This window comes from Mycobacterium ahvazicum (assembly GCF_900176255.2).
GTDB classification, from domain to species: domain Bacteria; phylum Actinomycetota; class Actinomycetes; order Mycobacteriales; family Mycobacteriaceae; genus Mycobacterium; species Mycobacterium ahvazicum.
Genome location: NZ_FXEG02000003.1, coordinates 967517 through 1022447, shown reverse-complemented (window position 1 = coordinate 1022447; position 54931 = coordinate 967517). Strand labels below are relative to the sequence as shown.

Genomic DNA, 54931 nt, shown 5'->3' with positions numbered 1-54931 from the left:
CCACCGCCGCGGAAGCCATCTCAGCTTCGGGCAGGGCCTGCATTTCTGTTTGGGCTCGGCACTGGCCAGGTTGGAAGCGCGGGTGGCCTTCGAAGAGGTCCTCAAACGCTGGCCGGATTGGGAAGTCGACTACGCGAACGCCCAACGGGCGCATACGGCGAGCGTGCGCGGCTGGGCACGCTTGCCCGTCGTTACCGGCTGATCAGCGCCGAATGTGCGGCTGGCAGCACACCCGAGCGCGAACATGCGGCTGGCCGCACAGTCGCGGCAGCCTACAGGCTTTGATCCACCAGCACGGCGCCGTCGGGCTGGTTCCCGAGGGTGTGCAGCGGAATGTCCTCGTCCTGGACCGTCATCAGGACAATCTGGGCCAATTGTCGTGCGGCGTCGCATTGCACGTAGTGGTCGGCACCCGGCACCACCCAATAGCGATTACGTCCGGGCTTGGCCTTGAGGTACGTCTGCCACACGTGGTTCGGGACGCGCAGCGGCGCGACGTTGTCGTGCAGTCCCCACACCACGGTGGTGTTCACGTCGCTGGTGGAAAGTGCTTCCAGCCAACTGGTTTCGTCAGCGGCACGCTCGTGCAGATATTGGATGGTGTCCGGCAGCACCCGGATTCCGTCGTTATGGGCAAAACACTTGGCCAGAGCGTCGATTTCGGGATCGGCCAATTTCCTTCTCGGCATGAAGGTGCTGGCCCCCATGCCGGCCGCCAGCGTCTCCGGTGTGGTCGCCGCCGCGGTGGCTCGCCCCGTTTCAGGATCCAGCAGCGCGGTCTGGAACAGTGTCAGGTTCGCCAGCGGGAGGTAGATGTTGGCGTTGGTCAAGATGAGGTCGAGAGGGGCCACCGGCGGGTCCAACGCCGCCAACATGCCCAGCGCGATCATGCCAACACTGCTGCCTCGATCATGGGTGAGCATGCGAAATTCGGTCAGCTGCCACACTTCGGTGATCGCGTGCACCAGCAGACGGGCATCGTCGTACAACGAATAGACGTACGGCTCCGGGGGTTTGTCCGACAATCCGTAACCCGGAAAATCCAACAGGTAGATATCGAAGTCGGAACTCAGCTCGTGCGCCAGCTCGAAGTAGTCGATGCTCGACGTCGGAAACCCATGAACGAGCACGAGTGGCGGTGCCCCAGCCGTGCCGCAGCGGCGACTGAACACCCCCACTTCCTGCCCGTCGTTGGCGGCCGTAGTCGAGCGCCAGCGAAGTTCGGTCCCGCCCTTTTGCCACTCCGCGAAGATGTCCAAGATGCCAGCATCTCAGAGGCGATCGTGGTTAGACAACCGATGTTTCGCGAATCGGGCGCTCACGGGCAAGTTAGGTGTATCCCGAATGTGATCTGTCGCATACCGGTTTGGCCTGGCATGGTCCCCTGACCATTGCCCGTGATCGTGTAATTCGGGCCGTCTTTGGCGACCATCACCTGGTTGACGGATTGGGTGGGTTGATAGGGCAGTTGGTACTCGCCGTTTCCGACTTTCAGCGAAATCGAAAAGCCGTCAACGCTGGGCGGCTTCTCGTCCGAGAGCGCGAAGGACAGCGACGCCGAATCGTCGTGGACGCTGATTCGCGTCGTCAGGTCGCCCGATTCCGGCGGCGTTGCATGCGGCGCCGAGGCCGAGCTGGTGCAGCTGACTTGGGAGGTGATCGTGTGGGTGTGCTGGTCCAGCATCAAGATTGTGTGCGACGGAGGCGGACTTGAGCTCGTCGGCGACGCGGGCTTGCTGCCGTTGTTCGAACAGCCCGGCAGGCCCACCGCCAACACGACCGCGCCGAGCCCGGCAACACCGCGGCCGATTCGCCGCCGGGCGTCCGGATTCTTCATCGCAAGTCCTCCTAGAGGTCTTTCTCCGAAGGCGCGCACCGCGCCGTGCCTACCGTAGCCGCGAAGCCGCTGTTCAGCGCGTGCCGGCCCCCAACGGGCTACGGCCAGGCTTCCCACTGGATCATTGTGCGCAGCGGGCCGGCGAAAACGGGACGCACCGCCCCGGTTCGCCAACGTTCTTCGACGAGCGGTGCGAGGGTCTTTGTGGTGCTCAGCGGATCCCCGTCGAGGTAAACGACGGTGATGTATTGGTGGTCGGCTCGCCATCCCCGGGGTAAATGGCTCCATCCGGTACTCGAACCGAATGTCCAGGCGCCCGCGGTGCCCGGGGTGGCGAGCAACGCCGGAAAGTGTTCGGCGTGCAGCCATTGCAGCCATTCGTTCGAACGGCCGTCGGTGGGCTCCTCGACGATGAACAGGACTCCGCGGTGCGGGCGGAACGGAACGACCTCAGCGGAAACGAGCGCCTGCGGCGCGCAGTGCCACTGCAGCAGCCGCAGTCCCGCGATTTGCAGTAACGGCCGTGCGACAGGGAAGCGACCGTTCTCGCGCAATTCACGGCCGAGCGCCACGAAGTCGTCGAATGTTTCTTCGACGGGGTCGCTGACCAGATAGTGCACGACGTTGCCGACCTCGCCCAGTGGTCCGGCCGCCGCGAGACGATGGTTGAGGTACTCGCCGTCTGCTATCCAGCGCAATCCGTACACGATGCCCGGGAGTTGATACTGCTCCGGCATGTGATCGAGCAGATGCCAACGCAGATAACCGCTTTCGTCGTCTGCCGGCGCGGTGAGGCTGAAAATGCCTGCCTTGACTCGGTTCATGCGACGCCGCCCGGGGGATGGAGTTCGGCGAGAGCGTGCAGGTTCTCCAGATAGTGCTGCACCGACGTATGGGTGAACCAGGTGGTGACGGTGGTGGCGCCGTGGGCGGCGGTGTCGGCGAGTATCTCGCGGGTGCGTTCAGGGTCGTTGATCGGGTCCAGCGGCGCCGGCGGCGGAAGCACTACCTCGAAGCCGGCCGGAAGTTCGAAGCGGCCCAGCCATTCTCGGCTCTGCTGCAACGTCACGTTGAAGGGAGACCACCCGTCGGCCAGGGTGACGGCGCGGCGCAGTGATCGCAACGTGCGTCCCCCGATCCAGATCGGGACATGGGCCTGAACCGCGCACGGGTCGACGACCATGCCGTCGAACGAATAGAACTCACCGTGGTAGGCGGGTTCTGAAACCGACAGGGACGCGCGCAGCGCTCGCAGCGCGTCGTCGCCGCGCGGTCCGCGGTCGTCGAAAGGGGCGCCGAGCAGGTCGAATTCCGCTTTGAGACTGCCAACGCCGACGCCGAGGATGAGCCGGCCATTGCTGAGCTTGTCCAACGTGCCATAGCGCTTGGCGATTTCGAGCGGGTGGTGGTAGGCGAGGACTAACACGTTGGTGGCCAACCGGATCCGCTGCGTGCGCGCGGCCAGGTAGCCCAGCGTCGCCAGCGGATCCCAGTACCGCATACCCCGGCGCTGACGTTCCACTGCCGGCAGCGCGATGTGCTCGCTACAGTTCAGGTGGTGATAGCCCAACCGGTCTGCGGTCTCGGCGATCTGAGCCAGGTCCTCGATCGAAGCATCCTGCTCCCAGGCCGCGCTGGCGCCGGGCACCGTGATCACGACCGGTGTGGATAACGACAGCTTCACGGATGGGGTGCTCATCCCTGCATGTACCCTCCGGCGTCGACGGGGATTGATTGCCCGGTGATGGTTCGGCTCTCGTCGCTGGCCAAGAACAACGCCAGGTTGGCCACATCGTCGGGTGACGAAATATCGCGCAGAGCGACGCCTTTGAGTGACTTCGCGCGCACGGCCTCGACCTCGAGGCCCTGCTCGTCGGCGGTGCGCTGTAACCAATTGCGATATAGATCCGTATCGATCGCGCCCGGCACGATGCAATTGCAGCGGATGCCGTGCGGACCGACTTCGAGGGCAACGGTCTTGGTGAAGGCACGCAGTGATGCCTTCGCGGTGACGTAATGGGTTTTGCGGACGATGCCGTTGTAGCCCGCGGTAGAGGAGAAATTCAGGATGACTCCGCTGCGACGTTGCAGCATCGACTGGTTGAGCACTTCGCGGGTGCACAGCATCGCCGCGGTGACATCGATGGCGATCGTGGCATTCCAGTTGTCGAGCGTCTGCTCCCAGATCCAGTGGTCTTTGCCCGGCGCGGCGGCGTTGTTGCACAGGATGTCGACGTGCCCGAACTCGTCGACCGCGCGCGCCACCATGGCGGCGACGTCGTCCTCGTCGGTGACGTCGGCCCGCATCGCGATCGCGCCGGACCCGGCCGCCGCCGCGGCCTCGCGGACCAGCTCCTCACGTCGCGCGGCGAGCAGTACCCGCGCGCCTTCGCGGACAAACACCGAACCGAGGACTGGGCCCAGGCCGGTGCTTGCCCCGGTGATAATCGCCACCTTGCCCGCTAACCGGCCCGTCATTGGGCAAATATTACATAGCGGATTCATTGGTTACGGCACCCCGATACCGGGTAAATTCGAACGGTGCTCGAATCGCTTTTTAACGACGATCGAAACTGATGGAGGAATGACGTAGTGGTAGCAACCGGCACTCCGGCCGCCGTGCCGTCGGGCGCACGCCGCGCCTACGGCGGTCTTGATCGCGATGAGGTGGTGGTCGCGCTGCGGGACTTGGCGAAGCGGGTGGGCGTGCAGCGTGTGACGATGCGCGAGCTGGCCGCTGAACTCGGCGCGGCCGTGCCCTCGGTGTACTACCACGTCCCCAGCAAGCAGACCGCGCTCGAGCTCGTTGCCGAGTCCGTACTCGCGGAAATCCCGGTCCCGGAAGGGGGACGATGGGACAAACGGCTGGTCGAGCTCTATTGTGCCGCCAGGGAGATGATTCTCGGAGTCCCCGGTGTCGCGAGCATCCTGCAGACCAGCGCCGGGAACGAGCCCGCCCGCCGTCTCGATCGACACAGCCGGGCCCTGCTCGCCGAGGCGGGCCTCACTAAACCCGCTGCGGCCGCGGCTCATACGGTCTTGTACACCTACCTGCTGGGCTCGATTGCCCTGGAAGAGACCCGCTCCGGCGACGCCACGCCCCGCGTCAAACGCCAGCTGGCCACCCATTTTCGCGCCGGACTGGATGTGATCGTCGCCGGAATCAAGGCGTCGTCCTAGGTGCCTTGATGAGCATTCCCAAGCCGAATGTGTTGGGGTCCCTGGTCGTCGAGAATCAGCAGACCGCTTACGATCGGGATGCCGCGGCGGTGCTCGATCCCGACACCTTCGTCGCCGGCGCCCCATTCGACGCGTTGGCCCGGTTACGGGCCGGCTCACCGGTGCACCCGGTGCAGTTACCGGGCCTGCCCAGGGCGTGGCTGCTCACCAAGCACGCCGATGTGCGACTCGTCAGCCGCGACACCGATACCTTCACCAGCAGCAAGGGCAACACCCTTGTGGAGGTCGAGGCGGCACCCGACTCGGCGCTGCTGCCCGGCATCGACCCACCACGTCACGTGCTGTACCGCAAGTTGATCAACCAGGGCTTCACCGTCCGCAATGTGCAGCGCCTGGAACCACGCATGCGTAAGGTCGCCCAAGACATCGTCGCCGATATCACCGCCAAGGGTGAATTCGACGCCGTTACAGACATTTCCGCGGAAATGTCGCTACAGGTGATTGCCGATGTGCTCGGGGTACCCGCCGCAGACCGGATGGAGGTTTTCCGTTGGAGCAATGCCATCGGAAGCCTTGGCATCGAAGATCCCGACTACGCTCCGACTCCGCAAGCCCTTGGGCAGGCTGCAGCCGAAATGTTTTCCTACTGCGGCGAACTGGTGGCCCACCGGCGCAAATACGGGCTCACCGAGGACATCTTGTCGGCGCTGCTGGCCGCGGAGGTCGACGGCGAAAAGCTGAACCGCGACCAGCTGAACGAGTTCTTCCTGCTGCTCGCGATCGCCGGCAACGAAACCACCCGCAATACCCTGAGCCACGGGGTGTTGGCGCTCTCAGAGCACCCGGAGCAGCAGGCCCTGCTTGCCCGTGATCGCGAGGCGGTCAAGCCTGCCGTGGAGGAACTGCTGCGCTGGGCCTCACCGGTCATGCATTTTCGTCGTACCGTCACCCGTGACGTCGAAATCCGTGGCTGGCACATTCCCGCCGGCGATTGGGTATTGCTGCATTACCTGTCGGCCAATCGCGACGAGGAGGTGTTCGATCGGGCGGGCGAATTCGACGTCACTCGCCCGGACGCCGGTCACGCCGCGTTCGGTGGCGGGGGAGTGCACTTCTGCCTCGGCGCTCAGCTCGCCCGGCTGGAACTGCGCGTCATGCTCGAAGAGTTGTACCCAAATGTGCCGGGCCTGACGGTCACTGGGCCCCCCGACCGATTACGCTCGTCGTTCTTCCACGGCATCAAGCGCCTGCCGTGCAGTACGCGGGGCGGTTAGGCCTTCCAGCCACGCGTGAATTCGTGCGGCCACCAGGGCCCATTCGGGCTCGACCATCATGTTGTGGCCCATGTTGGCAAAGATCTCTGCTGTGGTGCCGTAGGCCCGTGCGGTCTGATGCACTTCGCGCGGGGTGAAACACCCGTCGTCTTCGGCGCCCAGGACCAACACCGCAGTGTTGACCCGCTCAGGTTTGGGCAGGTCGAGGAACAACATATCGAGGAACCATCTGCCCGCATATTCTTCGCCCAGCGGTGCGGTGTAGCGCACCACGTCGGCTTCCGGGGTGTATCGCGAATAGAACTGCTCGCGGGCTAATTTCGGTGTGCCACCTACGCCGTGTAATGACTTGGTGGTCAACAGAGTTCGTGCGGTATGCCACGGATGCCGCCTGCCGAGGCGCAGCATGAATCCGGTGACCCCGCTGGGCGGTGCGGAGGCGAGCAACACGGCGGCTGGAGCGTCGTGTGACTCCAGGTACTTCTGGACCACGAACCCACCCATCGAGTGGCCGACCACGATCGGCGGGGTCGGCAAGTCGTTGGCAACGGACGCGACATCGTCGACGTAATCAGCGATCGAACAGAGTAGATTCCGCTTCGGCTCAGCGCTCTTGCCGTGGCTGCGAAGGCTTACCGCGAGCGACCGATAGCCCTGTTCGGCGAAGAAGTCCAAGAAGTACTCGTCCCAATACCACGCGCCGTGCCAGGCGCCGTGGACGAAGAGCACCGGCGGTTTCCCGGAATCGCGGCCCGGTCCCTTTTCAATCACCTCAAGCATGGGCAGACTCCTTTGTCGCGCCCTGAGACTAGCTTCTGGCCGCCCGTGACGAGCGGAAAAGGCGATAATGGTGGGTGCCGCCGAACCTGAGGAGTGCCCCGACGTGACGGTGGATTCATCCGAACAGCGCACGCTGGTCTTGACGGCCTTTCCCGTCGAGGCAGATGAGGTGCTGTCGCACACCACACTCGACCTCGACCCCGTGGTCGTGGCCGACCGTCGACACTTCTATCTCGGCTCGATCCGCGGCAGGAAAGTCATCGTGGCGATGACCGGCATTGGCATGGTCAACGCAACCGAGGCCACCGATACCGCGTTGACCTACTTCTCCAGCATCGTTGGCGCGGTGGTGTTTTCGGGCGTGGCCGGTGGTGCCGGGCGGACCTCCATTGCCGATGTGGCCGTGCCGGCGCGCTGGACATTGGACAGCGGCAAGACATTTCATCCGGTCGATGCCGACATGCTGGCTGCTGCCGAGACCCTTTCCGTCACACTGGAAAGCGCCAAACGGATGCGTCATGAGCCGCGGCTGCTGGTCGGCGGTGACGGCTGCAGCTACGACAACAACAACGGGCGGGCCTTCCCGGGTGTCCCGCTCGGTGGCGGGGTGTTCGGCTGCCAACCGCGAACGGCGCCAGATCACTCGTTCTTCCACACCGGCAACTTCTTTCGGGCCGCGTGGCCATGGCTGCGGCATGGCCTGATCAGCAACGCGAAGATCGTTTCGGCGGCGGATCCGGCCTTCGATGCCACCGACAGTGAGACCGCGGCGGCGCAGGCCGTCGCGGACGCGCATGGCGTGCCGTTCCTGGGGATCCGTGGAATGTCGGACGGACCGGGCGATCCACTTCGGTTGCCGGGTTTCCCGTTTCAGTTCTTCGTCTACAAGCGGGTTGCCGCGGTCAACGCCGCGCGCGTGACGGCAGCGTTTCTGCGGCGCTGGCCGGGCGCCTGATCTATTCGGGTCCGTGAGCGACGGGGAGGCTCGGATCCGAAGACCATTCGGACCACGATCCCGGGTACAGCGCGGTCTCGCGGCCCATCGCCGCGAGCGCCGCGACCGCGATGGTGGCGGTCACGCCCGAGCCGCAGTAGGCGCCCAACGGGCCGGTGCTGTCGATGCCGCGATCGGACAACTGCTGGGCGAGCGCGTAGTCACCGAGAAACGTGCCGTCGGCCGCCAGCACCGAGCCGCTGGGCAGATTCCGTGCCCCGGGAATGTGACCCGCGACAGCGTCGACGGGTTCGGAGTCGCCGCGATAGCGTTCCGGTGCGCGCGCATCGAGCAGTGTCACGTCGCCCGCGCCGGCTTGTTCGGCGGTCAGGGTAGGTAGAGCTCCGGCGTACAAATCCGTATGGGGCACAGTCACATTCCCCGCCTCCGGGGTGACGTCGCCCGTCTCAAGGCTTCGCCCGGCTGCCCGCCATGTGCCCAGTCCGCCGTCCAAGATGCGGACGTTCGCGAGTCCGGCCGCGGTCAGCACCCACCACGCGCGCGCCGAACCCGCGCGATTCCAGTCGTCATAGACCACGACCAATGCGTCTTGCCGGATACCCCAGCGGCGTGCGGCGTTTTGCAGGCTTCGTCCCGAGGGCAGCGGGTGACGGCCGCGGCCGGACACGGTGTGATCGCTGAGTTCGTCGTCGAGCGACACATAGACCGCACCCGGGAGGTGGCCGTCCCGGTACGTCGCCCGGCCGTCGGGTTGGTCGAGCCGCCAACGGACGTCCAGTATGGTCAGCGGATCACCGGCCTCGATCAGTTCGGCCAACTCCGTGGCGGTGATCAACACCTGGTCGCGCGGTTCCACGGTCCACCTCCTCGTCGTCTTCAGCGAGCCTAGCCCGCGGACCGAAAGCGTTTCGTCTCAGCAAACAACGGCGTAGCGTCGGCTATCAGCACCGGCCGTCGACGGGAGCCGATATGGGCAACATCTATCGGATAGCGCTCGCAGCGGGCATCGCGCTCGCGGCCGTGCCGGCGATTCCGGCCAATGCGATGCCAAATACCCAGTGCACGCTGACAACACCGGTGACGGAAGTGCGCAGCCTGTCGCAGTTGCCGCCGGAACTCGTCAAACTCCTTCCGCCGATCGCCGACGTCGGCGCGCCGTTCAACAAGACGGATTCGGTGACCGATCCCTCGTTGCCGTTCCGGCGGCTGATCCGCGCCGGCAACCGCGACGCCGACTGGTTCATCTGGTACGAACACGGCGGCGCGGGCTACTTCTGGCAAGCAGTGGTGGCACGCGTGTCACCGGGCAGCCCGCCGACGGTCATCGCAAATGCCGGAACCATCACCGACACCCTGTGCAGTCTCACCGACGGCGCCTTTGCCGGCCGCGTGCCGCCCTATCCGGCGGGCTCGTGGGGTGCGTCCGACTTTTAGGCGGTGTTCTCGGTGTCGTCGTCCGGCCCACCGATCGCGGGTCCCAACGTCGCCAGCATGCCGGCCGCCGCCCGCTGCCAGGTGAAGTTCTCGGCACGGCGCCGCGCGGAGGTCCGGCGGTGGTATTCGGGCAGGCTGATGACGGTGCCGACGGCCCTGGCGATGGCCTCCGGGTGGTTGTCGGCCGATGCGCCGCTGTCCGGGGTGATGATCTCGGTGAGTGCCGAGGTGCGCGAGACCACGGCCGGCGTGCCGCATGCCAGCGATTCCAGCGCGGCCAACCCGAACGTCTCATGCGGACCCGGGGCCAGGGTGACATCCGCCGAGGCCAGCAGCCCGGCGACGGTGTCCCGGTTGGAGACGAACCCGGTGAAGTCGATCGGCAGCCCGGTGGCCTGGCGCTGCAGCTTGGCCCGCATCGGGCCCTCGCCCATCACGACCAGTCGGGCATCGACGCCGAAATCGCACAGCGCGGCCAGCGCGTCGATGCTGCGATCGGCCCGCTTCTCCACCGACAGCCGGCCGCAGTGGACCAGCAGAAGCTGGTTGGGCGTGGCCCACTGCCGGCGGACCAGCGCGGAGTGCCGACTCGGGTGGAAGGTCTTCAGGTCGACACCCAGTGGCACGGTGACGACGTTCTTGGCGCCGATGCGGTCGAATTCCTCGCGCGCGAATCCGGTAGTGCAGACGACGGTGTCGTAGTCGGCGGCGGTGCGGCCATTGGCAAAGTCGGCGAGGCTCCGCGCCGGTCGCTTCGGAAGTACTTGTCCGGCAAGGCGATCCAGCCGCTCATGCGAGATCATCACGGTCGTGGCGCCGTGTTCGCGGCCCCAGCGGCCCAGTGACCTCAGGGTCAGGCGGTCGGAAACTTCCAGCGCGTCGGGTTGCAGCGCTTCCAGCAGCGCCTTGACCGGACCTGGCATCACCGCGCGATAACCACCGGTGAAGGGAATCAGCCAGGCGGGCATAGTGATTCGCACCACACCCGTCGGCAGTAGGGTACGTTCGGCGCGCGGCCCGGGAACGATCAGAAAAACTTCATGCCCGTTGGCGCTGTATTCCGCGCCCAATCGGTCCACCGCGGTACGAAGACCGCCGGACCGTGGGCCATAGAAATTAGCGACCTGTACTACGCGCATATGCAGAGGACACGCGGCGGTTGTGTGCGTTCAACGATGCGGACCTGACGTGTGCCTTAACAGTCCATGAATTCGGCTGGTTATTCGCCGTCCTTCAGTGTGCCTTCGGGGATTTGAGTGTGCGGCCACGGTGGCGATACCCCAAGCCGGGCCAGGTCACCCAGGACGCACACTCGGTGCGACGCTGGCACTCAGCGTTTTCCCCAGTCCCAGCGCGGTGTGCTGAGCAGGTCCTGGCCGGTGATGCGGGTTTCGCCCCAGTCCTTGTAAAGCTCGATTTCCACGGCCCCGCCGCGATCGCTCTCCGCGACCGGCACCGTGTCGAGAAACGTCAGCAACGACCGCGAGTGCGTCACGACCACAACCTGAGTCTGCTCGGCGGCGGCGCGGATCAGTGCGGCAAGCGGTCGCACCAGGTCAGGATGCAGCGAGGTCTCCGGCTCGTTGAGCACCATCAGCGACGGCACTTCCGGGCTCAACAGCGCGGCGGCCCACAGCAGGAATCGCAGTGTGCCATCGGATAATTCGGCCGCACGCAACGGACGCAGCATGCCACGCTGGCGCAGCTGAACGTCGAATAACCCGTCGTGGATCGCTACCGAGATCGTGGCGCCGTCGAAAGCGTCTGCGATGACCCGGCTTAACTCGTCGGATCCCGATTCGAGGATGGTTTGAATCGCCGCGGCCAGGTCGCTGCCGTCGTCGCTCAGCACCGGGGTGCGAGTGCCCACCTGCGGATGCCGGGCGGGCGCTCCGCCGTCGACACGAAACCCGTCGTAGAACCGCCATCCGCGCAGTCGCTCCCGCACCGCCGCGAGTTCGGGAAGCGCGTGCGGGTTGGCGTACTCGGCAAGCACGCTGCGGTACAGGGGCAACGATCGGCTCAGTTCGTCAAAACCGTTGTCGGCGTTGACGGCTTCGGCGAACGCCCGTGATCGGCTCACCAGCGTCGCACTGGGCCGCAGCACCGGTCCGGCGAATATTATTTCCCGTTTGATCTCGGGATCGCGGACGAAGACCGACGGCCCGGCCGACTGCGGGATGCCGAGGTCGACTAGATAGCCGAAATCGTCTGCGGCGAAGCCCATTTCGAGCGAGATAGGCCGGGTGCGAACCGTGCCTTGGGTCTTCTGGGAGCGCCGCGCGCCCTTCAGTTGCTCGGGGCCGGCCCACAGCACCGATTGCAACCCGCCCTCGCGGGCCAGCGAGCCGATGACCTCACCCCGGCCGCAGTCCGCCAACAGCCGCAGCGCGCGGTAGACCGACGACTTCCCCACGCCGTTGGCGCCGGTGATGAGCGACAACCGCCCCAGCGGCAGGATGACCTCGCGCAGTGACCGGTACCCGCGGATCGCGACCGTCTGCAACATGTCGCCGACTGTACGGCGGCACACCGACTCCCAGTCAGCTGTCGGCGGTGTCGAGCAGTTGCACCTCTTCGAGGTCCATCTCGGCCTGCAGCTCGCGCAACACCAGGTCGTCGATTACCCGTTGATTGCGTAGCCCGACGATGGCCCGCCGCTTGTGCTCGAGCACCCCGAGGCGCACCCGCCGAACCATGTCGTCGCGCCGGGCCAGGTCGCCGGTCGACGTGCCGTCGTCACACTCCGTCACGAGCGCCGCGTGCTCGTCGTATTCCTTTTGCAGGCGGCTCAGCATTTTCGGGCTGACGCCGAGTTCGCCCGCCACCACCGGCAGCGCGTCGAGCGCGGCCTTGGCGCCCGCACTGCGGGCCAGCTGGAGCTCGGCGGCGTAGGCGACGTCTTCGGGCATGCGCGCCCACCGAACGACCGCCGGCAGCGTGATGCCCTGAACCAGCACGGTGGTCAGGATGACGACGACCACGACGAAGATCAGCAGGTTGCGGTCGGGGAACGGTGCCCCGTTCAGCGTGGTCGCCGGGACGGCGAGCGCCGCAGCGAGCGAGACGGCGCCGCGGAATCCGGCCCACGCGGTCACGAAGCGCTGACGCCACGGGACACGACGCTCACGCTGCACCTCACGGCGGTCGATCAGGCGCAGCAGCAACGTGGTGAATTCGCCCCAGAAGATCCGCGACACGATCACGACGCCGGTGACGGCGAACGCGATGAACAGGGCGTGGCGCAGTCCGCCGTCGACGCCGTTGATGCCGCGCACCGCGCCCGGGATCTGCACTCCGACGAACACCCACAGCGAGCCGTTGATCAAGAACGTCGCCATGTCCCAGAAGCCGTAGGACAGCAGCCGGGACCGGGCCCGGATCACCACCGGCCCGGAGTACGCGAGCACCAGCGCCGACACCAGTACCGCGACCACCCCGCTGCAGTCGAAAGCCTGGGCCAACAAGAACGCCGCGAAGGGCGTCAGCAGGCTCATCGCTCCTTCTTCTTGCGGCGCGTCGATTCGTTTGCGGGCCAGGGTGACCAGCCCGCCGACCAGCAGCCCCGCGGCGATACCGCCGAGGTAGGAGCCGATGAAGCGCAGGACCAGGTCGGTCGGGCCGATTTCGGCCCCGCCGACTGCGACGTGCACGGTCACGAAGAACAGCACCAGCGCCGTTCCGTCGTTGATGAGGCTCTCGGCGCGCAGCACGGTGAGCGTGCGGCGGGGCAACTTCTTCGCCAGGCCCGCCACGGCGGCGGCGTCGGTGGGGGAGAGCACGGCGCCCAGCACCGCCGCCGTGTGGGATTCCATGCCGAGTAGGCGAGCTGTCCAGGACACGGCGACGGCGGTGACGATCACCAGGATGACGGACAGGAAGATGATGATGCGCAGGTTGGCGCGAACCTCACGCAGGCTGGTGTCCAGGCCTTCCCAGTACAGGATCGCCGGCAAGAACAGCAGCAGCACGATCTCGCCGTTGATGTGAATGTGGGCGAACGCGGGGATCAGGCCCAACAACGTGCCCAGAAAAATGAGCAGCACCGGAGGACCTACGCGATAGCGCCGGCCGAACACCGTTCCGACGATGACGGCCGACACGAGCGCAACGATGACTTCGAGCCCAAACACGTGCCCATCCTGCCGTACGGGACCGCGTCTAGTTATCTGGGCCGAGACACGTCACAAACATGTAATGGCGCAACGGGTTCGACGAGCCGCCTTACGAGCAGTCGCAGCAGTCTCCACAATCGCAGCAACAGTCGCAGCCATCGCAGCAGCAAATGCAGGTGCCGTCACCGCGCCCGCCCTTGCGCTTGTTGCCGGGGTCTGGGGTCTCGCCCTCGGGGTTTTCGCCGGTCGGATAGCCGGCACCGACGGGCTGATTCCCGAAGTTGATGCCCTCCTGCTGGCCGTGCGGGGTCCCGCAGGTGGGATGGCCGGACCGGCTGAAGGTGCGCGAGATCGCCCGTCGTACCTCGCGGGTCAGCAACCGCTGGGCCAGGCGGCCGTCGGTGAACTCGACTTCGGCCAGGGCCAATTCGATGCCGAGCGCCGCGTCGTCACACAGCACACGGGCCTGCTCCATCGGAGTTTCAGTGGCGGCCAACGGGTTCCACTTACCGCGGGCGAGGTCGTCGTGGTAGTCCTCGACCGCGTCGAGCAGGTGTGCGACCCGTCCGAACAGCTGACCGATCTCGCGCAGCGGCGCCTGGTTGCCCGGCCGGCCGGCCAGCAGTGCGGTGTGGGCGAACGCCTCGGCGACCGCGATTTCGGTGGGCTCGGTCACCAGCAGCAACGAGCTGCCCGGCCCGGCCGTCGCCTCGAGCCTGCCCTGGCGGTCCATCGCGGCGACGAGCACGCCGGTGTCGAATCCCAGGGTGTGACCGGTGTCGGTGCCCTGGCGCACCCAGCGCTCGGCGATGCGGCGCGCGGCCGGTCGCACACCGACGGCCCCGACCATGCCGTCGTGGTCGTCGACGTGATCGCGGACCCGGGCCGCGGCCAGGGCCAGGGACACGACGGCGGCCAGTCGTGCGCAGTCGCCGGTGGCCACCTCGGCGCGCCGCATGCCACGCCCCGGGCAGGGCCCCGCCTTGCGGCGGGTGGGCTGCTCGGGGGACTGGGCTTCGACCAGGAGGGAGACCACCAGGCCGTCGTAATTGGTGGCGATCCGCGCGGACTGGCCATAGTCGTCGCGGAGTGCCAGACACAGTCCGCACAGTTGGGCGGTCCAGGCTGCTGCGAGCTCACTGCCGAGTCGATGACGGCAGGGTCGAATGATGCCGAACATGCACAGAAGCTACCCGACCCACAGCAAACGCGTGCCTAAAAACGCCGACCTGTGATCGGCGACGGCAAAGATTGCCGCGAGGGAAAATCGCGCTGCCAAAATGGTGATCATCACAGTCCTGCCCCCAGGACGCCGAACGGGAACATTCTGCGCCCCGCCATAATGGAGGCGATGACTGTCGTGAAGATCAGGTTACTGATGACCGTCGCGATTCTCGTCTCGTCGATGCTGGTGGGTTGCCACTTCGAGAGCAGAAACCCGCCGACGTCCAAGTCCCTTGTGGTTCCGATGGAACAGGTGCTCAAGCAGAACAGCATCACCCAGAACGTCACGTTGGCGGTGGGGAACACGCTGAAACTGCAGCTGGGCGCAAACTACAGCACCCCGTTCCGGTGGCAGGTCGACACGAAGATCGCCGACGGTTCGATCATCGAGCAAACCAGCCACCAGTACGTACAGCCGAGCACCGATGCGATGGGCGCGCCCGGCACCGAGATGTGGATGTTCACGGCGCTCAAGCCGGGGACGACGACGATTTCCACCTATTACTCGAGCTTCGTGGGCAAGAACACCGCGCCGGTGTGCCAGTACACCGCGATCGTGACTGTGCAGTAAAACACTGCGGACGGCCACTGCCTCAGCTAACGTCTGGCTGTGCTTGGCTTACTTCGCAAATGGGCGCAGTTGACCAATGTGCCCGCCGAGCTGCACGCCGAGCTCGAAGCCGAGGGGCTTATCTTTCTGGCCGGCCGGGTCGGCGTCGTGCGGCATTTCAGTGGGCATGTCCCCGGTGTCTTCTCGGCCTCGGGTGTCGCGCGCTATTCGGGTGCGTTCGCATTCAGCGCCGCACGGCTGGTCGCCACTTTCCCGACGCGTGGAGACGCCGATCTGCGGTCCATCGACTGCCCTTGGGATACCAATAAGGGTCCGGCCGCCGCGACGATCACCCGTAAGGGTCTGCTGATCGACATCGATCTGCGCGGTGTCGACCCCGCTTTCAGCGGTTCGATGAAACTGCATTACAAGCGACACGTGCCCGACGAGGTGTTGGAGCGGCTGCCGACCCGTTCGCTGCGGTTCCCGGTTGACCCGGTGTTCGTCTATCGCGCCGCGGGAGTGCGTCCCAAGTCGTAGGGTCAAGCGATGAACACCGTGGTGGACTTCCACTTCGACCCGATGTGCCCCTTCGCGTTTCAGACGTCGTTGTGGATCCGCGATGTGCGTGACCAACTGGGCACCACCATCAATTGGCGGTTCTTCAGTCTGGAAGAGATCAACCGGGCCGACGGTAAGAAGCATCCGTGGGAGCGCGACTGGTCCTACGGCTGGTCGCTGATGCGGATCGGTGCGCTGCTGCGTCGCACCGACATGATGTTGCTCGACCGGTGGTACGCCGCGATCGGCCACGAACTGCACACCCTGGGCGGCAAGCCGCACGAGCCCGCGGTGGCGCGAAAGTTGTTGCGCGACATCGGCGTCGACGAAGCGAATCTCGATGCGGCACTTGCCGACCCGACGACCCACGACGAGGTTCGCGCCGAGCATCAGACAGTGGTGGATGCGGGCGGCTACGGTGTCCCGACGCTGTTCATCGACGAACAGTGCCTGTTCGGCCCGGTGTTGGTGGATCCGCCGACCGGGTCGGCGGCGCTGAGACTGTGGGACGTGGTGACCGGGATGGCCGAGCTGCCGCATGTGTACGAGTTGCAGCGGCCCAAGACGGCGGCAGACGCCGAGCTGATCGGGAAGAGTCTGCGTCCGTACCTCGACGGTCGCGATTGGGTCAGCATCAATCGCGGTGAAGTCCTCGACGTCGAGCGGCTCACCGGTGGATCCTCGGGCTGAAATACCGCGATGGCCGATGTTTGGCTGGACACCCAAGAGCGCCTGGAGCTTTGCGATCTGTTCGACGAGCTCGGCCCGTCGGTGCCGACGCTTCTTGACGGCTGGACTGCCCGCGATCTCGCCGCCCATCTGGTGTTGCGGGAGCGTGATCTCGTTGCCGGGCCTTGCCTCGTGTTGCCCGGGCCCTTCGGCCGGTTCGCCGAGCGGCGGCGAGCGGGATTGGCGCGTCGCGAGGACTTCTCGTGGCTCGTCACGCGAATCCGGTCCGGACCGCCCGTCGGGCTCTTCCGCATCGGATGGGTTCGCGCGATGGCGAATCTCAATGAGTTCTTCGTTCATCATGAGGACCTGCGCCGAGCGAATGGGCGAGGCACTCGGAGCCTCACGCCCGCGATGGATGCCGCACTGTGGCGAAATGTCCGCCGAGGTGGTCGATTTCTGAGTAGACGTCTTCAGGGCTTTGGGCTCGAAATCCGCCGGGCCGGAACCAGCGAGTGGGTGACGGCTGTAGCGGGAGATCCCGCGGCTCTGCTCACCGGAGAGCCGGGCGAGCTCCTGCTTTACATTTTTGGGCGTCAAGCCGCCGCACAGGTGCAAGTCGGCGGACCGCCGGAGGCGGTTGCGGCCGTGCGCCGCACGCGTTTTGGCATGTGACTTTGTCGCCGGCGGGGAGCACGACGTTTTGCCCGCCTCTGAGCGACAATTCGCGGCTTGGCGTCACTCACGCAGCTGGCGGGCGACCTCCCCATACCGCTCGAAACGCTCGTCATCGCCCAGGGCGTTGTAAAGGGCCACGCGCGTGGCGATTCCGCCGTACTTCTGGGTCAGCGCGTCGGCCAGGCCGTCCCACGTCGACTCGGTGGCAAAAGCCGCGATGTGTTCGTCGCTGATCTGGGCCGCCATGCCTGCGAAATCGCCGGCCTTCTGCTTCTCGCGGATGCGGGCTGTGGTGCCCTCGAATCCGGCCTCGTCCCAGATGAATGCGTAGTTGGGGGTACTGCCGTAGAAGGCCATGCTGGTGCGCACCGTCTCGCGTTGAGAGTCGCGGTCTTCGTCGCTGTCGCCGACGATCGTCATGACCGGGACGATGATCGCGACGTCCGACGGTGAGCGCCCGGCCTGCTTCGCGCCGGTGGCGATGTTGGGCAGCACATGACGCTTGAGGTAACCGAGCTCGCCGAGCGGATGGACGTGCACGCCGTCGGCCACTTCGCCGGCCATCCGCAACATCCACGGATTGACTGCCGCGACATCGACTTTCGGATCGGGCGCGTCGATCGGGCCCGCGCTCCACTGCGGCGTGATGAAGTCGAGGTCGTAGAACTCGCCGTGGTGATCGAGCTTGCCGGTGCGGAAGGCCGAGAAGCACGCCTTGACTGCCAGCACGTAGTCGCGCAGCCGCGGGCCGGGGTGTTCGAACGCAACACCGTAGCGGCGCACGACATGCGTGCGCACCTGGGTGCCCAGGCCGAGCCGGAAGTTGCCGCCGGTCGCCTCCTGTAGCTCCCATGCCGCGGCGGCGGTGACGAAGGGGCTGCGCGGAAAGGCCACCGCGACACCGGTGGACAGCTGGAGTCCGGGAGCGGCCTGCGAGGCCACCGCGGCGTTGAGGTAGGCGGTGCGGCCGGTTTCGGTGAACAGCATGCCGGAGAAGCCCGCGGCCTGGGTGCGCTGGGCCACGCCGCCGATCTGAGTCAACGGTTGCGGAACCGTCATCACGTCAATGTGCACGGCGCAACCCTATGCCTTGGCGTGATCACTGGGTCGCGAGCGTGGCATTCTGCGAGACTTGCGGAATCTCAGAGGCAGGCACCGGGGGACAGAAGAAGTTGCCCTGCACGGCGTCGCAACCGTATTCCCTAAGCCGCAGGGCTGTTTCCGCGTCTCCGACACCTTCGGCGATCGAGGCGATGCCGAACTTGGTCGTCAACTCGATCACCGACCGGACGATGGTGGCGGCGCGTTCGTCGTGCAGAATCGGCGCGATGAAGAGGCGGTCGAGTTTGACGTCGTCGATGGGCAATTCGCGCAAGTAGGTCAGTGAGGCGTAACCGCTACCGAAGTCGTCGATCGCCACCCGAATACCGGACTCGCGCAAGCGATCGAGCACCGCGCGGGCCTTCGCCAGGTCCGCCACCAACAGGTCCTCGGTGATCTCGACCGTGAGCGAACTGGGGGACATGCCGCGCGCATCGAGCAACGACATGATGCGGTCGGGCAGGGCGTCTTCGTCCAGCGAGGGCGCCCACAGGTTGATCGCGACGGGGATAGCCGCGCCAGCCGCGTACCAATCCGACGCGTCGGCGACCGCCCGCGACAGCACCAGGTCGGTCACAGCGTCCATGAGCCCGTGATCGCGGACCAACGGCAAGAATTCGCCGGGCTCGAGCGTGCCGAGTTCTGGGTGTTCCCATCGCACCAATGCTTCGGCGCCACAGACGGATCCGGTTGCCATGTCGAATTTCGGCTGGTACAGCAGCGTCAGCAGGCGATCGTCGATGGCTCGTCGCAGCTCACCCAGCAGTTGCAGGCGGGCCATGCTGTCGTCGTGTGTCGGGTGTTTGCCGCGCCGATCAAACATGGCGGGGGTGAAAGTCTGCACATCGGTCGAGCTGGCCTGCTGAGCCCAGCGGCGGGCCGCGTTGGCCTGGTCGAGAAGCTCGGCCGGCATCAGGACCGAGCCAGGTTCGGTTCCGGCCGAGGCCAAGCCGATGTTGAGGTGTATGTGCAGCCGATGATTCTCGAGTTCGAGAGGCTCGGCGAAGGCATAGACGAGTTTTCTTGCGACCTGTGCGGCGACCTCGGGGCGGTCTTGGACCAGGATGGCGAAGTCGTCTCCGTTCATCCGCGCGACCGTGTCGGCGGGGCGCACATTGATTTGGAGCCGCTCACCGACACTGCGCAGTAACTCGTCGCCGACGGCATAACCGAGCGTGTCATTCACCATCTTGAAATCACTGATGTTCAGCGCAATTACGCTGGCCGGGACGCCGTGGTGAATTTGCAGCCGAGCCGCGTGCGCGAGCCGATCGTCGAATAGTCGCTGATTGGCCAACCCCGTTAACGGGTCCCGCAAGGCCGCTTCTGACAGTTCGGCGGCCAGATGTTGCTTGCGGTCGAGCAATAGCAGGTGGCGGGCGACCGTGGTTATGAATAGCACCACGCAGACCGAGAAAATAAATGCCTCGGCACGGGTCGTGGGCCAAAAGTGCACGGCCCCGACGGCGATGGCCAACAGTACGGGCCCGTACGGCAGCCACAGCGAAATTTTCGGCAGCGGCTGAGAAAAGCCGAGATCGAGCTCGGGCCCGGGGCGAGACGCAATTCCAGCAAGGGCGATGAAATATATTCCGATGGCCCAGCCGAAAATGACGATGTCGTGGGGCACTCGTTCGGGATGATCTTCCCAGACGTGGACGATTCCGGCCGTCGCAATGGCCGCCCAGCCCACGGTCATAAATGTCGGCGAGAGTTTGCGGCCCGGCTCGGCTTTCCACACGGTGATGGTCGACATCACGAAAAGCCCGGCGTACACCGCGGACGCGGCGGCCAACAACATCAAGGGCATGGTGACAATTTGTTCGGGTTGGCCGAAATGGCCCAGCACCAGGATGGCCAACACGATCAACAACGACGCCGCGACGAGGATGCCGTCGAGCAGGAGGCCGATCCCGAACCGGGAGTCGTCGCGGCTGGGAATGGTGGCGGCGGTGGCCAAGGCGCACAGCGGCAAAATGACGAAGCCCAAGTTAGCCGCCGAGACGCCCGCCATCGGGGGAATGCCGCCCAGTGTCACGTAGCACCACACCGCCTGGCCGGCCGTCCAGCCGGCCAGCCCGATGCTCATCACGGTCCACGCAAGACGTTGGCGACCGCGACCGATCCGCGCGGCGCCGACGGCGCAGTCATTGGAGAACATGCCGATAATCCAGAGTCCGATCGGACCGGTGGCCGCCCGATCTGAGGGACCGGTTCTGGTGAACAACAGCAAGCCGAACACGAGCAGACCGACAGTCGCCAACGCCAGCGCGGTTCGGCGTCGCGTCAGTGAGAACATTTCTCCTGCCCTGTCGTATGCGGTTGTCCGAAGCAGAATAAGGCACGGTGCGGGCGTCCGTGCTCTCTATAGTGGTGCTCTTAACAATTTCGCCGAAAAGTCTTCGGGTCGTTACGGGGTGGGCTGTCGCGCTATACCAGAAGTACGCCGGTGATAGCGATTCGGGAATGAATTCGCAATCGGTGATGCGATGTCACTGGCGTTCTGCGGCAAAGATGACATCGGGGTTGAGGATGCCGGCCGGGTCGAAAGACAGCTTGATCCGGTGCAGCAGGTCGACCTTGACGGGGTCTTCGAGCTCGCGCCAGTACGGAGCCTTGGCGCGGCCGAGCCCGTGTTCACCCGAGATCGCGCCGCCCAATTCCATTGCGAGAGCGAAGATGTCGGTGAGCAGGCGCTTGCGGGTGTCGGGGTCCTTACAGAAGATCGCCAGGTGCACGTTGCCGTCACCGGCGTGGCCGCAGCCCGCCGCGCCGCCGCCGGCCGCCGTCGCCAGGCCGCGCACGGCCTCGAGGAACTTCGGCATGGCCCCGCGCGGTACGACGGTGTCGATCAGGTCGTCGGCGCCGATCGCCTTCAGCGTCCAGAACGCGTTCTCCCGTGCCTCGATCAGCTTGCGCGCCGAACCACCTTCCAGCACATAGGCATCTACGGCTCCGAGCTCGGCAAGCAGCTCACCGGCCCGCTCGATATCCTGGTCCAATCGGTCCGCGGTCCGGTTCTCAAGTCCCACAACGAGATACGCCTGACAGCTGTCGCGGATCTGGTCCGGGACACCGAGTTCGAGGTTCTGGGTGTGGACGAGGGCGGCCATCGTCAGGTTGTCGATGTATTCGAGGATGTAGGGGCCCAAGCCGCTGGCGATGACCTGCGGCACCGCTTCCATGACCTGATCGAAATCGGCGAACGGCGCGAGCACCGTGGCGCTGTGCTCCAGGCGCGGGTGCAGCTTGACGATCACCTCGGTGGCCAAGGCCAGAGTGCCTTCGGAACCGACGATGAGTTGGGTCAGGTCATAGCCGGTGGAGACCTTGGCGATCTTGCCGCCGGTGCGGATGATCTCGCCGGTCGGCAGCACGGCTTGCAGCCCGAGCACGTTATGGCGGGCGATCCCGTATTTGACCGCGCGCATTCCGCCGGCGTTGGTGCCGACGTTGCCGCCGACGCTGGAGGACAGCTCGCCGGGCTGGACCATGTAGCGCAGGCCCGCTTCGGCGGTGGCCTCGTCCAGCTCGGTGAGCGTCACGCCGGGTTGGACGACGGCGACCTGGTTGGTGGTGTCGACTTCGAGGACCTTATTCATCCGCTCAAACGAGATGACCAGCCCGTCCTCGCGTGGCAGTGCCGCGCCCGACAGGCCGGTGCCGGATCCGCGGGCGGTCACCGCAACCTGGTGCTCGGTGGCCGCTTTCAGCAGCTGTGCCACCTCTTCGGCGGTGGCGGGTTTGGCGACGTATGCGGGCCGCTGCGGCGGATGATTCAACTCCTCGTCGTGCCAGTAGTCGTCGGGGATGGCGTCGCCTGCGAGAAGGGTGTGGCCGCCGACGATTTCCTTCAGGCGGGTCGCGATGTCGCTCATGAAGGCCTCACCTTCTGACTGTGCGTGCCGATCAACTCTATAGCCGTCGGCGTCGTGAGCCGCCGCACGTTATGTCGAGGCCGATAGCGGGAACTCGCGGGGCTGACTGTCTTCGGGGTCGGCGGAAGGAATACGCATTGTTCTACCGTTCGCGTCTGGGTACGCGGTTCGGGCCTTACGAGCTGCGATCGCTCCTCGGCGCGGACGACACCGGCGAGGTATTCGGGGCGTACGACACGGCTAACGATCGGATGGTTGCCCTCAAGCTGGTGCGTGCAAAGATCGCGCGGAGTCCTGGTTTCCAGCAACGCTTTTGGCGAGAAGCCCAAACGGCGGCACGAATACCGGAGCCGCATGTCATCCCGGTGCATAACGTCGGCGAAATCGACGGAGTGCTCTTCGTCGATATGGAGTTGATCGAGGGCCGCAGCCTGCGCGATCTGCTGCACGAGCAGGGTGCGCTGGAACCGTCGCGTGCGGCGTCGATCGCCGGGCAGGTGGCACGTGCACTGGATGCGGCGCACGCCGCGGGGCTGGTGCACGGCGATGTGACGCCGGAGAATGTGCTGCTCACGCGAGACGACTTCGCGTACCTGCTCGACTTCGGCACGTCGCTTTCCGGCTCATTGGCTTACCTGGCGCCAGAACGGTTCAGCGGCGGCCGGATTGGACCTGCTGCGGATATCTACTCGCTGGCCTGCGTGCTCTACGAGTGCCTCACCGGTCAACCGCCGTATGACGGGGCTGACCGGGAGATGCGGGACGCACACCTGTTCTTGCCGGCGCCGCGACCCAGCATCATGCGCCGGGGCATCGGCCGTGGCCTCGACGACGTCATCGCGGGCGCGATGGCAAAGCAGCCCAGCGAACGGTATGGATCCGCGGGGGAGTTCGCCCGGGCGGCCAGAGAAGTGGTGTCGCCTTCTCATGAGCCGGTTGCTGCGGGGCCGCCGCTGCCCCGCACCCGGCCGTTCCCGGCGATCTATCCGAATGCGGATGACACCGGTTTCAGCCCGTATGCGCCGCCTTCGGCGGAACCTACCGGGGCGTCATGGTCTGCGCCCGCGCGTCGCATCCATGCACCGCTGATTCTCGCCGCGGCGGCAGTGGTGGTGTTGATCGCCGGATTGATCCTGGCGGTGATATCGGTGTTCGGTGGCAGCCACAACGGCTCGCCACCCAAGTCGGTGACGGCGGCGCCACCTGTGCCGTCGGCCGCGCCGTCGACGACCCCGACGCCCAAGGCGCCGACGCTGTCACGGCCCGTGCGGGGCGCCGACGGGTTGGGGTTCGTCGGCGAGACCGCGCGATGTGATCCGGGGAATCCGCCCGCCGCCGTGGTGCGCACCCGCAAGTCGCTGGCAGTGGTCTGCCAAAACCTCAGTGGTACTTACTATTACCGTGGTGAACGGATCAGCGACCGAGCCAACATCGAACTGTCCAACGCCGAACGCGTCGACGATGGATTCGACGTCACCAATCCGGTCGACGGCGTCGTCTACCAGGTCCGACCCGATCGACTGAAGATCATCAGCAACGGTCACGTCGATTCGTCGGAGCGGGTGCTGGAATACGCCACGGCGTCGTAATCGGGATCCCGCGGGCCGAGAAGGCCTGTTTCGTAAGCACTTTGGGCCTGAGGCGTGCACGCCACGCCATGCCTGCTCTCACTGGCCCCCAGCCACCGCGTTGATCAGACGTGTCACGAACTCGTCATCCACCGGTTCTTTGGAGAACCAGCGTCGATAGAAGAGCGGGCCCACCAGGCTGGCGACCACCTCCTTGGGCGGCCGGTCCGAGGAGATTTCGCCGCGTCGTTGCGCGCGATCGGTCACGGCGACGAACGGCGACATCAGTGCTTCGTGAAGGGCGGCCTGCACGCGGGCCAGCTCCGGATCGCGTTCGGCCGCATCGACGATCGACGGCAGAATCGACGCCCATTGGGCGCCCCGCAAGTCCGCGGCGAGGTCGCGGACCAGTGTGGCCATGTCGGCCTCGAAGCTGCCGCTGTCTGGAATCGGCCGAGACGCGCCGAGTTTGGAGCACGCGTCCAGCAGCAGGGCGCTGCGCGATGGCCAGTGTCGGTAGATCGTCGTTTTCGCAACGCCTGAACGACGGGATATCTCTTCCACGCTGACTCCGCCGATGCCGCCCTCGGTCAGCAGACGGTACGTCTCCGTGAGCACTGCCTCGACGGAGCGCTCGACCCGCTTGTCGATGCCGGTAACGGTCGGTTTCTCCACGGACTCATTATCGCGATCTTGACCTCCGTTGTAACGCTACGCTACCGTAGCGTATTGTTTAGCGAATCGAGTGGATCACGGGCGTCGAACGAGGAGTTCATCAGGTGAAGGTTGAAGGAAAGCTCGCCGTGGTCACGGGCGGGAGTGCCGGCATCGGTTTGGCGATTACGAAAGCGTTGCGAACCGCGGGGGCCGACGTGCTGATCGTCGGCCGCAACGGAGCCCGGCTTCAGGCGGTCCAGGACATCGACCCCCATATCCGAACCGTGACCGCCGATCTTCGCGATAGTGCCGAGCGGACAAGGCTTGTCGATCAGCTCAGCGGGGGCCGCCCACTGGATATTTTGATCAACAATGCGGGCACCATGACCCGGATCGACCTTCGGGACTCGACGGCCCAGACCGTGATGGACGATGAGGTGGCCGTTGACCTGTTGGCGCCGATGCACCTGTCGATCGCCTTGCTGCCACTGCTGCTCGATCGATCCGAGGGCGCGATCGTCAATGTGACCACGGGCCTGATCTATGCGCCATTGGCGGCCAATCCCGGCTACTCGGCGGCCAAGGCAGGCATGCACGCGTTCACCCAGGCGCTGCGCCAGCAGACCAGGAAGGGTCGGCTACAGGTCATGGAAGTGCTGCCGCCGACCGTTGACACCGAACTGACCCGTGGCTACGGCGGCCCGAAAATCGCCCCGGCAGCGGTTGGCAAAGCGGTTGTCCGGGGGCTGACAACAGGGCGCACCGAGTTGAGAATCGGGCAGGTGAAATTTCTCTATCCGATGTCACGGCTGATGCCCAACGGCACCTTCTCGATCATGAATCGTTTTGTCACCCAAGAGCAGAACTGAACGCTGAGCGTCAAACATCAAACGAGAGAAGCAGTTTCATGACCGATGCACCGGAAGTTCCGCCGTGGCTAGACACAACGTTGTTCCCCTATGTGAACCACTATCTCGATATCGATGGCAATACCGTGCACTACGTCGACGAAGGCGCCGGACCGGTGCTGCTGCTCCTACACGGAAACCCCACCTGGTCATTCTTGTATCGGCACATGATCGCGGAGCTGTCCGGATCTTTCCGATGCATTGCCCTCGACTATCCCGGATTCGGGCTCAGCACTGCCCGTGAAGGCTACGGTTACAAACCTGTCGAGCACTCCGCGATCGTCGAAGCCTTCGTCGAAGCGTTGGGGCTGACCGACATACGGTTGATGGTGCAGGACTGGGGTGGCCCGATCGGGCTCGGCTTCGCCGGCCGCCGTCCCGACCTGATCCACTCGTTGATCATCGGTAACACCTGGGCATGGCCGGCCCAAGATGTCACACACATCGCCATGTTCTCGCGTATCGCGGGTAATCCGGTCAGCCGGTGGCTGATCAAGCGCTTCAATCTTTTCGTGAGGCTGCTGATGCCGTTTGGCATCAGCCGCAGCTTGACCGCCGCCGAGAAGGCCGCCTACCGGGGGCCGTTCCCGACACCGAGATCCCGAGTGCCCACCGCACTGTTCCCTCACGAAATCCTCGCCAGCCGAGCCTTTCTCGCCGACGTCCAAGCCGGCTTGCCTGCACTGGCCGACAAGCCGGCACTGATCGTATGGGGCGATGCTGACACCGGATTCCGGGCCAGCGAGCGTCAGCGATTCGAAGCCGCGTTCGCGCACCACCGCACGGTCATTCTGGGCGGCGCCAAGCACTTCATTCAGGAGGACAGCCCCCAGCAGATCTGCGCGGCAATTGTTTCCTTCGAACAGCAGACGTGTGGCGGGTAGTACCCGCGCAGACGCGGACTCCTCACCTAGTGGGGTTGTGCACGACGACGGATAAAGCGCGCGCGATTCTCGTTGTGCGATTGCGGTATTGGTGTGGCGTCGCGGGGTCGAAGGCCAGGGAGTCGCCCTCACCTAGTCGCAGTGTGTCGAAGCCGATGACGGCCTCGAGCTCTCCTTGCAGCACGTACAGATACTCACGGCCGTCGTGCCTTACGGCCTGGCCACCGTCGCAGGACTGGCCACCAGGGGCGTAGACCACCTCGAGGAAGTCGACCCGGTCATCGTGCGTCGGAGTGAGTCGCTCCCAGCGGACCCCCGTCGAGAGTTCGATGACGCTGCGATCGCCAGCGCGTTGCACGATTCCCGTCCCGTTGGCGCCGCTGGCGCGACCCCAGTGGTGCGACGCGGTGGGTGGTGCCGCGAAAGTATCGCCTGGCGCTGAGGACGCGGGCGCGGTTTTCGGGAATTCGCCGGTGCCGAACAGGGAGTCCAGCGAGACGCCGAGCTCATTGGCCAGTGCGTAGACGACGCTAGCGGACGGTGTGGTGACTCCGCGTTCCACCTGCGAGACCAGACTCGCCGAGCAGCCGGCCCGGCGCGCTAGTTCCCGCACCGAGATCCCCCGCGCGTTCCGGAGCTGTCGAAGCCGCGGGCCCAGGCCCGTCGCCGTCCCCCCGACCGTGGGAGCCGTTGATCCATCTTCTGTCACAGTTGTTCAGACCGTCCGCTATGTTGTACAGCTGCTTCCCGGTCAGCGTACACAAAAGCAGCCATAGTCCGTGCGAACACGCAGCTAAAGCTATGCAGAGTCATGCTTCTTCGGGTCGTCGCCTCCGCCGTGATGTGCGTTATCCTGCACGCTTGTGTACTGTAAAACGGACAGGCAACGAACGAGGAGCTGAGACAAGCATGGATCCTGACATTCGGATCGGTTGGCTGGGTACCGGCCGATTGGGGAGTGCGCTGGCGGCCCGCATGATCTCCAATGGTGTGGCGGTGACCGTCTGGAATCGGACCGCATCGAAAACCGCACCGCTGGTGAACTTGGGTGCCTCGCGCGCCGAAACTCTCGGTGCGTTGGGCCGGTGCGACATCGTCTTCCTCACTGTGATGTCTTCGCCAGATCTTCTGGCCGTCACGGTCGGCCCCGATGGATTGTTAAGCCAGCAGCGCGCGCCGCGCATCATTGTGAATTGTTCAACGGTGTCCGCCGAGGCCGCCGCCGAGGTCAGAACCGAGGCCGCACGCCACAACGTCGAGTTTCTGTCGGCGCCCGTCAGCGGCAACCCCGAAGCGATTGCCGGTGGATCCGGGTCCATTGTCGCTTCGGGCCCGGCGGAGGTGTTCGATGCGGTGCGGCCCTATCTGGAAGCGATCGCAGCCGGCGTGACCTACGCCGGCACGGGCGAGGAGGCGCTACTGGTCAAGCTGGCCCATAACTTGTTGGTGGGTATCTTCACCGAAGCGCTGGCCGAGGCGACGACTCTGGCGGAGAAGGGGGGCGTGGCACCCTCGGTGTTTCTTGATTTCATCGACGGGTCGGTGCTGGGCTCGAAGTTGTTGTCGGCCAAGGGAAAAGCAATTCGCGACCGCGACTACGAACCCACTTTCACCACTGCGGGCATGCGCAAAGACTTCGACCTTGGCCTGGCCGCGGCACGGAAGCTGGAAGTTCCGATGCCGATTGCCGCGAGCACCCACCAACTGCTCCAGACCGCCATCGGCCACGGATACGGCGAGTCTGACTACGTCGCGCTGTACGCGATGGCGGCCCACGGTGCTGGGCTTGCCGATGCTGAGCGCTCCTAGAAACGCGCCCACCGGCTCGTAACCCGAAGGGAGAAAGGTCATGAACGAGACAACAGTCAATTCGCCTGGCGGCGTTGCCATTGCGGGCAAGCGCGTTTTGGTGACCGGGGCGAACCGCGGTCTCGGAAAGGCATTCGTGCAGGAGCTGCTCGACGGGGGCGCGGCCCGCGTATACGCGGCGGCCCAAAATCCTGACGCGGTCGACTTTGACGATGCCCGGGTCGTCCCGGTTAGTCTCGACATTACCAAGTCCGATGACATCCGAGACGCGGCATCGGGGTGCTCAGACGTCACCGTGCTGATCAACAACGCCGGAGCGATGTTGCGAAGTCCCCTGTTGGCGTCGCCCGACCTGAGCGCGGCACGCAGTGAGATGGAAACCAATTACTTTGGCACACTGGCGATGTGCCGCGCATTCGCACCGGTGCTTGCCCGTCAAGGCGGCGGCGCGCTGGTCAACGTGCTGTCGATCGCCAGCTGGTTCGCGTCTCCGTTCAACGGTTCTTACGGGGCGTCGAAATCGGCCGAGTGGGCCCTGACCAACGCGATTCGGGTCGAACTGCGCGCGCAGGGAACCCTCGTCGTCGGCGTGCACGCGGGGTGGATCGACACCGACATGGCGGACACCGTTGCAGCAGCCAAGCTTTCACCCGGCGACGTCGCTTCCCAGACGCTGGCCGCGATTCAGCACGGTGACGAGGAGGTGCTGACCGACGACGGGACCCGCCGCGTCAAGGCGTCGCTGCCCCACGACCTCACTGCGCTGTACCCCGACGTTCAAAAACGTTGGGATGCCGGCGACCTGCCCTGGTGAGGACGGACTCGAAAGGAATTACTGATGTCAGTCGAACCGATGGCCGGTCTTGCCATCAACCACGTGGGGGTGACGGTCCCCGATATCGATGCGGCGATCGACTGGTACGGCGCGGTCTTCGGATTCCGCTGCATCATGGGCCCGCGAGAGCTTGATTCCGACGGGCACCCAGAGGCCGCCGGCTTGTTCGGCAGTGGGTTTCGCCGAGCCCGGCAGGCGCATCTGCTGAGCGCCAATTCGGTTGGTATCGAACTCTTCCAGTTCGTCGACCCGCCTACGCGCGGGCCGCGGTCGCCGGAGGATTCGGTGCGCTGGCTGGACCGCGGCCTGTGGCACTTATGCATCACCCACCCGGACGTTGCGGGCATGGTCGACCGCATCGTCGATCAGGGCGGCACATTGCTGGCGGAGCCGTATCACTTCGTGCCCGGCCGGCCCTGGATGCTGGCATACACCACTGATCCCTGGGGCACCGTGATTGAGGTGATGAGCCACAGTTATGCCGAGGCGTTCAGCAATTGGCCTCAGCCGGGCCAGGTGTCGCCGCCTGCGCTCCCGTGACCGGGGCCGGGTCACTCGGGCGCGTTATTCAACGGCTAAGACGTCTGCGGTTTCGAGGTTCTCGGCGCATCGCATCAAGAGTTCGGCGAGTCGGTTGCGCGTTGGGGCCGACATTCCCTGCAACATCATCGATTCGACGTGGCGCCCCGCCGCGTCCCCGCCGGCGAGCAGTCGTGCACCCCGTGTGGTCAGTTGCAGTGAGCGTGCCCGACCGCGCACCGGCGCGCTGGACGGCTCGACGTGTCCGTCGGCCCGCAGGGTATTCAGCACATCCTGCAGGGATTGTCGCGTAACGAAGCAGAGGCGAGCCAATTCCGCTGCCGATGCCTCGGGGTGGGCGGCGAGTGCTCGCAGTACCGAGTACTGAGCCATCGACAAACCCGTCGGCTTCAGCGCCGAATCGCAATGGCGTCGCAGGGACTGTTGTACTCGTTTGACCAGGTATCCCGGACCCTGCTCTGCCTCCGTCATGTTAGGAACCTTACATCTATGCTACCGTCGCATATGTAAGGAACCTGACATAGTGAAGGAGTGGGCATGGCCCCTGAACCTCCGGAGCAGTCGCGGGTCTCCGCCGACGCGGCCCACGGCGACCTCCGATGATCATCGAGACCGCCACGCCGATGACCCTGGGTGTGCTGACAACGTTCGACGTGGTGTCCCATGCGCACGCTTCGGTGTTAGCGTCATTGTGTGCTACTGCAGAGGAATTCGCCTCGGACACAGCCAATTTCGCCGGTGGGGCCTGGTTGACCAGGGTGGCCGCGGCAGGGCAGTCGCACACGCCCGGCATCGAGCGTGTCGTGCAATATCTGCAATGGGACAACGGAGCAGACGGCCGGGCTCTGCTCGCCGACTCGGCAACCGCGGGTCACCCGGCCGCGGCGCATCGTGACAAGGGGGATCTCGCCATCGTGAGCACTCAGCTGTACCGAGTCGATGCCGTGGTGAGCGGCGACGGCCTGGGCCGCGCAGTCATCGAGGTGCCGCACCCGGGCAGTCAACTGGTCACCGGCATCATCACCATCGACCCCGTACCGGGCAAGCAAGGCTGGATCAACGAATACAACCAGAGCGAAACCCGTGACCACATTCAGTACCTCCCCGGCTTCGTCTCCGCCGGCTTCCTGATGGCCGAAGACAGTCAGCTCCTCACCGAATTCGTGCAGTGGGTGTCGACCGATCACTTCACCGCGGCGTTCCAGGACGACCGGTTCCGCGAACACATCGATGTGGCCAACCACTACTCGACATCGGATCTCGCTGTGTACCAGGTCGATCGAACCCTGGAGCGAATCAGGGTTCGACGTTGAGCACCGTGGTGGTATTCGGCGCCACCGGCCGAACCGGGACCCACATCGTCGATCAGGCGCTGACGCGTGGACATCACGTCATCGCTGTCGCCCGCAACCCAGCGGTCCTCGGCGACATCGCGGCGAAGTGGTCGGGTACCGGCCGACTGCGCACCGCCACCGCCGACGTGCGCGACCCGGGGTCGGTCGACGCTGCCGTCCACGAGTCAGAGGCCGTCATCTCGGCCATCGCCAGTGCGGGGCGCCATCCCGATGGGTTGTTTTCGGCGGGCACCCGCAACATCGTCAATTCTCTACAGCAGCAACAGATCTCGCGATTTATCTGCATCTCCTCGCGCGGGGTCAATTTTCACGACCCGGCGCTTCCTCTTGTCTACCGCGCAGTGATTCGTCCCTTGTTCCTGCGCGAGGTGTACGCGGACATGCAGGATATGGAGGCCATCGTGCGAGAAAGCGAGTTGAAGTGGACCCTGGTCCGCGCGGCGCGTTTGACCGACGCTCGCGCGCGCGGTGACTACCGCATCGAAGACGGACGCAATCCGCCGGGAGGGTGGACGCTATCCCGGGCCGACCTCGCGGCTTTCAGCCTCGACCAATTGGAGACACCTGAGTGGATCCGCCGAACTCCGACGCTGGCGTACTGAGGGCTTACGGCTGCTCCAACAACCTGATGGGGTGCAGGCCGTCGACCGCGCCGACAAACGGCGGGTGGATGCTGTAGCCGATCATGCGTTGGATGTCGGCAGAGAGTCGTCGCGCGACGTCCTGCGGCACCGACAGTGCGAAGGCCTCCATGGTCCGCAGCCATGGTTGGCAGTACTGGGCGGTGACGGCAAGCCGTGACTGGTCGGTGGTGTTGGCGCCGCCACCGTGCCAGAGCGTTCCGACGAAGAAGACGCAGGAGCCGGCCGGCATGACGATGGGAATCGACTTGTCGTCGGGACCGGGTGGGCGGTTGGGCCAGCGGTGGCTGCCGGGGAAGACGACGGTGGCGCCGTTGTCGGCGGTGAAGTCGTCGATCGCCCAGATTGTCGCGGCGGCCAACGGGTCTCGCGGTCGGGGGATCGGGTAGAACCCGTCGTCGTGGTGGGGCAGCTGCGCGGTCTCGCCGGGCTGAATGTTGATGGCCTGCAACGCCGAAAGCAGGTAGTTGGGCATCAACAGCCGATCGAGTACCGCCAGCACGCGCGGATGTTCGACAATTCGGTCGCACTGGCGGGTCCTGCTCAGCACGCTGTAGATGCGCTGGGGTTTTCGGCCTTCGAAGGCGTTGCGTCCGGTGTGGCCGAGCCAGGGGGTGACGGTGTCGCGGGTCTGCTGGCACTCGTCGGCGCTGAGCAGGTTCTCCCAGATGACGTAGCCGTCGCGATCGAGGGCCGCCATGTCGGCGTCGACGACCGCCGGGTCGACGGCGGCGCCGCCGCTCGCTGTCCATTTGTGCCGGCCCGCCAAGTCGTTCTTGAGGTCGGCCAGCGTCGTGACGGGCTCGTTCATGTATCGACAGTGGACCTCGGTTGACCGCCGGTCAAGCAGGCCGCGCGGGGTGGGGACTTCCGCCCCTGGTGCGGCGGTTCGGAAGATGGTCGGATTCCTGGTGAACCCGCGGCCATCAGCGATACCAGCAAGGACGTCATGCCCCGCACCGCCTATGTCACCGGAGCGGCCGGTTTCGTCGGCCGTCATCTGACCGAACGGCTCATCGCGGACGGTTGGCATGTCACGGCGCTGTGCCGGCCAACCGACCGGGTCGAGGTGCTGCCGCCCGAAGTGGACGTGCGATTCGGTGACGTCACCGATGCGTCCACCGTCACCGACACACTGTCGCCCGACACCGACGCGGTCTTCCATCTGGCCGCCAACACCACGACGTGGTCCCGGAACAGGCGGGCGCAGTTTCACGACAACGTCGGAGGCACCGCGGTGCTCGTCGACGCGGCGCTCGCTCGGGGCGCGCGGCGGCTGATCTACACGTCGTCGATCTCCTCGTTCGGGTATCAGCCCGGTGTGGTGATCGACGAGCGCACCCCGTCGAATGTCTTGCAGCGCGGGGACAACTACGGCAAAAGCAAGCGGGTGGCCGAAGAACTGATTCTGGATGCGTGCACACGCCGCGGCCTCGATGCGCTGATCCTCAATCCCGTCAACATCCTTGGTGCCCACGACTCATCCAACTGGTCGAGGCAACTGATTCTTCCGATTGCCAGCGGCAGCCTGCGGCTGGTGCCACCCGGGTCGGCGACCTGGGCGTGGGTCCGCGATGTGGTGGACGCACAACTGGCCGCGGTGACCGCCGGCGGCACCGCGCGGCGCATCGTCCTCGGCGGGGTCCGCGCATCCTTCAAAGACGTCGTCAACACCATCGAAGAGCTGCTGGGCAAACCGCCGACAACGCGGGTGACCCCGCGACTGGTCGTCGCCTTGCTGTGTGCGGCATCGACGGCCACCTCCGCGCTCAGCGGCCGCGAGCCGGAATTGACTGTCGCCAAGTATCGGCGTGCGGTGGGGGATTTGCGGGTAGACGACCGGGTGGCCCGCGAGGAACTCGGGCTGAACCACACGCCGCTGAAAGACCAACTTGCCGACACCGTCGCCTGGCTCACGCAGGTCGGGTCGTTGGGTTCGGAAAGGGTTGACAGACAATGACTATCGTCGACAAAGGCACTGACTTCGGGGTCGATTGGGTAGATGTCACCATCGAGCCGCATCACGTCGAGCAGTTCGGCGACGCGGACGTGCGGATTTACGAGGCCACCATCGCGCCCGGGGCCGCCACCATGTTTCACCGCCACACTTTCGACACCCTCTACGTCGTCACCGCGGGTGGTCGGTTCCGCTCCGAGGAGCCGGGACGTCAGAAGCCGGGCACCCGCCCGGGGCGGTCCACGCCGCTGCTGCGCCAGCTGGGGTGGCTGTTCGCCCGTAAAGTGCGCGGCGGCTGGATATCCATGCCCACCGGCACGCTCATCGCTCAGCCGCACCGCACGCACCCCCTGATCCACCGCGTCGTCGGTAACCCCGGCAACGCCGCGCCGATCCGCATGCTGGGCGTCGAACTGCACCGTGACCGGCCGGTATCGGACGTCCTGCCCGGCGGGCCCGGGATTCGGGTGGAAAACCCGGGGCACCCGTGGCCGGCCTATCGGCTGACCGGCCCGGCTGAGGGAGGGCCGCTGGAGGTCACGCTCGCCGGCGGGGGAGTGCTGGTTGTGGTGGCGGGTACGGCCACCGTCGAGCACAACGGGCAGGCTTTGGGTCCCGGTCAGGCGGTGCGGCTACCGCCGGGACGTCATGCGCTGGGGCCCGGTCCCATGGAGGCCGTGCTGATCCCGTTGTGAGGCAACGGGTTTAGTCAGTTCACCATGGGCGCCGGGTTTGCCGGCTTTGTCCCGGGGTGAAGGTGATCGGCAGGGTGCCCAGCCCGGTCATGGCGGGGGTGCCCCGGGATTGCTGGGCGCCGTCTTCGTCGACCTGGTAGTCGGGGATGCGGGCGAGCACCGCGCGGACCATGACCTCGGACATGACGCGGGCCAGATGCGAGCCGATGCAGCGGTGCGGCCCGAGGCCGAACGCGACGTGACGGTTGGGGGAGCGATCGAGAACGACTTCGTCGGGCTTTGCGAATTCGCGTTCGTCGTGGTTGGCCGACAGCCAGCTGATGATGACGCGGTCGTTCTTGCGTAGGCATTGGCCTTGTAGCTCAACGTCTTTGGAGACGGTGCGGCTGAGCGTCCGGTTGACCGAGAAATAGCGCAGGAATTCGTCAGTGGCGGTGCGGTACAGCTCGGGTCTGTCGATGAGCTGCTGGCGCAGGTCGGGGTGAGTGCCCAAATGCCTTAGCGTGAGCGCGGTTTGGGAGGTGGTGGTGTCGACGCCGCCGGCGATGAGATTCCACAGGATGTTGAGCAGCTGCTCGTCGTCGAGGCGCTTGCCGTCGAATTCGAATTGGATGAGGAAGCTGGTCAGGTCGTCGGTCGGTTTGGCGCGTCGGGTGGCAGCGTACTCGAGCACCTCGTGCATCATGGCGGGGACTTTGGCGATGGCGTCGGCGTACTCGGCGCTGTCCTGCGGGACGGCCATGACGTTGTGGAACAGGGTGGCGTACAGCGCCCAGTTGTCATAGGGCAGGCCCATCAGCTTCATCGTGAGAATCGCCGGGACGGGGCTGGCGTAGTCGAGCACCAGGTCCATCTGTCCTTTGGTGGCCTGCTGGTCGAGGAAGTGGTGTGCCGTGTCTTCCATGAAGGGTCGGAGTCTGTCGACGGCGCCGGGGGAGAGGAACGGCGCCAGCGCGTGCCTGAGCGCGAGGTGGTAGGGGCCGTCTATTTCGCCGATGCCCAGGGCCGGCTGGTTGTCGGGGCGCGGGATGCCCATCTCGCCCTGGTAGTCGACGCCGTCGGGGGCGTCGGATTCGTATTTGTGGGCGAAGGTGTCGCCGTCGCGCGCCGACTGGCTGACCGCGGCGTAGCTGCTGAGATACCAAAAGCCGTCGTAGTTGGTATTCCAAGCGACGGGGCAGCGTTGTCTCAGCTCGGCGTTAACCGCTTCTTGGTCCGCGTTGAACTCATCCGAGTGATGGTCGAAGTCGACCACGGCGTCGGGGCTGACGTCGGGCGGGGTGGGCGTTGACTGCATTCTGGCTATCTTTGCATTATTAAGCTTCTGGGTCCGCAACTGAAGTAGGAGCGATGACGGAACAGCGAACGGTTTTCAACCATGTCGGTCTGTGTGTTCGGGATACCGCGCGGTCGCGACGGTTCTACGAGGAAGTGCTCGGTTTCCAGTACTGGTGGGAGCTCGAACCGCCGGACAACATGACGGCGCAAGTGGTACAGCTTCCCGAGCCGCTTGGAGTGAAGGCAACATATCTGGTGAAGAACGGCTTTGTGCTTGAGCTCATCGATTATTCGAAGCGCGAAGTGCATGCCGGGCCGACGCGCGTCATGGATGAGGTTGGGCTGACACACATTTCGCTGTCAGTCTCGGATCTGGGTGCAGTCCTGGCGAAGATTCCGGAGTTCGGGGGATCGGTGGTCGAGGAGGCGGTGTCGGACATGATGGGCATCATCCGGGACCCGGACGGGCAGATCATCGAGCTGGTCACGGATGGCTGGCTGGCGGCGCTCCCGCCGCGGCCCTAGGGCGTCTGGCGAGTGGCAAGTCCCTGACACTCGCGCGCTAACTGGTTCGTCGCAATCGACGTGGGGCGGCACGACCACGAGCACTAGAACACCAGATAAGAACCCCTCTGGCGACATGGCGACGGGGCATCGTCTGGTCGTTACGGTTCGACGATCGACGCTGCTCGGACCACGTCCCACCAGGTCACGACAACAGGTGCCCCGCCGCGGACCTTCGTTGTTAGAAGCTTGAGGTCGATCGAGTCGACCCACGAGGGCAGATGTTCGACGAAATCGAGGTCAGCCACGAAGTAGATATCACCGCGAGGGCTGGGGTACCCAGTTGCCAACAAGTCGCCTGCAGTCGCTGGCCGCCAACGCGCTACCTTTGCGGCGCGGGCAACATGGAGGGAACCGTTCCGGGTCTCGTACAAGATAAGAAGCTTGGCACCGAGCTCTCGTCCGCCGATTTCGACGGCGCCAGCCCGATCTCCCGCGCGAACGTTGTACTGCCGCAACCGTTCTATCCATCGAAGGTGTTCATCATTTCGAACGAAACCGAGCAGCACATCCGTATCCGCAGGAGGTTCGTCCAGAAAGTCCGTTGTCAGTGACGACGTGAGGATTGGCTCACCTGGCCGATGCACAGTCGCGGTCCAGAAGCGATGCCGCTCGTCGCGCGTGACTTGGCTGGCGACGTGTGTGAGCACATCGCCCAAGAAGTAGTCGAGGGTCCCGGATGACGATGACAAACCCTCACTAGTCGGTCTGAGCGGGAAGGCGCCGAGGCCAGGCAAGACTTCTTTGAAACCCGGATGTCGTCGGATGTCCTTGATGTCCGATCCCGGATACAGCACGTATGCTCCTGCCGTTCGCGAAATTGCGTCTCGGTATGCGTGCATCTTGAGCAGGTCGTCTCGCTTAGCAACACCAGAGGTCGTCGCTTCGCCAAGCAACTCATCCGAATTGGGAGTGGATGTCAGCTGCTCGAGGAGGTTGTCGACACGGTATTTCGCATCGAAGTGGAGCCAGATCTCGAGCTCTCGCGTGGGGACGCGCGAAGGCGTGCTGCCTTCTGGTCGAATGCGGACCGAGCAGTCAGGACGCATCGCTTGGCTCCACGAGCCCCGTCGATCATCTCGTCCGGCGAACGTCCGATTAAAGAAGACCTCGACAGAAAGTGGACGGCCTCCGCGAATGATTGACCACGATAACCGCGACGCGCCGCCCGACCGCATGATCATGGAGGTGCCATCGCCGGCGACGGTGAATGCACGCGCCGTCTGGTCTTGCCCACACACTCGTCCGAGTGAATTCACTACCGCGAGAAAGCACCAAAACTCGTACAGCGTTGCGATGTTGCGTTGCGAAGCTGCGAAGACATCGGTCATGTCTCCGCAGTCGAAGCGAATGGTAGGCCCCGCCTCAGTCATCGCGAACGTTCGGAAGACTTCGCGGTAACCGGCCCGCTTGAGTAATACCTGGTCCGTAGTAGGCATTCTCTGTAGAGGGCTAACCTCCCGGAATAGCGGGTGCGCAAGGTACTCGTCGAGTCGGTCGCCGACGTCAGCAGCGATCTGCTGACCGCGACGCAGCGGCCCTGATGCCACCTTCTGCGAGGCATCAGATAGCAGATCGAGTAACTCGAGCGCGACCGCTCGCCAACGCTCCAAAGCGAACTTGACGAATTGGTTGGCTGAGTTGTCGACACTCGCTTCGGCGCGATCACGGGTTAGGGCAGCAGGTAGCGATGCTAGTGCGGCCGAGCCGCCCGTCCACGGTACCCGTCGACCGGGTACGCATACTGCGCGACGAAATGCAGCTCCAGCTGGAAAAGATGATCCAATTGGACGGATCTCTTGCTCAGATATCCATGTGCGGTGCGGTTGCGAGGTGACACGCGAAATCGCGGCTTCGAACGCTGGATTCTGCAGGTAGGCCGCGATCATCGCGAAGCGGACGTACAGAAGTTCGGCAGGCAACTCGCTTGGTGCAAGATCCAACAAACTTGGCGCAAATCCCTGCAATACTGCCTCGGCGGCGAAAGAGGATATGTCAGTCAGCATCTGGCGATATTCGGTCTCGTGATCCAGCTTGACGGCCAGGACGTCGACATCGGTTGTCCCTGTTAGCTCCGTTGCGGGGTCAACTACTTGGATCCGTAGACGCCCAACGGATTGACCGGGACGTAACCGCCCTTGCTTCCAACTCACATCGTCGGGATCGAACAGCTCCCGTGGCTCAAGTTTTACTTCCGTTGCGCCGGAGAACATTTGAATTTCGTAACGGTATATCGCCGCTTCACGCAATGCGACATCGCCGCGCACCGAGAACGTCATAGCCTGCCGACCTGGCAGGTCTGCGACCAGCAGTTCACCGACGACGTGACCATCTTCAGTTTGAAGCACCAACTGCACTGGGCCTCTGGGCATGGTTACTCAGCGAAGCTGACGAACTGATTCGCGCGAACGGTCTCGATCATGCGGAGGATCTTGTGGTGCGTGATAGGAAGCCGCGGGGCAGGACCGGCGCCTACCGCCAGCGTATCGAGCTTTGTCAGAACTGGTTCGACGCGCCGTCGCGAGCCGTGTACCTTCGGCAGAACTTTCTGCATCATCGCGAGGTCTAGCGCAGTATCGACGTCGATATCTCCCGTCGCCGCGAAGAACGCGCAGAACCGCAGGATCTCGTATAGCGTGCGATGTCCGAACTCTTGGTTTGCGCCAGCCAAGATCACGTGCGCCTCTCGAAGGGTCGAGACGATCTCGCCGCGAGCCGGATGAGGATGTTCTTGCTGCCAATCGTCGCTTTCCGCCAGCGACGTGAAGGCGCGCAATCGCTGGTCCTCTCCCGCCGGCGCAGCAATGGGCCGGTGCAGTTCGGCGTCGAGTTCATTGGAGGTCACCCGAAATTCAAAGGTGGAGGCCCTGTCGAGAACCTTTGGCGAGAACATGTAGGTCGTCTCGTCCACATTGACTGTGCCGACTACGAATAGGTTCCGCGGCAACGGCTGCCTCTGTTCTGCGTCGCGCAGAACCCATTGACGAGATGGTTGGTCGAAGACCAAATCCGGTAAGACCGGTCGCCGCGATTCGACCCCGGAGAGAAAGTCTGAGAAGTACCGCTCGACATGGGCCAAGTTCATTTCGTCGAGAATCAGCAGGTACGGGTGGTCGGGGTCGTTCGCCGCGCGGAGAACAAAGTCGAATGCTTCCGGAACAAACCACACTGGGGCGCCAGACGCCGACGAACGCAGCGCGTCCTCGTAACCAAAAATGGATTCCGGGCCTGTCCAGTCAGGTCGCACAGGCACGACGACGTGGCGATGACGTCCGTGTTCATCTGTGCCGAACCATTCACCGAGTCTCATCGCGAGCTGAGTCTTGCCCGAGCCAGCAAGTCCCGTCAGGATCGCGAAGGGTTTGGCGAGCAAACTGCAGAAGAACGATCGAACGAGGTTCGAGCTTGCTGGGAAGCGGAGTCCAGAAGCTTCCACCGCTTCGGCGAAGTCATGAAATAGTTCGGGTGTCTTGGGCGCGTCCGCCGGAGTCGGCGTTGAACGCGCAGCAGCCGGGACGGCAGGCAGGTGCTGCGCGAGCTCGGGGAACCGCTGGGCCAGTTCGTTCACGAGTTCTCCTTGAAGGCGAACGAGATACACCTGCTGGACGGATCCAGTCACCGTGAACGGTGAACCCTGCCTAATTCGGGCACCCTCGTCGATAGCTGCGAGCGCGACTGGCTCATTCAGCTCCTGATACTGCGACATAACTAGTCGGCCCGCGGCCTCCCATGCTTGGTCGTCGAGCGGGTTTGGCGCCGGTCTCGCAGCTCTGGTTACATGGCTCGCGGCCCGCAATGAGCCATTGCTGTAATGCAGAACAACGTCGCCTTCGCGAACCTCATCCATTGTGTCCCAGTGATATTGCGGGCGCCCCGCCCTGTTCAGCATCGGCGCCCATAGAAACCCTCCATCGCGCTCCTTCGCGTACGTGGCACCTTGGTTCACCCACCAGACCGATGCCTGTAGTCCGAGAAAGCTGACCCCGTGCAGGGTTAGTTCACCGCTCCTTTCGATGAGCCCACTCTCTATGAGGAGTTCTCGGTAGCGAGCGCCTTGCGACTCGAAGGTTCGGTCCGATTGCCACTGGTCGGAATTCGAATGCTCTGCTAGCGCGCGCCCAAGACCGTCGTTGGACCAGCCGGCGGTCAAGTCACGACCAATCTCAAGAGCGATGCGGGCGTCGTCCGCCAGCTCAGCACTGCTACATAGCCGGTCACGAAGGACGGCAGCCTGGGACTCATTCACAATCCACGGGTTGCCGGGATCAACGTTTTCGGCGTACGTGATACCGGACGCGGTCAGCTTGAACTTACGCTCGTCCTCGACCACCAGACCAAGCATTCGCGCGAACCGAAGACAATCACGAGCCCGTCGGTGCGGGTTCTCGAACGGTCCTTCGGACTTAAAGAGCCGCCCGGGGTCGTCGCCGAGGAGGTCTTCAATACTGGCCGAACCAAGGTCGCGAAGGCGGGCAAGCAGTAGGTTGCCATAGCTGAACTTGAGCGTCGGGATGGCCAGCACTGTCTCAGGCTAGTTGGGACGGCGAACGGCGCCCAGCATCCGAGGTGCATCGGCCCTCGTGTCCCCTACGAGGCGGACTGCCGCCTAATCTGCTTGGCAAGGACAGTGCGCGCCGGCAAGGCGCCGCGTGGCTTTCGAGATCGTGTCCGCCAGTTCCTCTAGATACCGGTGAGTGAATCCTTTGGTCAGGGGTTCGCGTGTGAGGATCCATCTCTGGAGCACTCGGCTCGCCCTGCCGCCCGTGCTGGCCTACTGACTCTTCGTGCCTGTTGTGATGTTGCTGGAACAACCACGTCTGAATCTTTCCGATCCTGCGCACTGATGGGCATTATGGTTACAGGCAGGAAGTTGCTGACGGCTTCGAATCAGCCGCGTAACAAAGGATCGACGCGTTGGATCCCATTGCTATGGCAGACGCAATCGCAGCCGAGGCGCACGCGGGCCAGGTCGACAAGGCCGGCATGCCGTACATCGGGCACGTCCGTCGGGTCGCCTCCTACGTGGACCCTGATAACACCAATGCCGTCGTCGCGGCATTGCTGCACGACGTCATCGAGGACACCGACATCGACGCGATCGCACTGAGCGATCGCAGAATCCCGCAGGCAGCCATCGATGCAATCGAGCTGCTCACCCGACGCAGTGACCAACCATCCGCCGAGTATTACCAACAAATCAACGACCACCCGATCGCCCGGGAAGTGAAGCTGGCGGATCTGGCGGACAACACCGACCCCGACCGGATGGCAACGCTGACCGAGTCCGACCGCGCCCGACTGACCCAGAAGTACGGCGGCGCCTACGCAGCGCTCGGTGCCGACTTCGACGATGGGGCCCGGCGCAGAGCGCGCGCGGCGCAGTGACCCCACTTGTGCTGTGATGAGGCGGTGGCGCTATCTGCCTACGAGCAAGAACAGCTCAAGAAGGTCACCGCGCATAAAGAGCGCGCCCTTCGTCCGTCGCGTCGCCTGATCCCCGCAATTCCCGACAGCGTGCGTGGCATTGGCCCGGGGCTGGTCAATAAGGCACTGAAGGTGTCGGGTCTGGACAAGGTGACCGACTCCGGGGCGGCGCTGCTCGGCACCACGGCCGCGAACGCCGGCAAAGCGATGACCAAAACCGGTCAAATGACAACGTCGCCCAGCCTGGTGATCGGTGCCTATGCGCGCCAAGGCCATCCGGTCCACCACCTCGACGACATCCGCAAGCTCGACCTGAGCACCATCGACGACGTGGCGGCGTTTGCTTTCACGCGGCACGCCTACTCAATCTCGGCAGCGGTCGAAGGTGCGGCAGCCGGTCTCGCCATCAGCACTGGTGAGGCAGTCGCGACCGTCGGTGCGGCGGGAACCGCCGGTGTCGCGGCCGGGCCAGGACTGGGGACAGTCGTCACGGCCATGGGTGTCGACGCCGCAGTGCTCTTGACCGCGTGCAGCAGCGTGGTGGCGCAAGACGCTTTGTATTACGGCTATGACCCGTCCCAGCCCGCCGAAGAAATTTTCATGATGCAGGTGATCGGGCTGGGTCTAGCCGGAACAACATCGGCGAAAGCCGCTGCCTACCAACAGCTTACGCTGTTGACGGAAAGCCTAGCCCGCAACGCCGCGTGGCATGAGCTCGACGAACAGACCTTCGCCAAGGTGGCTCAGAAGTTCGCCGTCAAGTTCACCGAGAAACTGGCCAGGTCAAAACTCTTCCAACTCGCACCCGTCGTTGGAGTCGGGATCGGCGCGGCCTTGAACTGGAAAGCGGTCAACGACATTGCCGACGCCGCGTACTGGGCCTACCGCGAGCGCTTCCTATACGACAAAAGCGGTGCCGCCGGCGACAACGACGACGAAGCGCTAGACCTCATCGACCTCCTCAAGTCGGAAGGCATCCAGATTGCCGATACCGACGAACGTGAGTGACGGAGGAACAGCCCATGCGAGCCTTGCGCTTCGACACGTTCGGTGACCCCACCGTCCTGCATGTCACCGAGCTGCCCGCCCCGAAAGCAACAAAGCAGGAAGCGGTGATCCGCGTCGAAGCCGCATCGGTCAACCCGTCCGATGTGAAAAACGTTGCCGGCCTGATGGACTGGACGGTGCTGCCGCGCACGCCCGGACGCGACTTCGCCGGGGTGGTCGTCGGCGGCCCGTCCGAATGGGAAGGCGCCGAAGTGTGGGGCACCGGCGGTGACGTCGGCTTCACCCGCGACGGCTCACACGCCGAGCTGATGAAGGTGCCCATCGAAGCGCTGGCGCGCAAGCCAGAAAAACTCAGCTTCGACGAGGCCGCCGCCGTCGGCGTCAACTTCGTCACCGCGTGGGCCGGCGCGGTCGAGACGGCCCAGCTGCAAGCCGATGAAACGATCGCCATCTTTGGCGTATCCGGGGGAGTCGGCGGCGCCGTCGCGCAGATCGCGCACGCCCTCGGCGCCCGGGTGATCGGCGTGGGCCGTCGCAAACCCGACCCGCAGACCCCCGCCGCCCAAGCCATCGACGAATTCGTCACCCTCGACAAAGACACCGCCGCCGAGATCAAACAACTCACCAACGGCAAGGGCGTCGACATCGTCTACGACGCGGTCGGCGGCGTGACCACACCAGCCGCGCTGGCCTCGCTCGCCCGGCGTGGCCGGCTGGTGGTCATCAGCGTCGTCGGCTCGCCAACAGTCGACATCGATCTCAGAGCGTTGTACCGCAACGAAACCCGCATCCTCGGCGTCGACAGCGGCAAGCTCAGCGTCGTCGACTGTGCGCAACTACTCGAAAAGATGTTGCCCTACTTCGAATCCGGCGAGTTCCGCCCACTGCCCATCACCGCCCGCTACTCCCTCGACGACAGCGCAGCAGCCTACAACGCGGTCGCCAGCCACACCCCGGGCCGCGTCGTGATCAATCCCCAAGAGAGGCAACCGCAATGGCAACGGACCTGACCGAACACACCATCACCGACGAAGTGTTGAAAACGTTCGACACCGCCACCGATGAACGCTTCCGCCAACTCTTCCGAAGCCTGGTCCAGCATCTGCACGATTTCGCCCGCGAGGTGCGGCTGACCGGGGACGAGTGGTTCACCGCGATGGACTTCATCGAACGGCTCGGCAAGATCTCCAGCCCCACCCGCCAGGAGGTGGTGCTGCTCTCCGACATCCTCGGTCTGTCGATGCTGCTGGACAAAATCAACGAACAGACCGGCGGATCGGCCACCGACTCGGCGCTGCTGGGTCCGTTCTATGTCCAAGACCGCCCGACCGCGCCCAATGGCGCCGACATCGCCAATGGTGTTGCGGGAACCCCGATGTTCATGGCCGGCCGGGTCGTCGACGAGCAGGGCAGGCCGATCGCCGGCGCCCAGGTGGACACCTGGCACAGCGACGGCACCGGGTTCTACGACGTGCAAATGACCGAGCCGCTGCACGGCGAGTTCGCCATGCGCGCATTGCTGACCACGGATCACGACGGCAAATTCTGGTACCGCTCGATTACGCCGCGCTACTACCCAGTGCCCACCGACGGCCCGTGCGGGGAAATCCTGCGCGCCGCCAATCGATCCGTGATGCGGCCCCAACATGTGCACTTCTGGTTCCACGCCGACGGTTACCAGCCGCTGATCACGCAGCTCTTTCTCAAAGACGACCCCTACATCGATTGCGACGCCGTGTTCTCGGCGCAGGAGTCACTGAAGGCCGACTTCGTGCGCCACGAACCGGGCGTCGCGCCGGACGGAACGAAAGTCGACGAACCCTTCGTCACGCTGGACTGGACGTTCACCCTCGCGGCACAGTGAAGCCATGACACGCCTCCCGTTAGCCGACCTCGACCAGCAGCCCGAGTCAACCCGCGAGTGGGCGGCCCGTCGCGGCAACCTCAACGTGTTCCGGCTACTGGCCAACGCGCCCAACGTATTTCCCGGATGGATACAACAGGTGGACGAGCTGTATGCCAGCCCGACCTTCAGCGCGCGCCTGCGCGAAGTGATCGTGCTGCGCGTGGCCAACCTGCAGGAGTCAGCCTACGAACTCGCCCAGCATCTGCCAATGGGCCGCGCCGCCGGGCTGACCGAGCACCAGCTCGAGGCCCTGGCCACGGGCGACCTCGATGACGCCGGCTTCAGCGCCGACGAACGCACGGCGCTCGACGTCGTCACCGAGTTGTGCACCACCCACCACCTGCGCGACGAGTCCTTCGACGCCGCCCAGGCCGTGTTCGGCGACGCGGCGCTGACCGAATTGCTCACCCTCGTCGGCTGCTACTACGGGCTGGCGCTGGTGCTCAACGCGGTGGACTTGGAGATCGAATGACGCGCATCCCGTACCTGCGGCCCGAAGACATGAACGACCAAGCTCGCGAATTGACCTTGGAGCGCGGCAATCTCAACGTCTACCGCACGATGGCCAACGCCGAGAACGTGTACACCGGCTGGATGATGGCCGGGCGTGGTGGCCTGACGAGTCCGGTGGTGCCGCGGCGGCTGCGCGAATTGGTGACGCTGCGCACCGCCTATCTGATGGACTGCGCCTACGAACTCGGCCAGCACCGGGACGTGGCGCGCGACGGCGGCGTCAGCGCCGACGAGATCAACGCGGTTACCACCGAGTCCGATTGGGAAACAGGCTATTTCGAGGGGACCGAACTCGCGGTCTTACGGCTGACAACCGAACTTGTCAGTACGCGCGCGGTGCAGGCCTCGCTTTTCGAAAGCGTGCGGACGGCCCTGGGGCCGGAGGCCACCGTGGAAGTGCTGATGATTATCAGCAGGTACGCGGGCCTGGCGTTGATGCTCAATGCGCTCGACGTCGACCTCGACGACTCCGCGCGGCTGCCCACGCTGCCCATCGGTGACTAATTTTGCACAAGTCTAACGATGCGGTCCTGATTGCCCGTAACGTTGCACAACGTGGTCGCGCGCAAGCCCCCGTTGACGCGTCTGTCAGCCGACGACTGGCTGCAGGCCGGCTACACCTTGCTCGCCGAGGAGGGGGCGCGCGCCCTCAAGATCGAACGGCTGTGCCAACAAGTCGGCGCCACCCGCGGCAGCTTCTACTGGCACTTCGAGGACATGGACGGCTACCGCGCCGCACTGGTCGACTCGTGGAATGCGTTCCGCGAGGAGGATCGGCAAATCCTGGCCGAGATCGACGCGCTGCCGCCCCGGGAACGCTTGTCCGCCTTGATGATTTCCTTGGTGAGGCCGCAACACTGGATGCTGGAACGCGCGATGCGAGAGTGGGCCCGCACCGATCAAACCGCCGCCGCGAACATTCGCGACGCCGATCGCCGGCTGCTTCGCGCCGTCACGAAGGCCTATGGTGAATGTGGATTCAGCCACGAGGACGCCAAACTGCGCGCCGAGCTGACCTTCGCGGCGGGCATCGGACTGCTGCACCTCACCGCCTCGCCCGGCCAAGCGCAGAAGCTGGCTCAACACGAACGCTTCCTGGACCTGATGCTGGCCGACGCGAAGTAATCACACCATCGCGATCGGCGAGATCTTGGCGCCAATCGCCAACGCCCCGGCCAACTCCCGGCTCACGTCGTAGTCGAACACGACATGGCCCGCGGCAATGTCCACATCGCGCTTGGCGCGCTGCAGCGGGCTGGACAAGAAGTGAGCGCTCGCGCCGGCGGCCTCCAGCAGATCGGCGATGATCGCCCGGCACTCGTGCACGGTGTACGCCGCGGCCAGCCGGGCATTCGCCCGGACGGATCGACGCACACGTTCACCGCTGACCACCAGCTCGTCGATGGTCGCGGCAGTCTCGGCCACCAGCGCCCGCAGCGCGCGCAGCCGCACGGTCGCATCGCCCAACCTGATCTGCGCGGCGGGCTGATCCTTTTGCGCCACACCGCTATACGCCAGCACGCGGCCGCTTAGCCGTTCGGCGAACAGCTCGGTCACCCGTTCGGCGGCACCGAGCACCGGCATCGAGGCCACCAACGCGAGCGCGGGCACCAGCGGCCACCGGTAGGTAGCCGCCCCGTGCACCTGCGCGCCCGGGGCCGTGCCGCCGTAGATGTCGGCCACGCTCGCGATGCGGTGTTCAGGGACGAAGACGTCGGTCACGATCAAGTCGTGGGAGCCGGTCGCGCGCATGCCCGCGGTGTGCCATACGTCGTCGACCTCGACCTGGTCGGCGGGCAGCACCACGAGCGCCGCAACGATGCCGTCGTCGCGCTCGATCAGCGCACCCACGATCACCCAGTCGGCGTCCATCGCCCCCGTTGCCCATGACCACTTGCCGGTCAGTCGCACGCCGCCGTCGACCGGAGTGCCACGGCCGGTCGGGGCCAACGGCGCCGGCGCCAGTACCGGACCCGAGGCGAACACTTCCTCCTGAAGCCGCGGGTCGAACAGCGACAGCATCCAGTTATGCAGCGCGTAGAACCCCAGCGTCCACGCGCTCGACGCGCAGCCGTGTGCCATCAGCCGAATCGGTTCCAGCACTTCGGGAAACGATGCCTGGATACCACCGAACCGGTCCGGGAGCAGCAGCCGGAACAGCTCCGTCTGCCTGAACTCGCCGACCGTCGCCGCGGGCAGGCGCCGCAGTTGCTCGGCCTCCTCGGCACGCGCCGCTAACCGCGCGACGAATTCGTCGGTGATTCCGTGCAACGGGCGGCTGGCAACCGCGGACATGCGGCCACGGTAACATACTTTTTAGTATGTTCAGGCGGTCAGTTGCCGAATCCGGTATCGGTCGGCGCGTGCACCACGATGGCCGGTCCGCTGGCGGTGTCGTCGAGTCGGCTGGCGGCGAAGGACACACCCTTGTCGATGTAGGCGCCGCCGTCGGCGTAGGTGTCGTGGGCGGCGAAGTTCATGCCGTCCGAGCACACCGGGTCATCCGTCGCACAGACCTTGAGCGTCTTGGCCTGATAGATCGGCCCGATGACCAGAGGCGGCTGGCCCAAGAAGTTCATCGCCCGCACGTTGGGCGTGCCGAAGAGCACCACCGCCGCGACGTGGTCGGCGATTTCGGGTGCCAGGGGCTTGGGCACGGTTGCCGGGTCGACACCGTCGGGCACCTGCGCCGAGGTGACAAAGCCCATCACGGCCGCGCCCTGCGAGAATCCGCTGAGCACCATCTTGGTCTTCGGGCAACTGCTCGCCATCGACACGACATGAGCGCCGGCATCCCTGATTCCGTCAAGGCCGGTCTGCCACTCATTGCTGGCGGGGTAGTTGACCGCGTAGACGTCGACGGATTTTCCGGCTTCGCGCGCGCGCAGACCGTCGACGAAGGCCTGCCCGGTGGGACCGATGCCCTCCGGTTCGCCCGTGCCACGCGCGAACACCACTTGGGCGTCGGGACATGGCTCGGCCAGAGCCGACGGAGTAGGGGAGACTAGGAAACTGCTACCAAGGCCCACGGCTGCTATCGCGGTGGGTTTGATGAATCGAATGATGTGACCGGCGATCATGCCGAAGTAAGTGCCCATCGGTGCCCATCCCAAACCTTTGAGTTCCAAGACCAGTTCACCACCGTTGCCAAGGACCACAAAAGCGACACGCAGAAGTTCGGTGGTGGTCTTGTACGGCCTGATATCCCCGGTCAATACCGAAGGACTGCTGGCCGGTCCCGATGTCGTGCCTTTACAAATCAATCGGCTTGATCTTGAGGATACAGACGGATTGTTACCATCGCGCGGTGAGCGATCCGGCTGCGTATCGGGGGCTCGCCCGGCTGAAATCTGTTTCTAGACGCGACGTCTTGAAAGTTGCCGGTGCGGCCCCGTTGTTCGGTGTGACAACGCTTGTTGCCCCGTGCGCATCAGCCGCCGGCTCATCGGTCTTCCTCGACGCGGGCCACAACGCCGTCAATGACGCCTCGATCAATGAGCAAGTTCCGAACGGCCGGGGTGGCACCAAAGCGTGCCAAACGTCGGGCACCGCGACGACCGGTGGTTATCCGGAGCATGCGTTCAATTGGGCCGTCGTCGGCCTGATCAATGACTCGCTGCGGCAGCTGGGTGTGAATACCGCGCTGTCCCGCGACAACGACAGCTCCGTCGGGCCGTGCGTCGACCAGCGCGCCGCGCAGGCGAACGCGATGCACCCTAATGCAATCGTGAGCATTCACGCCGACGGTGGTCCCCCGTCCGGCAGCGGATTTCACGTCAACTACTCGGCCCCGCCACTCAACGACGTCCAGGCCGTCCCGGCGGTGCAACTGGCCCACACGATGCGAGACGCCCTGGTGCAAGCGGGTTTTCATCCGTCCACCTACGTCGGGTCGGACGGCCTCTACGGTCGCGCCGACCTGGCCGGGCTGAACCTGGCCCAGTACCCGGCGGTGCTCGTCGAACTGGGCAACATGAAGAATCCGGACGAAGCGGCGCTGATGGAAAGCGCGGACGGACGCGCGAAGTACGCGGCGGCCGTCACGCAGGGGATCGTTGCGTTTCTGGACGGTCGCTGAAACTCAGCCTGGGACGGCTGCTTTGGGGACTTCGGTCGGCCAATCGGCGAGCGTGTCCAGATAGAGCTGACGCACCTCGGCGATGCGCTCCGGCAGCGTCTCCAGCGTCCACTCGTCGACCGGGATCGGCGGCAGCACGGCGACATCGACTGTGCCCGGGGTGATCTTGAGCGAGTTCTTGGCGGCGATGATCTCGGCGTTGCGGATCACGATCGGCACGATCGGAATGCCCGCGGCCATCGCGATCCGGAACGCTCCCTTCTTGAACGGCCCCACCCCGGCCATGGTGTCGCGCGAGGTGCCTTCCGGGGCGATCAGGATGGACAGGCCGTGCTTCGCGCGTTCCTCGACGTCGTGCAGGGTTTCCACCGCGGCGGCGGGGTCGTCGCGGTCGAGGAAGACGCCGTCGTTCAACTTGAGCAGCGTGCCGATGATCGGGTCGCTCGCCAGTTCCTTCTTCGCGATTTTGATCCAGTCGTTGCGCAGCAGTGCGGCGGCGATGAAGGGGTCGACTCCGTTGCGATGGTTGTAGAGGAAGACGGCCGGGCGCTGGGCCGCCAAGTTCTCGGTGCCGATCACGCGGTAGCGAATGCCGTTGGTGGCGAGCAACAACTGCGGCCAGGTGGACAGGAAGAAGTTCAGCCCGCGTCGACGGTTGCGGCTGAGCAGGCCAACGGCCAGCGCGCCCGCGCCGACCGGCAGCGCCAGACCGAAGCCGGCGACCAGGTTTGCCTGCCTGCGAAGACGGACGCCGCGCGGCGTCTCCGGCAAACCCGTCGTCGTCATGTCCTGCCTCCCGATACATTGCATTGGATCCCAGCGGCACGCCGATTGTAAGGAGCTATTCAGCCAAGCCGCATCCGCAGGGGCGCACCGAAAAGTTATGGTAAACAGCAGGTTTGGTCATGGTGAACGCAAAGGGCGGGTGAAACCGCTTACACCAGCTGCGCGGCCGTGGCCATGACGATGAGCAGCAGCGTGGCGATTCCGATGACGTACACGGGGCGACGAGGGCTGATGTCGGCCGGGAGCGGTCGGCGCTGCAGGATCGCCTGGCGCCGGAACGCGATCAGGTAGGTACACATTGCCGCTAGCAGAGCCACACCCGCCGGGATCAACGGCAGCCATCCCCGGGCACCGTGGATTTCCCTGACGGCCAGCAGCACGCCGTTGGCCAGGAACGCGAACGATGTTCGGGACCAGGCAAGCGTGGTGCGTTCGGCCTGTAGCCCGCGGACCGGATTGCCGTGCGCCGCCGTCAACCCGAGACGACCTTCAGAACGACCAACCCGAGTGCGACGACCCCGACCAGGCTGAGACCGACCGCGAGGTAGGCCGGCGACGGATGACGGGGCAGGGGGTCGCCGCGGCGCATGGCATGATCCGCCTGCTGCCAGCGCAACAGCCCCATCCCGCTGGTGAGGATCGCTAGCACCACGAGGGCGAGGCCGAGCAGGCGGCGGGCACCCGGCACCGTCATCTCCGGAACGAGCTGCACCAGGGCGACCGCCGCCGCGAGCAGCCCCAGCGCGGTGCGCTGCCAGGCCAGAAAGGTCCGTTCGTTGGCCATGGTGAACCGGTAGTCGGGCTCTTCCGTGCTGTCCAGGTGACGCTCGGTGATGGCCTTGTCGGACACGGCTACCTCGCAGGAGATATGGGAACAAGCATTTCTTTACCCATGATTTTAACTAACCGCGTTGCTGACCAGCGCGCCTTCTGCCGCGCCGTTGCATGATGAAGGTTGTGGTTAAGGCGTTGTTGTTCGACGTGCAGGGCACCGCGACGGATTTCCATTCGACCGTCTGCGACGAGGCGCACCGGATCAGCGCGGGACGTCACCCGGAGCTCGATTGGCCCGACCTGGTCCGGCGTTGGCGGGCAGGCTACTTCGCCACGCTCGAGGCTGCGCGCAGCAGCCAGAGTGGATGGGTTTCGGTGCACTCGGTATACCGCGCCGCGCTGGACACCCTGCTGGCCGAGTGCGGCATCGACGGCTTCACCGATGCCGAGCGCGAGGAACTCACCCTGGCCTGGCAACGACTCGAGCCCTGGCCGGATGTCGCACCCGGGCTCTCCTGGCTGAAGAGCGACTTCACCTTGGCGACGCTGTCGAACGCCGACGTGTCCGCCGTCATCAATATCTCCAAGCGTGCGCGATTGCCGTGGGATGCGATCTTCGCCGCCGAGATGGCGGGGGTTTTCAAGCCGGACCCGGCGATCTATCGGATGGCGGCGACCTACCTGGGCCTGGAACCGGCCGAGATCATGATGGTGGCCAGCCATAAATACGACCTCCGCGCGGCGGCCGAACTCGGTTTTCGCACGGCGTTCATCGCGCGTCCGCTGGAATTCGGCGCCGACGGCGATCCCGACGTGGAGTATTCGGACGAGTTCGACATCAACGCCTCGGACTTCCTCGACCTCGCCGATCAGCTGGGCGTCTGGTGGCCGTCTTGAACGGTGAACGCCGGCGGTACGGTATTGGTCAGCGCCGGGTCCGGTTTCTCCGAAGCCATCGATAACAGGCCCCGCACCGCGCGTGCGGCCAGTAGCCAGTTCGCCGGCTTCTTCATGTCCAGCCCGCCGAGGAGCTGTTTGATCATCGTCAGCGTGTCGAAGTAAATGCGTTCGCAGACAAGCGTTTCGGTGTCGTCGAAGACGAAGTAGGCGTTCATGCGGACCCGGAAGCGGCTGCCGGTGGGCGGAACCTTGCCGAGGAAACCACGATGGGTGCCCATCAACCAGAACTCGACGATCACCGCGTCGGCACTGTGCCGCAGCGCGATGATTTCGTGGTCCTGATCGGGGAACGCGGTGCGCGTGTAGTTGTAGTAGCCACGCACCGCGTCGTGTCCGTCGTGGACGACCAGCTGCGGGATCAGCTCGTAGTGGGGGTGTGGGAAGGTCGCCAGCACGTCGTCCCAGTCCTGGCGGACCTCGTCGTGGAAGTGGTCGAGCACGAGTTTCTGGCGTGCGGCCAGCACTTCGGGGGCGGGAAACGCGGGGGCTGTCATCCGGCCAGCGTAATCCCGGGCGGTGCTGCTGATATCGCGAGCGCTGTGGCTTCCGGCGTGGCTTCGGAGGCCCTAGCCCGGGGTAGTCCAGGACACCGGCAGCGTCTTGATCCCGTGAATGAATTGGGACAGCAACCGCGCTGGCTTGCCGGTCACCGTGACGTCGGGGATTTCGCGGCGCAGTTCGTCGAAGACGACCCGGATCTCGCGACGAGCCAGGTTGGCGCCCAAGCAGAAATGTGCGCCGCCGCCGCCGAAGCCCAGATGCGGATTGGGGTTGCGCGCGACATCGAAAGCCCACGGGTTGTCGAACCGCGACTCGTCGCGATTGGCCGAGTTGTAGTACAGCGCGACCTTGTCGCCTTCGGCCATCTTGACGCCGCTCAACTCGAAGTCGCGGGTCAGGGTGCGGCGCATGTAGATCACCGGGGAGGCCCACCGCACGATCTCCTCGACCGCGGTGGGCGTCAGGGCCTCGAAGTCGGACCACCACTTCTCCCGTTGCTCGGGAAAGCGCGACAGGGCCAGCACGCCATGGCTGATCGCATTGCGGGTGGTTTCGTTGCCCGCCACTACCAGCAGGATGAAGAACGACGCGATCTCCTGGGAGGTAAGCCGATCGCCGTCGACCTCGGCCTCCACCAGCGCCGTGGTCAGGTCGTCGTGGTGGTTGGACCGGCGGTCGTCGGCCATCGCGGTCGCATAGGCGCCGATGTCCATCGACACCTGCATGAACTCTTCGAAATCCAAAGTCAGATCGGGGTCGCCGAACCCGAGAATCACGTTGGTCCAGTGGAAGATTCGCTGATGGTCCTCTTCCGGGATGCCCATCATGTCGCAGATGACCTGCAGCGGCAGTGGCCCTGCCAGCTCCGCGACGAGGTCGGCCTGGCCGTCGGGATGGTTGGCGGTCAGTGAGGTGACCAAGCGGTGGGCCCGCGCCTTCACCGAAGCCTCAATGCGGGCAACGACTTTCGGTGTGAACGCCCGGCTGACGATCGAGCGCAGCCGCTGGTGTCGCGGGTCGTCCATCACGATCATCGAGCCGAAATACTCGGCCAATTCCGGTGTCTGGTCGTTGATCGTGATGCCGCTGGCGGAGCTGAAGATGTCGGGATGGCGGCTGGCGAAGTGGACGTCGTCGAGCTTGGTCAGCGCCCAATACCCATTGCCGGTCTCGAATCCCTCGTACTGAATCGGCGACCAAAACGAGATCGGGGCTTCCCGGCGCAAGGTGGCGAAAGCCGCGTCGCGCAGGTCGTCGTTGCGCACCCAGAAATCGAGCGACTCGAGCTGGACATCGGCGAGCGGGAGTTCGGGCGGGGGTGTTCCATTCGGTCGCGACGCAATACCGGTTTCGGTACTCACGTGGCCTTCCCTTCGACGTTGAAAGGGGTATCAAGAGCTGACACTGCGGAGCCTAGACCCGGATCAGTGCGTGCAGACGGTTCTCGCGGGAACGCCCGTCGTCGCCGTCGCGGCGCTGACCACGTTGCCGTCCATCAAAATCTTGCAGGAGATGGGGCCCGGCCCCTGCGCGCTGATCGCGAACACCTGCCCGCCGAACGCGGTGAACTCGGTGGACCAGGGCAGCGGCGCGTTCACCTGATGCAACTGCCCGGTGTCGGTTTGGTAGTAGATGAACTGCGCGACCGCCGGGCCATTGACCTCGTAACGGACCTGGGGCATCTGCGGAATGGCGTGCGCGACGCCGCAGGCGTTCGCGAACCCGAAACCGACAGCCAGCAGCATCGACGGTGCGGCGAGGTGCGTTCTCATGAATTGCATCGTGTCACCACCGGCGACGGTAGGGAAGCGGTTGGCGTCAGACGCTGTCAGGAGACCCGGCCGATGCGGCGAACCGCCAGGGCGCCCAGCAGAACAACAGCGCACGCCGCCCCGACCCCACCCGAGATCAGCAACGGCAGCCGACCGTCGGCGCCCCACAAGAAGCCGGCCCACAGGCCCGCCGCCAGCACCGCACACCCGCTGAGCCCCTGGAAGACGCCCTGGGCGCTCGATTGCAGGGATTCCCCGACGAGTGTCGATATCCAGGCCTTCGCGACGCCGTCATAGCAGGCGGTGAACATCCCGTACGCGACGATCAGGGCCGACGCGAGCGCCGCGTCGGCGGTGATGCCCAGACCGATATACCCGATCGCGAAGAACACCAGACCGGCAGCGTAGACGACCGAACGACCGAAACGGTCCGCCAGCCACCCGGCCGGGAAGCTGGCCACCGCGTAGACCAGGTTGTAGCCGACGTAGGCCAGGATGACATCGGCCACCGAGAAGCCGATCTCCTTGAGCCGCAACAGAAGTAGCGCGTCAGGGAAGTTGGCGAGGCTGAACACCACCAGAAACGAAACCACCGCCCAGTACCGGCGGGGCAGCAGCCGGGTCTCGGCGAACACACGAACGCCGGTGCCTCGCCGCACCTCTCGCGGTCGTTCCCGAACCCAGGCGATGACCAGCACGCTGAGCACAGCGGGGATCACCGCCAGATAGAGCACCGGACCGATCCGGTGATGAAACAGCTCATATCCGGCCAGCCCGAGCAACGGCCCGATGACCGCGCCGAGCGTGTCCCACGCGCGGTGGAACCCGAACACCCGGCCACGCTGGGCGGCATCGATTCCGTCGATCAGCAGTGCATCGCGTGGCGCACCCCGCAGTCCCTTGCCCAATCGGTCGACAACCCGTCCGAGCAGCACGCCGGGCCACGCGCTGGCGACGGCGACGAAGACCTTGCCGAGCGCCGCCATTCCGTATCCGGTCGCAATCAGCGGCCGGCGGGAAAAGCGGTCGCCCAACGGGCCCGACACCAGCTTGGTGATCGACGCGGCGCCCTCCGCGGCGCCTTCCACCGCCCCGACCACCGACGGTGGCGCCCCCAAAACGGTCGTCAAGTAAATCGGCAGCAGCGGGTAAAGCAACTCGCTCGCGGCGTCTTGCAGCAGTGACACCAGCGACAGCACCCACACATTCCGGGTGAGCCAGACCGGGCCCTTACTAATAGCGGCGTCGGGGCGACTCATCGCGGCATCCCTGTTCGCACAGT

Annotated in this window: 58 protein-coding genes and 1 pseudogene (1 of these 59 only partly in view); 29 read left to right on the top strand and 30 right to left on the bottom strand. The window is 65.0% G+C overall.

Annotated elements, in window-relative coordinates:
* Positions 1 to 202 carry the 3' portion of a cytochrome P450 gene (locus tag MAAFP003_RS17535; RefSeq protein ID WP_096288906.1) on the top strand. It extends 1001 nt beyond the left edge of the window, so 202 of the gene's 1203 nt are visible here — the last part of the coding sequence; the start codon falls outside the window, past its left edge; the stop codon is at positions 200 to 202.
* A gap of 70 nt (positions 203 to 272) precedes the next feature.
* Here the strand turns inward: MAAFP003_RS17535 and MAAFP003_RS17530 are convergent, their stop codons facing one another.
* From MAAFP003_RS17530 to MAAFP003_RS17510, 5 genes are all read right to left on the bottom strand, one after another.
* A complete protein-coding gene (locus tag MAAFP003_RS17530) occupies positions 273 to 1259 on the bottom strand; it encodes an alpha/beta fold hydrolase (protein ID WP_096288904.1) in 987 nt (328 codons plus the stop codon).
* 59 nt (positions 1260 to 1318) lie between these two features.
* Positions 1319 to 1837, bottom strand: coding sequence for a lipoprotein LpqH (locus tag MAAFP003_RS17525; protein WP_096288902.1), 519 nt, complete (start codon positions 1835 to 1837; stop codon positions 1319 to 1321).
* Positions 1838 to 1935: 98 nt separating this feature from the next.
* Entirely contained in the window at positions 1936 to 2661 is a 726-nt protein-coding gene (locus tag MAAFP003_RS17520; RefSeq protein ID WP_096288900.1) for a hypothetical protein, read from the bottom strand.
* The gene (locus tag MAAFP003_RS17515; protein ID WP_096288898.1) at positions 2658 to 3536 is read right to left on the bottom strand and encodes an LLM class F420-dependent oxidoreductase; all 879 of its coding nucleotides are present in this window, start codon (positions 3534 to 3536) and stop codon (positions 2658 to 2660) included. Before MAAFP003_RS17515 ends, MAAFP003_RS17520 begins: the two co-directional genes overlap by 4 nt.
* Positions 3533 to 4315 (bottom strand): SDR family NAD(P)-dependent oxidoreductase, encoded by a 783-nt coding sequence (locus MAAFP003_RS17510; protein WP_096288896.1) that lies wholly within the window; start codon positions 4313 to 4315, stop codon positions 3533 to 3535. Before MAAFP003_RS17510 ends, MAAFP003_RS17515 begins: the two co-directional genes overlap by 4 nt.
* A 114-nt stretch (positions 4316 to 4429) precedes the next feature.
* On the opposite strand from MAAFP003_RS17510, the gene MAAFP003_RS17505 reads away from it, so the two are divergent.
* Both MAAFP003_RS17505 and MAAFP003_RS17500 read left to right on the top strand, forming a co-directional pair.
* The gene (locus MAAFP003_RS17505; protein ID WP_243394101.1) at positions 4430 to 5017 is read left to right on the top strand and encodes a TetR/AcrR family transcriptional regulator; all 588 of its coding nucleotides are present in this window, start codon (positions 4430 to 4432) and stop codon (positions 5015 to 5017) included.
* An 8-nt stretch (positions 5018 to 5025) separates the two neighbouring features.
* The gene (locus tag MAAFP003_RS17500) at positions 5026 to 6291 is read left to right on the top strand and encodes a cytochrome P450 (RefSeq protein WP_096288894.1); all 1266 of its coding nucleotides are present in this window, start codon (positions 5026 to 5028) and stop codon (positions 6289 to 6291) included.
* Here MAAFP003_RS17500 and MAAFP003_RS17495 read toward each other — a convergent pair.
* Positions 6232 to 7071 (bottom strand): alpha/beta hydrolase, encoded by an 840-nt coding sequence (locus MAAFP003_RS17495; RefSeq protein WP_096288892.1) that lies wholly within the window; start codon positions 7069 to 7071, stop codon positions 6232 to 6234. The genes MAAFP003_RS17500 and MAAFP003_RS17495 overlap by 60 nt on opposite strands.
* 103 nt (positions 7072 to 7174) lie before the next feature.
* Between MAAFP003_RS17495 and MAAFP003_RS17490 the strand changes: the two genes are divergently transcribed.
* Complete coding sequence (locus MAAFP003_RS17490) at positions 7175 to 8026, top strand: 5'-methylthioadenosine/S-adenosylhomocysteine nucleosidase family protein (RefSeq protein ID WP_243394099.1); 852 nt, start codon at positions 7175 to 7177, stop codon at positions 8024 to 8026.
* A 1-nt stretch (position 8027) separates the two neighbouring features.
* On the opposite strand, the gene MAAFP003_RS17485 is transcribed toward MAAFP003_RS17490, so the two are convergent.
* Positions 8028 to 8882: a sulfurtransferase gene (locus MAAFP003_RS17485; protein ID WP_096288889.1), complete on the bottom strand. Its 855-nt coding sequence runs from the start codon at positions 8880 to 8882 to the stop codon at positions 8028 to 8030.
* A gap of 113 nt (positions 8883 to 8995) precedes the next feature.
* On the opposite strand from MAAFP003_RS17485, the gene MAAFP003_RS17480 reads away from it, so the two are divergent.
* Positions 8996 to 9460: a hypothetical protein gene (locus tag MAAFP003_RS17480; protein WP_243394097.1), complete on the top strand. Its 465-nt coding sequence runs from the start codon at positions 8996 to 8998 to the stop codon at positions 9458 to 9460.
* Here MAAFP003_RS17480 and MAAFP003_RS17475 read toward each other — a convergent pair.
* From MAAFP003_RS17475 to MAAFP003_RS17460, 4 genes are all read right to left on the bottom strand, one after another.
* Complete coding sequence (locus MAAFP003_RS17475; protein ID WP_096288887.1) at positions 9457 to 10599, bottom strand: glycosyltransferase; 1143 nt, start codon at positions 10597 to 10599, stop codon at positions 9457 to 9459. The genes MAAFP003_RS17480 and MAAFP003_RS17475 overlap by 4 nt on opposite strands.
* 191 nt (positions 10600 to 10790) lie before the next feature.
* The gene (locus MAAFP003_RS17470) at positions 10791 to 11969 is read right to left on the bottom strand and encodes an AAA family ATPase (protein WP_096288885.1); all 1179 of its coding nucleotides are present in this window, start codon (positions 11967 to 11969) and stop codon (positions 10791 to 10793) included.
* A 34-nt stretch (positions 11970 to 12003) separates the two neighbouring features.
* Positions 12004 to 13593 carry a Na+/H+ antiporter gene (locus MAAFP003_RS17465; protein ID WP_096288883.1) on the bottom strand — a complete coding sequence of 530 codons (1590 nt, stop codon included), beginning with the start codon at positions 13591 to 13593 and terminating at the stop codon, positions 12004 to 12006.
* Between the two features lie 91 nt (positions 13594 to 13684).
* Entirely contained in the window at positions 13685 to 14755 is a 1071-nt protein-coding gene (locus MAAFP003_RS17460; RefSeq protein ID WP_096288881.1) for a DUF5685 family protein, read from the bottom strand.
* 180 nt (positions 14756 to 14935) lie between these two features.
* Here MAAFP003_RS17460 and MAAFP003_RS17455 point away from each other — a divergent pair, with 180 nt between their 5' ends.
* From MAAFP003_RS17455 to MAAFP003_RS17440, 4 genes are read left to right on the top strand one after another with little or no spacing between them, the layout of a single operon-like run.
* The gene (locus MAAFP003_RS17455; protein WP_096291233.1) at positions 14936 to 15370 is read left to right on the top strand and encodes a protease inhibitor I42 family protein; all 435 of its coding nucleotides are present in this window, start codon (positions 14936 to 14938) and stop codon (positions 15368 to 15370) included.
* Between the two features lie 39 nt (positions 15371 to 15409).
* Positions 15410 to 15889: a hypothetical protein gene (locus MAAFP003_RS17450; protein ID WP_133160869.1), complete on the top strand. Its 480-nt coding sequence runs from the start codon at positions 15410 to 15412 to the stop codon at positions 15887 to 15889.
* Positions 15890 to 15898: 9 nt separating this feature from the next.
* Positions 15899 to 16600: a mycothiol-dependent nitroreductase Rv2466c family protein gene (locus MAAFP003_RS17445; protein WP_096288877.1), complete on the top strand. Its 702-nt coding sequence runs from the start codon at positions 15899 to 15901 to the stop codon at positions 16598 to 16600.
* 9 nt (positions 16601 to 16609) lie between these two features.
* Entirely contained in the window at positions 16610 to 17254 is a 645-nt protein-coding gene (locus tag MAAFP003_RS17440) for a TIGR03085 family metal-binding protein (RefSeq protein WP_096288875.1), read from the top strand.
* Between the two features lie 63 nt (positions 17255 to 17317).
* Here the strand turns inward: MAAFP003_RS17440 and MAAFP003_RS17435 are convergent, their stop codons facing one another.
* From MAAFP003_RS17435 to MAAFP003_RS17425, 3 genes are all read right to left on the bottom strand, one after another.
* Positions 17318 to 18331: a TIGR03617 family F420-dependent LLM class oxidoreductase gene (locus tag MAAFP003_RS17435; RefSeq protein WP_096288873.1), complete on the bottom strand. Its 1014-nt coding sequence runs from the start codon at positions 18329 to 18331 to the stop codon at positions 17318 to 17320.
* Between the two features lie 25 nt (positions 18332 to 18356).
* On the bottom strand, positions 18357 to 20657 hold the full coding sequence (locus MAAFP003_RS17430; protein ID WP_096288871.1) for a putative bifunctional diguanylate cyclase/phosphodiesterase: 2301 nt from the start codon (positions 20655 to 20657) through the stop codon (positions 18357 to 18359).
* Positions 20658 to 20850: 193 nt separating this feature from the next.
* Positions 20851 to 22236, bottom strand: coding sequence for an FAD-binding oxidoreductase (locus MAAFP003_RS17425; RefSeq protein ID WP_096288869.1), 1386 nt, complete (start codon positions 22234 to 22236; stop codon positions 20851 to 20853).
* Positions 22237 to 22373: 137 nt separating this feature from the next.
* Here MAAFP003_RS17425 and MAAFP003_RS17420 point away from each other — a divergent pair, with 137 nt between their 5' ends.
* Positions 22374 to 23825 (top strand): serine/threonine-protein kinase, encoded by a 1452-nt coding sequence (locus MAAFP003_RS17420; RefSeq protein WP_243394096.1) that lies wholly within the window; start codon positions 22374 to 22376, stop codon positions 23823 to 23825.
* Between the two features lie 78 nt (positions 23826 to 23903).
* Here MAAFP003_RS17420 and MAAFP003_RS17415 read toward each other — a convergent pair whose 3' ends face one another.
* Complete coding sequence (locus MAAFP003_RS17415; RefSeq protein WP_207768550.1) at positions 23904 to 24479, bottom strand: TetR/AcrR family transcriptional regulator; 576 nt, start codon at positions 24477 to 24479, stop codon at positions 23904 to 23906.
* Positions 24480 to 24583: 104 nt separating this feature from the next.
* On the opposite strand from MAAFP003_RS17415, the gene MAAFP003_RS17410 reads away from it, so the two are divergent.
* Together MAAFP003_RS17410 and MAAFP003_RS17405 are read left to right on the top strand one after the other, a co-directional pair.
* On the top strand, positions 24584 to 25330 hold the full coding sequence (locus MAAFP003_RS17410) for an SDR family NAD(P)-dependent oxidoreductase (RefSeq protein ID WP_165796426.1): 747 nt from the start codon (positions 24584 to 24586) through the stop codon (positions 25328 to 25330).
* A 38-nt stretch (positions 25331 to 25368) separates the two neighbouring features.
* Positions 25369 to 26253, top strand: a complete 885-nt coding sequence (locus MAAFP003_RS17405; RefSeq protein WP_096288863.1) for an alpha/beta fold hydrolase — start codon at positions 25369 to 25371, stop codon at positions 26251 to 26253.
* A 22-nt stretch (positions 26254 to 26275) separates the two neighbouring features.
* Here MAAFP003_RS17405 and MAAFP003_RS17400 read toward each other — a convergent pair whose 3' ends face one another.
* A complete protein-coding gene (locus tag MAAFP003_RS17400) occupies positions 26276 to 26962 on the bottom strand; it encodes a helix-turn-helix domain-containing protein (RefSeq protein ID WP_096288861.1) in 687 nt (228 codons plus the stop codon).
* A gap of 92 nt (positions 26963 to 27054) precedes the next feature.
* On the opposite strand from MAAFP003_RS17400, the gene MAAFP003_RS17395 reads away from it, so the two are divergent.
* The 3 genes from MAAFP003_RS17395 to MAAFP003_RS17385 are packed head-to-tail and all read left to right on the top strand — an operon-like array spanning position 27055 to position 29437.
* Positions 27055 to 28062: an NAD(P)-dependent oxidoreductase gene (locus tag MAAFP003_RS17395; RefSeq protein WP_243394095.1), complete on the top strand. Its 1008-nt coding sequence runs from the start codon at positions 27055 to 27057 to the stop codon at positions 28060 to 28062.
* 40 nt (positions 28063 to 28102) lie between these two features.
* Positions 28103 to 28876, top strand: a complete 774-nt coding sequence (locus tag MAAFP003_RS17390; RefSeq protein WP_096288857.1) for an SDR family oxidoreductase — start codon at positions 28103 to 28105, stop codon at positions 28874 to 28876.
* 24 nt (positions 28877 to 28900) lie between these two features.
* Positions 28901 to 29437 carry a VOC family protein gene (locus tag MAAFP003_RS17385; protein WP_096288855.1) on the top strand — a complete coding sequence of 179 codons (537 nt, stop codon included), beginning with the start codon at positions 28901 to 28903 and terminating at the stop codon, positions 29435 to 29437.
* A gap of 24 nt (positions 29438 to 29461) precedes the next feature.
* Here MAAFP003_RS17385 and MAAFP003_RS17380 read toward each other — a convergent pair whose 3' ends face one another.
* A complete protein-coding gene (locus tag MAAFP003_RS17380) occupies positions 29462 to 29908 on the bottom strand; it encodes a MarR family winged helix-turn-helix transcriptional regulator (RefSeq protein WP_096288854.1) in 447 nt (148 codons plus the stop codon).
* 128 nt (positions 29909 to 30036) lie between these two features.
* Between MAAFP003_RS17380 and MAAFP003_RS17375 the strand changes: the two genes are divergently transcribed.
* Together MAAFP003_RS17375 and MAAFP003_RS17370 are read left to right on the top strand one after the other, a co-directional pair.
* Positions 30037 to 30750, top strand: a complete 714-nt coding sequence (locus MAAFP003_RS17375) for a hypothetical protein (protein ID WP_096288852.1) — start codon at positions 30037 to 30039, stop codon at positions 30748 to 30750.
* A gap of 5 nt (positions 30751 to 30755) precedes the next feature.
* Positions 30756 to 31394 (top strand): NAD(P)-dependent oxidoreductase, encoded by a 639-nt coding sequence (locus tag MAAFP003_RS17370; RefSeq protein ID WP_243394147.1) that lies wholly within the window; start codon positions 30756 to 30758, stop codon positions 31392 to 31394.
* Positions 31395 to 31398: 4 nt separating this feature from the next.
* Here MAAFP003_RS17370 and MAAFP003_RS17365 read toward each other — a convergent pair whose 3' ends face one another.
* Positions 31399 to 32244, bottom strand: a complete 846-nt coding sequence (locus MAAFP003_RS17365; RefSeq protein WP_096288848.1) for a phytanoyl-CoA dioxygenase family protein — start codon at positions 32242 to 32244, stop codon at positions 31399 to 31401.
* Between the two features lie 138 nt (positions 32245 to 32382).
* On the opposite strand from MAAFP003_RS17365, the gene MAAFP003_RS17360 reads away from it, so the two are divergent.
* Together MAAFP003_RS17360 and MAAFP003_RS17355 are read left to right on the top strand one after the other, a co-directional pair.
* Positions 32383 to 33393 carry an NAD-dependent epimerase/dehydratase family protein gene (locus MAAFP003_RS17360; RefSeq protein WP_096288846.1) on the top strand — a complete coding sequence of 337 codons (1011 nt, stop codon included), beginning with the start codon at positions 32383 to 32385 and terminating at the stop codon, positions 33391 to 33393.
* Positions 33390 to 34085: a cupin domain-containing protein gene (locus MAAFP003_RS17355; RefSeq protein WP_096288844.1), complete on the top strand. Its 696-nt coding sequence runs from the start codon at positions 33390 to 33392 to the stop codon at positions 34083 to 34085. The genes MAAFP003_RS17360 and MAAFP003_RS17355 overlap by 4 nt, the downstream gene beginning before the upstream one ends.
* Positions 34086 to 34104: 19 nt before the next feature.
* Here the strand turns inward: MAAFP003_RS17355 and MAAFP003_RS17350 are convergent, their stop codons facing one another.
* Complete coding sequence (locus MAAFP003_RS17350) at positions 34105 to 35382, bottom strand: cytochrome P450 (RefSeq protein ID WP_096288842.1); 1278 nt, start codon at positions 35380 to 35382, stop codon at positions 34105 to 34107.
* A 53-nt stretch (positions 35383 to 35435) separates the two neighbouring features.
* Here MAAFP003_RS17350 and MAAFP003_RS17345 point away from each other — a divergent pair, with 53 nt between their 5' ends.
* Positions 35436 to 35888, top strand: a complete 453-nt coding sequence (locus MAAFP003_RS17345) for a VOC family protein (RefSeq protein ID WP_096288840.1) — start codon at positions 35436 to 35438, stop codon at positions 35886 to 35888.
* 140 nt (positions 35889 to 36028) lie between these two features.
* On the opposite strand, the gene MAAFP003_RS17340 is transcribed toward MAAFP003_RS17345, so the two are convergent.
* Positions 36029 to 38284: a DUF2357 domain-containing protein gene (locus MAAFP003_RS17340; RefSeq protein ID WP_165796424.1), complete on the bottom strand. Its 2256-nt coding sequence runs from the start codon at positions 38282 to 38284 to the stop codon at positions 36029 to 36031.
* 17 nt (positions 38285 to 38301) lie between these two features.
* Positions 38302 to 40449, bottom strand: coding sequence for an McrB family protein (locus MAAFP003_RS17335; RefSeq protein ID WP_096288836.1), 2148 nt, complete (start codon positions 40447 to 40449; stop codon positions 38302 to 38304).
* 407 nt (positions 40450 to 40856) lie between these two features.
* On the opposite strand from MAAFP003_RS17335, the gene MAAFP003_RS17330 reads away from it, so the two are divergent.
* Genes MAAFP003_RS17330 through MAAFP003_RS17300 form a run of 7 tightly spaced genes read left to right on the top strand, consistent with a single transcriptional unit; the run spans position 40857 to position 45903 of the window.
* Positions 40857 to 41312, top strand: coding sequence for an HD domain-containing protein (locus MAAFP003_RS17330; RefSeq protein ID WP_243394093.1), 456 nt, complete (start codon positions 40857 to 40859; stop codon positions 41310 to 41312).
* 24 nt (positions 41313 to 41336) lie between these two features.
* Positions 41337 to 42359 carry an EcsC family protein gene (locus tag MAAFP003_RS17325; protein ID WP_096288832.1) on the top strand — a complete coding sequence of 341 codons (1023 nt, stop codon included), beginning with the start codon at positions 41337 to 41339 and terminating at the stop codon, positions 42357 to 42359.
* Between the two features lie 14 nt (positions 42360 to 42373).
* Positions 42374 to 43369 (top strand): quinone oxidoreductase family protein, encoded by a 996-nt coding sequence (locus MAAFP003_RS17320; protein WP_096291231.1) that lies wholly within the window; start codon positions 42374 to 42376, stop codon positions 43367 to 43369.
* Positions 43354 to 44223, top strand: coding sequence for a dioxygenase family protein (locus MAAFP003_RS17315; protein ID WP_096288830.1), 870 nt, complete (start codon positions 43354 to 43356; stop codon positions 44221 to 44223). The genes MAAFP003_RS17320 and MAAFP003_RS17315 overlap by 16 nt, the downstream gene beginning before the upstream one ends.
* A gap of 4 nt (positions 44224 to 44227) precedes the next feature.
* Complete coding sequence (locus MAAFP003_RS17310) at positions 44228 to 44737, top strand: carboxymuconolactone decarboxylase family protein (protein ID WP_096288828.1); 510 nt, start codon at positions 44228 to 44230, stop codon at positions 44735 to 44737.
* Positions 44734 to 45282 (top strand): carboxymuconolactone decarboxylase family protein, encoded by a 549-nt coding sequence (locus MAAFP003_RS17305; protein WP_096288826.1) that lies wholly within the window; start codon positions 44734 to 44736, stop codon positions 45280 to 45282. Before MAAFP003_RS17310 ends, MAAFP003_RS17305 begins: the two co-directional genes overlap by 4 nt.
* Before the next feature lie 51 nt (positions 45283 to 45333).
* Positions 45334 to 45903, top strand: coding sequence for a TetR/AcrR family transcriptional regulator (locus MAAFP003_RS17300; protein WP_096288824.1), 570 nt, complete (start codon positions 45334 to 45336; stop codon positions 45901 to 45903).
* Here the strand turns inward: MAAFP003_RS17300 and MAAFP003_RS17295 are convergent, their stop codons facing one another.
* Complete coding sequence (locus tag MAAFP003_RS17295) at positions 45904 to 47073, bottom strand: acyl-CoA dehydrogenase family protein (RefSeq protein WP_096288822.1); 1170 nt, start codon at positions 47071 to 47073, stop codon at positions 45904 to 45906.
* A gap of 38 nt (positions 47074 to 47111) precedes the next feature.
* Complete coding sequence (locus MAAFP003_RS17290; RefSeq protein WP_096291230.1) at positions 47112 to 47876, bottom strand: cutinase family protein; 765 nt, start codon at positions 47874 to 47876, stop codon at positions 47112 to 47114.
* 209 nt (positions 47877 to 48085) lie between these two features.
* Between MAAFP003_RS17290 and MAAFP003_RS17285 the strand changes: the two genes are divergently transcribed.
* Entirely contained in the window at positions 48086 to 48856 is a 771-nt protein-coding gene (locus MAAFP003_RS17285; protein WP_243394090.1) for an Rv3717 family N-acetylmuramoyl-L-alanine amidase, read from the top strand.
* A 30-nt stretch (positions 48857 to 48886) separates the two neighbouring features.
* On the opposite strand, the pseudogene MAAFP003_RS17280 reads toward MAAFP003_RS17285, so the two are convergent.
* From MAAFP003_RS17280 to MAAFP003_RS17270, 3 genes and pseudogenes are all read right to left on the bottom strand, one after another.
* A pseudogene (locus MAAFP003_RS17280) lies at positions 48887 to 49609 on the bottom strand (lysophospholipid acyltransferase family protein); the annotation flags it as partial.
* A gap of 182 nt (positions 49610 to 49791) precedes the next feature.
* Positions 49792 to 50118, bottom strand: coding sequence for a DUF202 domain-containing protein (locus tag MAAFP003_RS17275; protein ID WP_096288816.1), 327 nt, complete (start codon positions 50116 to 50118; stop codon positions 49792 to 49794).
* Positions 50115 to 50426 (bottom strand): DUF202 domain-containing protein, encoded by a 312-nt coding sequence (locus MAAFP003_RS17270; RefSeq protein WP_096291229.1) that lies wholly within the window; start codon positions 50424 to 50426, stop codon positions 50115 to 50117. Before MAAFP003_RS17270 ends, MAAFP003_RS17275 begins: the two co-directional genes overlap by 4 nt.
* Before the next feature lie 164 nt (positions 50427 to 50590).
* On the opposite strand from MAAFP003_RS17270, the gene MAAFP003_RS17265 reads away from it, so the two are divergent.
* Positions 50591 to 51313: a haloacid dehalogenase type II gene (locus MAAFP003_RS17265; protein ID WP_165796423.1), complete on the top strand. Its 723-nt coding sequence runs from the start codon at positions 50591 to 50593 to the stop codon at positions 51311 to 51313.
* Here the strand turns inward: MAAFP003_RS17265 and MAAFP003_RS17260 are convergent.
* The 4 genes from MAAFP003_RS17260 to MAAFP003_RS17245 all read right to left on the bottom strand — a co-directional run bounded on the left by MAAFP003_RS17260 (position 51286) and on the right by MAAFP003_RS17245 (position 54908).
* A complete protein-coding gene (locus tag MAAFP003_RS17260; RefSeq protein WP_096288812.1) occupies positions 51286 to 51870 on the bottom strand; it encodes an ester cyclase in 585 nt (194 codons plus the stop codon). The genes MAAFP003_RS17265 and MAAFP003_RS17260 overlap by 28 nt on opposite strands.
* Before the next feature lie 72 nt (positions 51871 to 51942).
* Positions 51943 to 53238: a cytochrome P450 gene (locus MAAFP003_RS17255; protein ID WP_096288810.1), complete on the bottom strand. Its 1296-nt coding sequence runs from the start codon at positions 53236 to 53238 to the stop codon at positions 51943 to 51945.
* A 63-nt stretch (positions 53239 to 53301) separates the two neighbouring features.
* Entirely contained in the window at positions 53302 to 53649 is a 348-nt protein-coding gene (locus MAAFP003_RS17250; protein WP_207768549.1) for an MmpS family transport accessory protein, read from the bottom strand.
* 56 nt (positions 53650 to 53705) lie between these two features.
* The gene (locus tag MAAFP003_RS17245; RefSeq protein WP_096288806.1) at positions 53706 to 54908 is read right to left on the bottom strand and encodes an MFS transporter; all 1203 of its coding nucleotides are present in this window, start codon (positions 54906 to 54908) and stop codon (positions 53706 to 53708) included.
* Positions 54909 to 54931: the final 23 nt, after the last annotated feature.

What these genes read in the sequence shown, in the direction of transcription:
- MAAFP003_RS17525 (WP_096288902.1), bottom strand. Translation starts at nt 1,837, where the DNA reads ATGAAGAATCCGGACGCCCGGCGGCGAATCGGCCGCGGTGTTGCCGGG.
- MAAFP003_RS17520 (WP_096288900.1), bottom strand. Translation starts at nt 2,661, where the DNA reads ATGAACCGAGTCAAGGCAGGCATTTTCAGCCTCACCGCGCCGGCAGAC.
- MAAFP003_RS17515 (WP_096288898.1), bottom strand. Translation starts at nt 3,536, where the DNA reads ATGAGCACCCCATCCGTGAAGCTGTCGTTATCCACACCGGTCGTGATC.
- MAAFP003_RS17510 (WP_096288896.1), bottom strand. Translation starts at nt 4,315, where the DNA reads ATGACGGGCCGGTTAGCGGGCAAGGTGGCGATTATCACCGGGGCAAGC.
- MAAFP003_RS17500 (WP_096288894.1), top strand. Translation starts at nt 5,026, where the DNA reads ATGAGCATTCCCAAGCCGAATGTGTTGGGGTCCCTGGTCGTCGAGAAT.
- MAAFP003_RS17495 (WP_096288892.1), bottom strand. Translation starts at nt 7,071, where the DNA reads ATGCTTGAGGTGATTGAAAAGGGACCGGGCCGCGATTCCGGGAAACCG.
- MAAFP003_RS17480 (WP_243394097.1), top strand. Translation starts at nt 8,996, where the DNA reads ATGGGCAACATCTATCGGATAGCGCTCGCAGCGGGCATCGCGCTCGCG.
- MAAFP003_RS17475 (WP_096288887.1), bottom strand. Translation starts at nt 10,599, where the DNA reads ATGCGCGTAGTACAGGTCGCTAATTTCTATGGCCCACGGTCCGGCGGT.
- MAAFP003_RS17470 (WP_096288885.1), bottom strand. Translation starts at nt 11,969, where the DNA reads ATGTTGCAGACGGTCGCGATCCGCGGGTACCGGTCACTGCGCGAGGTC.
- MAAFP003_RS17460 (WP_096288881.1), bottom strand. Translation starts at nt 14,755, where the DNA reads ATGTTCGGCATCATTCGACCCTGCCGTCATCGACTCGGCAGTGAGCTC.
- MAAFP003_RS17445 (WP_096288877.1), top strand. Translation starts at nt 15,899, where the DNA reads ATGAACACCGTGGTGGACTTCCACTTCGACCCGATGTGCCCCTTCGCG.
- MAAFP003_RS17440 (WP_096288875.1), top strand. Translation starts at nt 16,610, where the DNA reads ATGGCCGATGTTTGGCTGGACACCCAAGAGCGCCTGGAGCTTTGCGAT.
- MAAFP003_RS17430 (WP_096288871.1), bottom strand. Translation starts at nt 20,657, where the DNA reads ATGTTCTCACTGACGCGACGCCGAACCGCGCTGGCGTTGGCGACTGTC.
- MAAFP003_RS17425 (WP_096288869.1), bottom strand. Translation starts at nt 22,236, where the DNA reads ATGAGCGACATCGCGACCCGCCTGAAGGAAATCGTCGGCGGCCACACC.
- MAAFP003_RS17405 (WP_096288863.1), top strand. Translation starts at nt 25,369, where the DNA reads ATGACCGATGCACCGGAAGTTCCGCCGTGGCTAGACACAACGTTGTTC.
- MAAFP003_RS17395 (WP_243394095.1), top strand. Translation starts at nt 27,055, where the DNA reads ATGCAGAGTCATGCTTCTTCGGGTCGTCGCCTCCGCCGTGATGTGCGT.
- MAAFP003_RS17390 (WP_096288857.1), top strand. Translation starts at nt 28,103, where the DNA reads ATGAACGAGACAACAGTCAATTCGCCTGGCGGCGTTGCCATTGCGGGC.
- MAAFP003_RS17385 (WP_096288855.1), top strand. Translation starts at nt 28,901, where the DNA reads ATGTCAGTCGAACCGATGGCCGGTCTTGCCATCAACCACGTGGGGGTG.
- MAAFP003_RS17380 (WP_096288854.1), bottom strand. Translation starts at nt 29,908, where the DNA reads ATGACGGAGGCAGAGCAGGGTCCGGGATACCTGGTCAAACGAGTACAA.
- MAAFP003_RS17375 (WP_096288852.1), top strand. Translation starts at nt 30,037, where the DNA reads ATGATCATCGAGACCGCCACGCCGATGACCCTGGGTGTGCTGACAACG.
- MAAFP003_RS17365 (WP_096288848.1), bottom strand. Translation starts at nt 32,244, where the DNA reads ATGAACGAGCCCGTCACGACGCTGGCCGACCTCAAGAACGACTTGGCG.
- MAAFP003_RS17360 (WP_096288846.1), top strand. Translation starts at nt 32,383, where the DNA reads ATGCCCCGCACCGCCTATGTCACCGGAGCGGCCGGTTTCGTCGGCCGT.
- MAAFP003_RS17355 (WP_096288844.1), top strand. Translation starts at nt 33,390, where the DNA reads ATGACTATCGTCGACAAAGGCACTGACTTCGGGGTCGATTGGGTAGAT.
- MAAFP003_RS17350 (WP_096288842.1), bottom strand. Translation starts at nt 35,382, where the DNA reads ATGCAGTCAACGCCCACCCCGCCCGACGTCAGCCCCGACGCCGTGGTC.
- MAAFP003_RS17345 (WP_096288840.1), top strand. Translation starts at nt 35,436, where the DNA reads ATGACGGAACAGCGAACGGTTTTCAACCATGTCGGTCTGTGTGTTCGG.
- MAAFP003_RS17330 (WP_243394093.1), top strand. Translation starts at nt 40,857, where the DNA reads ATGGCAGACGCAATCGCAGCCGAGGCGCACGCGGGCCAGGTCGACAAG.
- MAAFP003_RS17320 (WP_096291231.1), top strand. Translation starts at nt 42,374, where the DNA reads ATGCGAGCCTTGCGCTTCGACACGTTCGGTGACCCCACCGTCCTGCAT.
- MAAFP003_RS17315 (WP_096288830.1), top strand. Translation starts at nt 43,354, where the DNA reads ATGGCAACGGACCTGACCGAACACACCATCACCGACGAAGTGTTGAAA.
- MAAFP003_RS17310 (WP_096288828.1), top strand. Translation starts at nt 44,228, where the DNA reads ATGACACGCCTCCCGTTAGCCGACCTCGACCAGCAGCCCGAGTCAACC.
- MAAFP003_RS17305 (WP_096288826.1), top strand. Translation starts at nt 44,734, where the DNA reads ATGACGCGCATCCCGTACCTGCGGCCCGAAGACATGAACGACCAAGCT.
- MAAFP003_RS17295 (WP_096288822.1), bottom strand. Translation starts at nt 47,073, where the DNA reads ATGTCCGCGGTTGCCAGCCGCCCGTTGCACGGAATCACCGACGAATTC.
- MAAFP003_RS17290 (WP_096291230.1), bottom strand. Translation starts at nt 47,876, where the DNA reads ATGGGCACTTACTTCGGCATGATCGCCGGTCACATCATTCGATTCATC.
- MAAFP003_RS17270 (WP_096291229.1), bottom strand. Translation starts at nt 50,426, where the DNA reads ATGGCCAACGAACGGACCTTTCTGGCCTGGCAGCGCACCGCGCTGGGG.
- MAAFP003_RS17265 (WP_165796423.1), top strand. Translation starts at nt 50,591, where the DNA reads ATGAAGGTTGTGGTTAAGGCGTTGTTGTTCGACGTGCAGGGCACCGCG.
- MAAFP003_RS17260 (WP_096288812.1), bottom strand. Translation starts at nt 51,870, where the DNA reads ATGACAGCCCCCGCGTTTCCCGCCCCCGAAGTGCTGGCCGCACGCCAG.
- MAAFP003_RS17250 (WP_207768549.1), bottom strand. Translation starts at nt 53,649, where the DNA reads ATGAGAACGCACCTCGCCGCACCGTCGATGCTGCTGGCTGTCGGTTTC.
- MAAFP003_RS17245 (WP_096288806.1), bottom strand. Translation starts at nt 54,908, where the DNA reads ATGAGTCGCCCCGACGCCGCTATTAGTAAGGGCCCGGTCTGGCTCACC.